The sequence below is a fragment of the Psychrobacter immobilis genome (genome assembly GCF_904846185.1).
In the GTDB taxonomy this organism is placed as follows: domain Bacteria; phylum Pseudomonadota; class Gammaproteobacteria; order Pseudomonadales; family Moraxellaceae; genus Psychrobacter; species Psychrobacter immobilis_B.
In genome coordinates, this window is record NZ_CAJGZQ010000025.1 from 1 (window position 1) to 49,937 (window position 49,937).

Annotated in this window: 39 protein-coding genes; 21 read left to right on the forward strand and 18 right to left on the reverse strand. The window is 43.7% G+C overall.

Annotated elements, in window-relative coordinates:
* The first annotated feature begins 209 nt into the window (after positions 1-209).
* From JMW94_RS12335 to JMW94_RS12350, 4 genes are all read left to right on the forward strand, one after another.
* Positions 210-806: a DJ-1/PfpI family protein gene (locus tag JMW94_RS12335; RefSeq protein ID WP_201604598.1), complete on the forward strand. Its 597-nt coding sequence runs from the start codon at positions 210-212 to the stop codon at positions 804-806.
* 162 nt (positions 807-968) lie between these two features.
* Positions 969-2,135: a methionine adenosyltransferase gene (metK, locus tag JMW94_RS12340; protein WP_045451444.1), complete on the forward strand. Its 1,167-nt coding sequence runs from the start codon at positions 969-971 to the stop codon at positions 2,133-2,135.
* A gap of 162 nt (positions 2,136-2,297) precedes the next feature.
* Positions 2,298-2,594: a DUF3144 domain-containing protein gene (locus tag JMW94_RS12345; RefSeq protein WP_201604621.1), complete on the forward strand. Its 297-nt coding sequence runs from the start codon at positions 2,298-2,300 to the stop codon at positions 2,592-2,594.
* 319 nt (positions 2,595-2,913) lie between these two features.
* A complete protein-coding gene (locus JMW94_RS12350) occupies positions 2,914-3,246 on the forward strand; it encodes a hypothetical protein (protein WP_201604599.1) in 333 nt (110 codons plus the stop codon).
* Between the two features lie 146 nt (positions 3,247-3,392).
* On the opposite strand, the gene JMW94_RS12355 is transcribed toward JMW94_RS12350, so the two are convergent.
* The 8 genes from JMW94_RS12355 to JMW94_RS12390 all read right to left on the reverse strand — a co-directional run bounded on the left by JMW94_RS12355 (position 3,393) and on the right by JMW94_RS12390 (position 16,312).
* Positions 3,393-5,048, reverse strand: coding sequence for a BCCT family transporter (locus JMW94_RS12355; RefSeq protein ID WP_060491392.1), 1,656 nt, complete (start codon positions 5,046-5,048; stop codon positions 3,393-3,395).
* Positions 5,049-5,284: 236 nt separating this feature from the next.
* Complete coding sequence (locus tag JMW94_RS12360; protein WP_201604600.1) at positions 5,285-6,934, reverse strand: BCCT family transporter; 1,650 nt, start codon at positions 6,932-6,934, stop codon at positions 5,285-5,287.
* A 176-nt stretch (positions 6,935-7,110) separates the two neighbouring features.
* Positions 7,111-8,364 (reverse strand): PQQ-dependent sugar dehydrogenase, encoded by a 1,254-nt coding sequence (locus JMW94_RS12365; protein ID WP_201604601.1) that lies wholly within the window; start codon positions 8,362-8,364, stop codon positions 7,111-7,113.
* Positions 8,365-8,595: 231 nt separating this feature from the next.
* Entirely contained in the window at positions 8,596-11,193 is a 2,598-nt protein-coding gene (clpB, locus tag JMW94_RS12370) for an ATP-dependent chaperone ClpB (protein ID WP_201604602.1), read from the reverse strand.
* Between the two features lie 436 nt (positions 11,194-11,629).
* Positions 11,630-12,220: a L,D-transpeptidase family protein gene (locus JMW94_RS12375; RefSeq protein WP_193008940.1), complete on the reverse strand. Its 591-nt coding sequence runs from the start codon at positions 12,218-12,220 to the stop codon at positions 11,630-11,632.
* Between the two features lie 143 nt (positions 12,221-12,363).
* The gene (locus tag JMW94_RS12380) at positions 12,364-13,155 is read right to left on the reverse strand and encodes an SDR family NAD(P)-dependent oxidoreductase (protein WP_201604603.1); all 792 of its coding nucleotides are present in this window, start codon (positions 13,153-13,155) and stop codon (positions 12,364-12,366) included.
* A gap of 87 nt (positions 13,156-13,242) precedes the next feature.
* Positions 13,243-14,967, reverse strand: a complete 1,725-nt coding sequence (locus tag JMW94_RS12385) for an AMP-binding protein (protein ID WP_201604604.1) — start codon at positions 14,965-14,967, stop codon at positions 13,243-13,245.
* A gap of 214 nt (positions 14,968-15,181) precedes the next feature.
* On the reverse strand, positions 15,182-16,312 hold the full coding sequence (locus JMW94_RS12390; RefSeq protein ID WP_201604605.1) for a DNA topoisomerase IB: 1,131 nt from the start codon (positions 16,310-16,312) through the stop codon (positions 15,182-15,184).
* A gap of 181 nt (positions 16,313-16,493) precedes the next feature.
* Here JMW94_RS12390 and JMW94_RS12395 point away from each other — a divergent pair, with 181 nt between their 5' ends.
* Positions 16,494-16,946 carry a GNAT family N-acetyltransferase gene (locus JMW94_RS12395; protein ID WP_201604606.1) on the forward strand — a complete coding sequence of 151 codons (453 nt, stop codon included), beginning with the start codon at positions 16,494-16,496 and terminating at the stop codon, positions 16,944-16,946.
* Positions 16,947-17,055: 109 nt separating this feature from the next.
* Here the strand turns inward: JMW94_RS12395 and JMW94_RS12400 are convergent, their stop codons facing one another.
* From JMW94_RS12400 to JMW94_RS12410, 3 genes are all read right to left on the reverse strand, one after another.
* Positions 17,056-17,340, reverse strand: coding sequence for a pyrimidine/purine nucleoside phosphorylase (locus JMW94_RS12400; RefSeq protein ID WP_045445514.1), 285 nt, complete (start codon positions 17,338-17,340; stop codon positions 17,056-17,058).
* Positions 17,341-17,376: 36 nt separating this feature from the next.
* Positions 17,377-18,472, reverse strand: a protein-coding gene (gene prfB, locus JMW94_RS12405) for a peptide chain release factor 2 (protein ID WP_201604607.1) whose coding sequence is annotated in 2 segments (ribosomal slippage) — positions 17,377-18,399 and positions 18,401-18,472 — 1,095 coding nt in all. Because the reading frame shifts where the segments join, the coding sequence is not laid out codon by codon here.
* A gap of 116 nt (positions 18,473-18,588) precedes the next feature.
* Positions 18,589-19,290 carry an HAD family hydrolase gene (locus JMW94_RS12410; RefSeq protein ID WP_201604608.1) on the reverse strand — a complete coding sequence of 234 codons (702 nt, stop codon included), beginning with the start codon at positions 19,288-19,290 and terminating at the stop codon, positions 18,589-18,591.
* 210 nt (positions 19,291-19,500) lie between these two features.
* Between JMW94_RS12410 and JMW94_RS12415 the strand changes: the two genes are divergently transcribed.
* Entirely contained in the window at positions 19,501-20,007 is a 507-nt protein-coding gene (locus JMW94_RS12415) for a hypothetical protein (RefSeq protein ID WP_201604609.1), read from the forward strand.
* A 101-nt stretch (positions 20,008-20,108) separates the two neighbouring features.
* On the opposite strand, the gene JMW94_RS12420 is transcribed toward JMW94_RS12415, so the two are convergent.
* Positions 20,109-20,645: a gamma carbonic anhydrase family protein gene (locus JMW94_RS12420; RefSeq protein WP_087813762.1), complete on the reverse strand. Its 537-nt coding sequence runs from the start codon at positions 20,643-20,645 to the stop codon at positions 20,109-20,111.
* 439 nt (positions 20,646-21,084) lie between these two features.
* On the opposite strand from JMW94_RS12420, the gene carA reads away from it, so the two are divergent.
* From carA to JMW94_RS12460, 8 genes are all read left to right on the forward strand, one after another.
* Positions 21,085-22,317, forward strand: a complete 1,233-nt coding sequence (gene carA / locus JMW94_RS12425; protein WP_201604610.1) for a glutamine-hydrolyzing carbamoyl-phosphate synthase small subunit — start codon at positions 21,085-21,087, stop codon at positions 22,315-22,317.
* Positions 22,318-22,515: 198 nt separating this feature from the next.
* Positions 22,516-25,770 (forward strand): carbamoyl-phosphate synthase large subunit, encoded by a 3,255-nt coding sequence (gene carB, locus JMW94_RS12430; protein ID WP_201604611.1) that lies wholly within the window; start codon positions 22,516-22,518, stop codon positions 25,768-25,770.
* 376 nt (positions 25,771-26,146) lie between these two features.
* Positions 26,147-26,623, forward strand: coding sequence for a transcription elongation factor GreA (greA, locus tag JMW94_RS12435; RefSeq protein ID WP_193011216.1), 477 nt, complete (start codon positions 26,147-26,149; stop codon positions 26,621-26,623).
* A 452-nt stretch (positions 26,624-27,075) separates the two neighbouring features.
* Positions 27,076-28,044, forward strand: coding sequence for a hypothetical protein (locus tag JMW94_RS12440; RefSeq protein WP_227685511.1), 969 nt, complete (start codon positions 27,076-27,078; stop codon positions 28,042-28,044).
* A 184-nt stretch (positions 28,045-28,228) separates the two neighbouring features.
* Positions 28,229-28,843, forward strand: coding sequence for a hypothetical protein (locus tag JMW94_RS12445; protein WP_201604612.1), 615 nt, complete (start codon positions 28,229-28,231; stop codon positions 28,841-28,843).
* Between the two features lie 118 nt (positions 28,844-28,961).
* Positions 28,962-30,230: a putative DNA modification/repair radical SAM protein gene (locus tag JMW94_RS12450; RefSeq protein ID WP_201604613.1), complete on the forward strand. Its 1,269-nt coding sequence runs from the start codon at positions 28,962-28,964 to the stop codon at positions 30,228-30,230.
* Between the two features lie 69 nt (positions 30,231-30,299).
* Positions 30,300-31,184, forward strand: coding sequence for a TIGR03915 family putative DNA repair protein (locus tag JMW94_RS12455; RefSeq protein ID WP_201604614.1), 885 nt, complete (start codon positions 30,300-30,302; stop codon positions 31,182-31,184).
* 149 nt (positions 31,185-31,333) lie between these two features.
* Positions 31,334-32,683, forward strand: a complete 1,350-nt coding sequence (locus JMW94_RS12460) for a glycosyltransferase (protein ID WP_227685512.1) — start codon at positions 31,334-31,336, stop codon at positions 32,681-32,683.
* A 163-nt stretch (positions 32,684-32,846) separates the two neighbouring features.
* Here JMW94_RS12460 and JMW94_RS12465 read toward each other — a convergent pair whose 3' ends face one another.
* Together JMW94_RS12465 and JMW94_RS12470 are read right to left on the reverse strand one after the other, a co-directional pair.
* Positions 32,847-33,596, reverse strand: coding sequence for a cupin domain-containing protein (locus JMW94_RS12465; protein ID WP_201604615.1), 750 nt, complete (start codon positions 33,594-33,596; stop codon positions 32,847-32,849).
* Positions 33,571-34,311, reverse strand: coding sequence for a gamma-glutamyl-gamma-aminobutyrate hydrolase family protein (locus tag JMW94_RS12470; protein ID WP_201502284.1), 741 nt, complete (start codon positions 34,309-34,311; stop codon positions 33,571-33,573). The genes JMW94_RS12465 and JMW94_RS12470 overlap by 26 nt, the downstream gene beginning before the upstream one ends.
* Before the next feature lie 479 nt (positions 34,312-34,790).
* Between JMW94_RS12470 and JMW94_RS12475 the strand changes: the two genes are divergently transcribed.
* From JMW94_RS12475 to JMW94_RS12500, 6 genes are all read left to right on the forward strand, one after another.
* A complete protein-coding gene (locus JMW94_RS12475) occupies positions 34,791-36,134 on the forward strand; it encodes a glutamine synthetase family protein (RefSeq protein WP_201604616.1) in 1,344 nt (447 codons plus the stop codon).
* Between the two features lies 1 nt (position 36,135).
* Positions 36,136-37,512 (forward strand): NAD(P)/FAD-dependent oxidoreductase, encoded by a 1,377-nt coding sequence (locus JMW94_RS12480; protein WP_227685513.1) that lies wholly within the window; start codon positions 36,136-36,138, stop codon positions 37,510-37,512.
* 203 nt (positions 37,513-37,715) lie between these two features.
* A complete protein-coding gene (locus JMW94_RS12485; RefSeq protein ID WP_020443104.1) occupies positions 37,716-39,209 on the forward strand; it encodes a Na+/H+ antiporter NhaC family protein in 1,494 nt (497 codons plus the stop codon).
* A gap of 117 nt (positions 39,210-39,326) precedes the next feature.
* Entirely contained in the window at positions 39,327-40,199 is an 873-nt protein-coding gene (aguB, locus tag JMW94_RS12490; protein ID WP_201604624.1) for an N-carbamoylputrescine amidase, read from the forward strand.
* Positions 40,200-40,251: 52 nt separating this feature from the next.
* Positions 40,252-41,418, forward strand: a complete 1,167-nt coding sequence (aguA, locus tag JMW94_RS12495) for an agmatine deiminase (protein ID WP_201604617.1) — start codon at positions 40,252-40,254, stop codon at positions 41,416-41,418.
* Between the two features lie 31 nt (positions 41,419-41,449).
* The gene (locus JMW94_RS12500) at positions 41,450-42,823 is read left to right on the forward strand and encodes an NAD-dependent succinate-semialdehyde dehydrogenase (RefSeq protein ID WP_201604618.1); all 1,374 of its coding nucleotides are present in this window, start codon (positions 41,450-41,452) and stop codon (positions 42,821-42,823) included.
* Positions 42,824-42,918: 95 nt separating this feature from the next.
* On the opposite strand, the gene JMW94_RS12505 is transcribed toward JMW94_RS12500, so the two are convergent.
* The 3 genes from JMW94_RS12505 to JMW94_RS12515 form a co-directional block, all read right to left on the reverse strand.
* Complete coding sequence (locus JMW94_RS12505; protein WP_045445480.1) at positions 42,919-44,361, reverse strand: APC family permease; 1,443 nt, start codon at positions 44,359-44,361, stop codon at positions 42,919-42,921.
* A 310-nt stretch (positions 44,362-44,671) separates the two neighbouring features.
* A complete protein-coding gene (gene gabT, locus JMW94_RS12510; protein ID WP_201604619.1) occupies positions 44,672-45,934 on the reverse strand; it encodes a 4-aminobutyrate--2-oxoglutarate transaminase in 1,263 nt (420 codons plus the stop codon).
* A 183-nt stretch (positions 45,935-46,117) separates the two neighbouring features.
* A complete protein-coding gene (locus tag JMW94_RS12515; protein ID WP_170108280.1) occupies positions 46,118-47,593 on the reverse strand; it encodes an NAD-dependent succinate-semialdehyde dehydrogenase in 1,476 nt (491 codons plus the stop codon).
* 262 nt (positions 47,594-47,855) lie between these two features.
* Between JMW94_RS12515 and JMW94_RS12520 the strand changes: the two genes are divergently transcribed.
* Positions 47,856-48,620 (forward strand): IclR family transcriptional regulator, encoded by a 765-nt coding sequence (locus tag JMW94_RS12520; protein WP_055123914.1) that lies wholly within the window; start codon positions 47,856-47,858, stop codon positions 48,618-48,620.
* Positions 48,621-48,682: 62 nt separating this feature from the next.
* On the opposite strand, the gene JMW94_RS12525 is transcribed toward JMW94_RS12520, so the two are convergent.
* Positions 48,683-49,732: a histone deacetylase family protein gene (locus JMW94_RS12525; RefSeq protein ID WP_201604620.1), complete on the reverse strand. Its 1,050-nt coding sequence runs from the start codon at positions 49,730-49,732 to the stop codon at positions 48,683-48,685.
* Between the last annotated feature and the right edge of the window lie 205 nt (positions 49,733-49,937).

Sequence of the window (49,937 nt, forward strand, 5' to 3'; positions counted from 1 at the left end):
TGATTGAGGGCCTTCACTTGGTGTTCTTTAACAATGATAAGACTGTATTTCGACAGTTAGTTAGCTTTTTAACCCCTAAACCTATGAAAATCGGGTGGGGATGATTTTTTTGTCGTGTGCAGAGAAATAAAATATAAATCTCGTGGTTACAAGACGCCATAGACCGCCACTTATCTTTGTAAACGTTATTTTAAAAATCAGGAAGCCAGATGCAGACACTGACCACGCTATTATTCGATGATTTTGAGACTTTGGATCTATTTGGACCTATCGAGATGTTTGGCTGCTTACCTGAGCATTATCGTCTGCAATTTGCCTCCTTAAACGGCGGCATTATCCATAGTAAGCATGGCGTTGCGATGCAGACAGTCGCTGTCAGCGAGTTAGCGCATCAGACTGATATCTTGTTGATGGTTGGCGGCATGGGTACTCGCCAGCAAATCAATCACCGACCATTTTTGCAGACGTTAATAACCTTGGTTGACCATGCTGATTGGGTACTTAGCGTTTGTACGGGTAGCGCATTGTTGGCTAAGGCTGGCGTCTTAGATGACAAGCGCGCAACGTCTAATAAGCTGTCATGGCAATGGGTGATAGCGCAATCTGACAAAGTCTATTGGGCCGAGCAAGCACGCTGGGTTGTTGATGGCAAATTTTATACGTCCTCAGGTGTCAGTGCAGGTATGGACATGGCGCTTGGTTTTATCGCCGACAGACATGACATCGATACAGCGCGCCAGATCGCTCACTATACTGAATATCGCTGGCAAGAAAATAGCGAGATTGATGACTTTTACCATGGTTAATCCATGCCTAGTTACTTCTTAGTATTATCCATCGCTAGAGTTTTACCTCGATACACGGTAAAATGTGCTAATTTTTTTATTCGTTTTCGCCTTTTATTTTTATATACATTTAATAATGACTGAGTTCGTAGAATACAGTCCCTGCAATTAAGCGATCCCATTATGCGTGAATACAACTTATTTACCTCAGAATCTGTGAGCGAAGGTCATCCTGATAAAATGGCTGACCAAATATCAGATGCCATCCTTGACGCCATCTTACGTGAAGATTTGCATGCACGCGTGGCATGCGAAACCTTGGTTAAGACAGGTGCTGTGATACTAGCAGGTGAAGTCACCACGACGGCAAATATCGATGTTGAGCGTATCGTGCGTGATACTGTAAACGGTATTGGTTACCACCACTCAGACTTAGGCTTTGATGGCGAAACATGCGCGGTCATCAACATGCTCGGCAAACAATCTCCTGAAATCGCTCAAGGTGTCGATCGTAGCGACCCTGAAGAGCAAGGTGCAGGTGACCAAGGTCTTATGTTTGGATATGCCAGTAACGAAACAGACGTATTAATGCCAGCCCCTATCGAATTTGCTCATCGCTTGATGGAACGCCAATCTGAGCTGCGCCGCGCAGGCGAGTTGCCGTGGTTACGTCCAGATGCCAAAGCACAAGTGACGTTAAGATATGACGGTAGCAAGCCTGTTGCCATTGATGCCGTGGTGCTATCAACGCAACACGATCCAAGTATCTCGCAAAAAGATCTGCAAGAAGCAATAATGGAATCTATCATTAAACAAGTATTGCCTGCTGAATTATTGCATGCTGGCACGCGCTATCATATCAACCCAACGGGTAAGTTTGTGATTGGCGGGCCTGTAGGTGATGCTGGATTAACAGGTCGTAAAATTATTGTTGATACGTATGGCGGTATGGCGCGTCATGGCGGCGGTGCATTCAGTGGTAAAGATCCATCGAAAGTCGATCGTAGTGCTGCGTACGCCGTGCGTTATGTGGCTAAGAATATCGTTGCTGCAGGACTTGCTGAGCGCTGTGAAATACAGGTCAGCTATGCCATCGGTGTCGCTGAGCCAACCTCTATCTCGGTCAATACCTTTGGTACGAATAAAATCAGCAATGATGAAATCATCCGTCTGATTCGCACCCATTTTGACCTGCGCCCTTATGGCATTACCCGTATGCTAAACTTATTACAACCAATGTATCAGCAAACGGCGACTTTTGGTCATTTTGGTCGTCCAGGTTCAGAAACTGCTTTTACATGGGAAAAAACAGACAAAGCTGAGATCTTAAAAGCAGACGCTGGTTTGTAAAAATATAACGTTGCACCACCTACAAACCCTCTTTATAAATTTAAAATTACCGACACTTATTAGGAGTCGCTTATGTCTCAAGACAATATGCAAGACAGCAACATTCAAGAAAGCAACATTCAAGAAAGCAATGTTGACGCTAACATTGAGATTACCCCTGAAATGCAGGCATTTTACCAACGTGCTGATGCCATTATTGGTATCGCAAACAGTCAGTTGGGTTCTGAAGCACATTCAGGACAAGTAGGTGCATCACTACTTTATGCAGCCGCACGTTATAGCGCTTCAGTCGCCTCTATCGGCTTTGTCAAAGGCGATGACTTTGCCAAAGAAAAAGATGATATCGTTGAATTTTATGTCAAACAGTATCGCCAAATGCTGAGCGACAACCTGACTGATTATGCGCAGAACTTTGATAAATATGTTCAGCTTAATCAAGATGACAAAGCAGCCAAATAGTTCTATCGCCTTTAGCTGGCATTTATAAAACGGCTGGTATAGTCGGTTCAATTTAAAAGTAGTACAAGGCAACCGAGTGTAGATGTATATTTAATACTTCAAGCGAGGTTAACGCAGTAATATTTTTATAGTGGAATGACTATAGTGGTGCTCAAACCCAAGCTTAATCATAGGCTTGGGTTTTTTATTAATCATGATTTGGTAGATGACTGCTGATAAATAGGCTACTATCAATTAAAACCACCTTGTTCATCACATGGTTGCAACCAGCTATCGATAACAGGGACTTACCGAACACTATTTATAAGGACATATGATTATGAACCACTTATTCAAATCATGGCGATCATGCCTGTCATTATTAGGGTTATCAGTCACTATTGCCTTAGCTGGCTGTAATAACATCCAAAGCATCGATACGCCTGATACCGCCCCTATTCATAGCACTGGGCACAGCCAACAGAACAGCGACAACCCTTTTATCAAGTGCCCACCTTACAACCCTGAGCAAACGATGTGTACCGCGCAATATGATCCTGTGTGTGTCAAAGTAAAAACTGGCTCAGGATTTAGTTATCGCACTGCGGGCAACTCATGTTCGGCATGTGGCACAACGGCAGCAGTAGGTTATGTCAAAGGACAGTGCTCATAACTTTGCTTCATAACGCTTCATAACCTTGCTTCATAACTTTGTGTAAATACTTTATATCAAACTAAAAAAGACAATTAAATCATACAAAAAAGCACCCGCTTAATCATAAGCGGGTGCTTTTTTATTATTTTTTAGATCGATAAAATCTAACCTTCAGGTTTTTCAATATCAGGTGGACCTGTCAGCAAATCTTCATCACGAAATTCATTGGCTGAATTATGCTCTGCTGACTCTTCGGTGACAAACCATTGCTGGTTGCGATACAGTATCAAACGATCTCGACTCAAGCCGCGTAATAAGGAGTACATCATAACGACTATCACAATCGCAAAAGGGAAACCTGACACAATTGAAGCCGCTTGTAGCGCACTCAAGCCACCTGCTGCTAATAGTACGGCAGCGATGACACCCTCTGTACCCGCCCAAAATAGGCGCTGAATTTTAGGTGGATTGGCATCGCCACCTGAGGTCAACATATCAATCACAAAACTGGCAGAATCCGATGACGTGACAAACCAAAGCACAATCATCACTACGATAAGCAAGTTCAAAGCTGACGTAAATGGATAAGATTCCATCAGCTTAAAGATGGCACTGCCAGTATCTGCTTGGACAGCCTCAATCAAGCCAGGACTAATGAGGTTGGGATCAGCGGCTGCCATTAATTCCATATTAACGGCTGAACCACCGAATGCCGTGAACCATAAGAACAAAATAGTAATAGGAATTAATAACACCCCTAAGATAAACTCACGAATGGTTCGACCACGAGAGATACGAGCCACGAACACACCGACGAAAGGCGACCAGCTTATCCACCATGCCCAATAGAAAATCGTCCATGATGCTTGCCAGTTTTCTTGACCATCATACGATTCTGTCCAAAGACCTAATGGCACAATTTGATGTAAATAATTGCCAATATTTTCTACAAAGCTATTAAATATAAACTGGGTCGGTCCTAAAATAATCACAAAGCTGAGCAATATCACAGTAAATAATATATTGGTATCACTTAAGCGCTTAATCCCTTTATCTAGCCCCATAAATAGAGACAGACCTGCCAACATAGTGATTAAGGCAATCAAAATAATTTGCACTGTAATATTATTGGGTATACCAAATAACGTCTCAAGACCTGAGTTAATTTGCAACACCCCAAGACCTAAAGTGGTCACTACTCCAAACATCGTACCAAATACCGCTAGTGTATCGACCGTATGACCCCAGCCACCATAAATCTTTTTGCCCAATATAGGATATAGTGTCGAACGAATAGCCAGCGGTAAGCCCACTCGGTAATGAAAATAAGCCAATGACAACGCGACCATGCCATAGAGCGCCCACACATGCAAACCATAGTGCAAGAACGAGATATTCATCGCTTGCTTGGCGGCAGCCACTGTTTCAGCTTCTCCTAATGGCGGCGCCATAAAATGATACAAGGGTTCAGCTGTACCCCAATAGAGCAGGCCTATACCGATGCCTGCTGAAAATAGCATGCCGATCCAAGATACTAGATTGTATTCTGGTTTCTCATTTTGATGACCAAGCCTGATATCGCCATAACGACTAAATATCATGTAAATACTCATCACCAACGTTAAGTTGACCACCACAATAAAGAACCAGCCAAAACGCAAAGACACGAATGCTTTGGCATGACCAAACAACAATTCTGCTTGCTCATTAAAAAGAGCACCAAAAATAATGAACACAAGAATTAATAACGCTGAAGTTAAAAACACAGGTTTACTTACCCGCGGAAAAGGGCCTAAGCGGCCAACTTTTACATGATCCATTTAGTCATCTCAATTTTTGAAGGGGCTCACCTTAACAAGATACTGCACAACTATCAAATCGAATCAGACACTTTATAACCTTGCTATTGGTCAACAAATAAAAAAATCCTAAGATAACGATGCATCTTAGGATTTCAAATCACAATTGTTATATTGTATTTTTACGTAAAAAAAGAAGAAGCTAACTGCCTGATTCATTTAATAAAAACAGTATTAAAGCTGATATATATAATCTGCTAATCACCTTTCACGATTTTAGGCGGTCCTTTTAACAAGTGCTCATCAGCAAACTCATTGGCTGAATTATGATCTGCAGATTCTTCGGTGATAAAGTGCTGCTGAGCGCGATACAGTATCAATCGATCTCGGCTTAAGCCACGAAGTAAGGCATACATCATGACAAATATCACTAAAGCAAATGGCAGTCCAGCCACAATAGCGGCGGCTTGCAATGCGCCTAATCCGCCTGCTGCTAACAATATAGCGGCAATCAAACCTTCCATAATCGCCCAAAATAAACGTTGAATCTTAGGTGGGTTGGTATCGCCGCCCGCCGTCAACATATCAATGACGAAACTTGCTGAATCCGATGAAGTCACGAACCATAAAACAATCATAACAACGATGAGCAAGGTAATTGGTTTCGCGAATGGATAATACTCAACCAGCTTGAAAATAGCGCTACCCGTATCTGCTTGCACCGCTTCCACCAATCCTGGACTGGCCATAGCCGGATCAAGCGCCGCTAAAAGCTCCATATGGATAGCGACACCACCGAAAGTGGTGAACCAGAAAAACAAAATCAGCATTGGAATCAATAATACACCCAATACAAACTCACGAATGGTACGACCGCGACTGATACGAGCGATAAATACGCCGACAAACGGTGCCCAACTTACCCACCACGCCCAATAGAATATCGTCCAACCACTCTGCCAATCCGTATTACTATAAGCCTCGCCCCATGTTGATAACGGAATCATGGCAACGACATAATTACCAATATTTTCTATAAAACTATCAAAAATAAATAAGGTTGGTCCTAAGATGACCATAAAGGCCAAGAGCACACCTGTAAAACCCATATTAATGTCACTTAGGCGCTTGATACCTTTATCAAGACCAAGCATCAATGAGCCACATGCCAATGCGGTCACAAAGGCAATAATAATAAACTGTACGGTTAAAGAATTGGGTATACCGAATAGATTTTCAAGACCTGAGTTGATCTGCATAACCCCTAGACCTAAAGAAGTTACCACACCAAACATCGTGCCGAACACGGCTAGAATATCTACCGTATGACCCCAGCGACCATATATTTTCTCGCCTAATAACGGGTATAGCGTCGAGCGAATCGACAATGGCAGTCCACGGCGAAAGTGGAAGTAAGCCAGTGCCAATGCCACAATGGTATAAATCGCCCAAGCATGTAGTCCCCAATGTAAAAATGAGATACTCATGGCTTGCTTGGCGGCTTCTATTGTTTCCGCCTCACCGAGTGGTGGTGCCATAAAGTGATACAAGGGCTCAGCCGTTCCCCAATATACCAGTCCAATACCGATACCAGCAGAGAACAACATCCCTATCCAAGAAAACAAACTATACTGCGGTTTTTCTGTTTGTTGACCTAAACGGATGTCACCATAACGACTCGCTGCTAGATAAATACAGAATACCAGCGCAACGTTCATTAATATAACAAACATCCAGCCGAACTTATCTGTAATAAAATTCTGCAAAAAGCTAAATAGTGCACCAGCGGTTTCAGTAAAGAAAGCACCAAAGATAATAAATCCAACGATAAGTAGCGCTGAAGTAATAAATACAGGTTTACTTACCCGTGGAAAAGGGCCTAACCTGCCAACTTTTACATGATCCATTTGTTTGTTAGCCTTAGTTTTTTAGGAAGAATACCTTAACAAGATACCTCTCAACTATCAAATCTAATTAGCTATTTACGTTTTTCTTATTGACAGAAATAGACCAAAACCATTTATCAGCCTAACCTACAATAGTGCAAACGCTTGGAAAGTTGAAGAGCAATGGCTACTAATCACTACTGCGGAATCAATTGTAATAATCCACTATTATCGCCATCTTCTAATACCCAAACTTGTCCATCTACATTTAACACACTACGAATACGCTCGCCCATATCATAGCGATAGCGCTCAGTCGCGCGGCTATTTTCATCAAAATCGACGACTATCAGCGCTTTAGATGATAAGCCACTAATGAGCGCATCACCTTGCCACGCTGGGAAATCATTATATTGTCCAGCGTTATAAATACTTATCGATGACGGTGATATCACTGGCGTCCAACTAATTTTGGGCGGCGTAAACTCAGGACGCGTCTCATGGTCAGGAATATCCGTGCCTGTATAGTTACGCCCATTTGAGACGATTGGCCAGCCGTAGTTATGACCTTTTTCAATGAGATTGAATTCATCACCGCCCCGTGGTCCCATCTCATGCGCCCAAAGCCTACCTTTTTCATCGAATTCCATACCCAATACATTACGATGTCCTATACTCCAAAACTGTGCGGCAATGTCATTGCTATTATCTACAAAAGGATTGTCTGCTGGCACTGAGCCATCAAGATTTAACCTAATAATTTTGCCCAAATTGACGCTCATATCCTGTGCTGGTGTTTTTTCTTGGCGCTCGCCTGAACTGATATATAAATATTTTCCGTCAGGTGAAAAAAGCAAGCGATGACTATAATGCCCCTGCCCTTTTACTTTCGGTGTTTGCTCCCAAATGGGCGTAAGATTCTGCAAACGAGGCTTGGCTGTATCCAACCCTATCAATGTCGCTTTGATAACTTTAGCACCAAATTTATTATTATCAGTGTCATTCCCTGCTTCAACGTAGCTCATATAGACATGATTAGAAGTAGCAAAATCTGGTGCAAAAACGATATCGCCAAGACCACCTTGCCCACCATAAGCCACTTTCGGTATACCACTGATGGCTGTCTTGGCACCTGTTGCCGTATCAACAATGAATAACTCGCCTGTCTTTTGGGTGACAAGTAATTTAGGGGGCTCATTATTAACGGTAGGTAATGCTGTCATTGCCCAAGGTTCATCAAACGTGGCAATTTTCTTGGTGATAAAGGCGGGTTTTTCGGTACTTGCTAGCGATTCACTAGCAGAGGCTTGCCCTTCTTTATAGTCTGTCAGGTCTTCATGGGTATTGACGGCAGTTTGATTGGAGCAAGCAGGAGCACTAAACAGCAGTGCGCTGATCATTATCGGTAACATTAATGGCGTGCTTAGGTGCTGCATACTGATGATCGTCATTTTGTCGTCTCCGTAACTGTTGATGTCTTATTCCTAGTGCTTAATTTTTAGTGCTTAATTTTTAGTGCTTAATTTTTAGTGCTTAATTTTTAGTGCTTAGTTTATTTATAACATAGTCAAAGCACTCAAACCGTAAATAATAATGGCGCACAAAAAAACCCCTTACCTGCCTGTAGAAAAAATAGGCAAGTAAGAGGTTGGTTTTAAACCACGGTCAGTTAGGGTTAGATATTAATTCATGCTACGTTTCTCAAACACCAACTTATCATCTGCGCCGACATCGACTTTGATGATATCTCCTGCGCCAAAATCACCAGCCAATAGCTTCAATGACAATGGGTTTTCAATTTCCTGTTGGATCGCACGTTTTAGTGGACGTGCGCCATAGACAGGATCATAACCAATCGCAACCAGTTTGTTCATCGCATCAGCTGATAACTCAATATCCATCTCACGCTCATGCAAGCGCTGGCGCAAGCGATCCAACTGAATCGCAGCAATACCTGACATCTGCGACATACCGAGCGGATGGAATACCACAATCTCGTCGATACGGTTGACAAACTCTGGGCGGAAATGCTGCCCAACTGATTCCATCACCTCAGCTTTGATGTCTTCGTAACTTTCACCGACCATCTCTTGGATTTTGTGCGAACCCAAGTTACTGGTCATCACAATCACCGTGTTTTTGAAGTCAACCACGCGGCCTTGTGAGTCGGTCAAACGTCCATCGTCTAACACTTGTAGCAAGATATTAAACACATCAGGATGCGCTTTTTCGACCTCATCAAACAGTATCACGCTATAAGGCTTACGGCGTACCGCTTCGGTCAAGGTGCCGCCTTCTTCATAACCGACATAGCCTGGAGGCGCGCCCACTAAGCGGCTGACGCTGTGTTTCTCCATATACTCACTCATGTCGATACGGATGATGGCATCCTCACTATCAAACAAGAAGTTGGCCAGTGATTTGGTCAGCTCAGTTTTACCAACCCCCGTAGGCCCTAAAAATAAGAACGAACCCAATGGGCGGTTGGGATCAGACAACCCAGCTCGGCTACGGCGCACAGCGTTGGCGACTGCTTTGACCGCTTCATCTTGACCGATGACGCGCTCATGCAGCTTCTCTTCCATCGCCAGCATCTTGTCACGCTCGCCTTGCAGCATTTTGCTGACAGGAATACCCGTCGCGGCTGCCACCACCTCTGCGATCTCGTTGTCCGTGACTTTGTTACGTAGCAGTTTGGCACCGCCATTATCACCTGCCAGCTCTTTTTGCTCGGCCAAATCAGACTCTGTGATACGGCGCTCAAGCTGTGGAATCGTCTCGTACTGCAGCTTACTCATGGTCTCGTAGTCACCTTCGCGGCTGGCTTTATCATAAGCGATACGCGCTTTGTCCAGCTCGTCTTTTAGCTGCTGACTGCCTTTGACCAAGGCTTTTTCTGCTTGCCAAATCTCATTAAGGTCAGCGTACTCTTTTTCTAGCTCTTCAATTTGTGCATCGAGCACTTTACGCTCGGCTTGCGCACCAGCGTCTTCTTCATTTTTAAGCACTTCGCGCTGCATTTTCAACTGAATCAAGCGACTATCAAGCTTACCTAAGGCTTCAGGCTTGCTGTCCATCTCCATACGTAAACGACTCGCCGCTTCATCAATCAAGTCAATCGCTTTATCTGGCAGCTTGCGATCGGTAATATAACGATGGCTCATCCGGGCAGCAGCAATAATCGCGCTGTCTTGGATATCAACACCGTGATGCAGCTCATAACGCTCTTTTAGACCACGCAAAATCGCAATGGTGTCTTCGACCGTTGGCTCATCGACCAGTACCTTTTGGAAACGACGCTCAAGAGCCGCATCTTTTTCGATATACTGGCGATACTCATCTAATGTCGTCGCACCGACACAGTGTAGCTCACCACGCGCAAGCGCAGGCTTTAGCATATTACCGGCATCCATCGCGCCGTCAGCTTTACCAGCACCTACTAAAGTATGCAACTCATCGATAAATAAGATGACATTGCCTTCTTGCTTTGATAAATCGCTAAGTACCGCTTTGAGTCGCTCTTCAAACTCACCACGGAATTTTGCACCCGCAATCAATGAGCCTAGATCTAACGACAATACTTCTTTATTACGAAGCCCTTCTGGCACGTCGCCATTGATGATTTTTTGTGCTAGGCCTTCGACGATGGCTGTCTTACCGACACCCGGTTCACCGATGAGCACGGGGTTGTTTTTGGTGCGGCGCGAGAGCACCTGAATGGTACGACGAATCTCTTCATCGCGACCAATCACAGGGTCAAGCTTACCAAGTTCCGCCTGTTCAGTTAAGTTAATCGTATATTTATTCAGCGCATCACGCTGATCTTCAGCATTTTGATTATTCACGGTTTCATCACCACGCAATTGTTCAATCACTGTTTTTAGTTTGCTCGCTGTTACGCCAGCACTCTCAAATATCTTTTTGGTTTCGCCTTGTTCAGCAAGTGCCAACATTACCCATTCAGTGGCGATAAAATCATCGCCTTCTTTTTGCGCTTGACGGTCTGCCAAGTTCAAAATCTTAACCGAATTTGGGTTTAAATTAACGTCACCTGTTGGCTCACTAATCGTTGCTTGATTGTCGAGCGCCTTTGCCACGCCATTTTTTAGCGCAGGAATAGACGCGCCTGCCTGTTGGCAAATAGATAGATTAGACTCGTCTTGTAGCAATACTGCAAGCAGATGCACAGGGTCAATACCTGTATGGTCACGTCCTAATGCTAAGCTCTGTGCTTCTTGAATGGCAGATTGCAGCTTCTGGGTAAATTTTTCGAACCTCATAATTGTGTCCTTTTATAATTAGTATTTTCAGTCAGTGGATGCAACATAAAATGATAAAAGAGCGACGTTTAAAACATCACGTTTATCATCAACTTTACCACGTATCAATCACCGTTAGTTGTTATATATATAGGGTATAACATACAATATTTCAACCTACCTATGCAAGTTGTCAATCAATATCTATGACTTATTAGTAAATACTGAAAAATAGTAAGATTTTATATAGGTAAAAACCTTACCCATAGCAATGATATTATCACAAACTATCAATAGGCACACTAAGAGAGTATTTCAAGAGGATAAATAAAAAAAATAACTAAAAGAGAAGCTTGCTCAACAATGAAAGGCAAGCAAGAGAGAGCTATAGCAGAGATTCTAATGCGCTAGTAACTGCTAAAAATTTACTACACGATAGCCAGCATTAACATAACACTCATTCTACAATTTCTATCGATGTACCAACCTTAACTGCCGCCATAATCTCATCCATCTCATTGTCAGTGACCGCAATGCAACCATCGGTCCAATCACGTTGTTGGTTAATCCACGCTAGATGACCGAAGCCGTTCATCTGCCCATGAATCATAATATCACCACCAGGATGAACACCGCGTGATCGTGCCCGAGCTTTGTCAGCAGCATTGGGGTAGCTTATATGGATGGAGCGATGGGCAATAGAGTTCTCATTCTTATAATCTAAGATGTACGCCCCCACGGGTGTGCGCTCATCGCCTTGCTGCTGTTTATGACCAACTGGACTATCCCCTAGCGCAATACGATAGGACTTAATGACTTTATCACCACTCAATAGCTGCAAAATACGATCGGATTTATCGACAAAAACTTTATCGATAATCACCGTGCTGGAAATAGGCTGACCATTATTGCCTGTACTTTTTGTATCTGAGGAGGCTGTTTTGACATACCCTATCGCACTGGTGCTCATAATAGTGGTCAGTCCCAGTCCTATCACGACAAACAATCGACGCGGCTTTTTGCTGAAATTCAGAGAAAAAAATGACATAGGCTTTAATAACTCCGTTTAGCGTTAGAGAGTGAAATGGCAACATACCACGCTATTAACTTACCAAAGCACCATGCCAGTTTTTGTGAAAATTTCATGGATAACATTAGGGTCTTTTGAACATAAAAACTTCGTTAATACCATTACACCATACGAATCGCGCCATCTAAGCGAATGACTTCTCCATTGAGATAGGCATTATCAATGATATGCATGACCAACTTGGCAAACTCATTGGGATTGCCCAGACGCTTAGGATAAGGTACGCCTGCCTCTAGTTGTTCGCGCGCTTTTTCAGGGATAGTCTCCATCATCGGTGTGGCAAAGACGCCCGGCGCGATAGTCATCACGCGAATACCATGACGTGCCAGCTCACGTGCTAGCGGTAAAGTGAGACCGACGACACCTGCTTTTGACGATGAATAGCTTGCTTGTCCTACTTGCCCATCAAAAGCTGCGATAGAAGCCGTATTAATAATGACGCCATTATCAGCGTTCTTCTCTACAGAGCTGTCTGCGTTATTGGCATTTGCTACACGCTTTGCAATACTGGCTGCAACCAAACGCGCGACATTAAAAGAACCGACAAGATTAATATTGACGCCACGACTGAAAGCATCGAGATCTGCTGGGTTATTATCACGGTCCAGCAGCTTTTGTACCACAGCGATACCCGCACAGTTGATAGATCCTTGTAAGCCGCCAAATTCTTTTTCAGCCGTATCTACAGCCGCTTGCACCTCATCACCACTGGTCACATCACAGCGTGCAAAGCGAACGTTATCGCCTAGTTCCGCCACCAACGCTTGACCAGCTGATTCATTAAGATCTGCGATGACGACGTTACCGCCTTGCTTGACAATAGCGCGAACCACTGCCTCTCCCAAACCTGATGCACCGCCTGTGACCAAAAAGCTCTGTTGTTCAATTTGCATAATTATTCCTTTTATTAATGTTTTTACTGTTATTTTTATCAGTCATCGACTTTTATCTTAACCTGACGATATGAATGCATTGCTTTATTAAGCCGCAGATAAACTGCGCAGCAAAAAGCGCTGAATTTTACCACTTGGGGTTTTTGGCAACTCTTTCACAAACTCAACCTCACGTGGATAAGCGTGCGTTGATAAACGCTTGCGCACCAAATCTTGAATCTCTTTAGCAATCTCGTCTGTGCCTTCGATACCGTCTTTTAGTACTACATACGACTTAATGGTATGACCACGCACTTCGTCTGGCACTCCAACTGCCGCTGACTCTGCGACTGCCTCATGCTCCAACACGGTATTTTCAACATCGGTTGGTCCAACGCGATAACCTGCGGTAATGATAATGTCGTCATCACGCCCTGAAAACCAATAGCTGCCATCACTATGGCGCTCAACCACGTCGCCTGTTAAATAGTAATCATCAGCGAAAGCGTCTTTTTCGTTCCAGCTATAACCACGGAAATAAAATGCGGGGGATTGACTGACCACTACGGCAAGCTGTCCTTGTTCGCCATCAGCTAATATATTCATCTCATCGTCTAACACTACCAATGTGTGCCCCGGTAGCGCCATGCCCATCGAGCCAACCGGACATTCATGTGCTAACGCATGATGCTCACAGCAAGTCATACCCGTTTCGGTCTGCCCGTACTGATCGCAGACTTTACAGTTTAAATAGGTTTCAACCCAATTGACCACTTCGGTATTTAAGGTCTCGCCTGCTGAATTGGCACAGCGCAGTGATAATTTAGCCTCATTGTCATTACTATTGTCATTGTGAGCAGCTTCAAAGACGCCACTCGATTTCATCATCCGAAACGCTGTCGGTGAGGACGCTAAATTACTAATTTTATGACGTACCATAAAATCGCGAGTATTTTGTGCATCAAAGCCGGCTTCATTAAAATACGTTGTTACCCCTAATAACAAAGGTCCTGTAATCGCATAATAAAGACCGTATGCCCAGCCTGGATCTGCCATGTTCCAGTAATTATCATCTGCTCGCAAGTCAATCGCATAGCGCATGTAGAGATAAAACGCTGAGAGCGCACTTAGCGGCACACTAACGCCTTTTGATTTACCAACCGTACCCGAGGTAAACATTTGCAGAAAGGGAGCATCGGTATTTAATGAAACCGCGTCTACCGTTTGCGACTGCGTTGCGACCTTTTCAGCGTAGCTATCATCACCCCAGCTTTGCGCATCTACCTTGCTACCAACCAGCACCATTTTGGTTTGCTTAGCCAAGTCGTCAAACTTGCCACGATTTTCTTGATTGGTGAAAACCACTTTGGTATTGGCTTTGTCCATCCGATACTTAATTGAATCATAGCCAAAGGCGGTAAATAACGGTTGATAAACCGCACCGATCCGCCAAGTCGCGAGTACAATGGTGAGCAGCTCAGGGGTGCGAGGTAGCATGGTTGCCACTTGGTCACCAACTTGCACGCCATAAGACAACAATAAATTGGCGACTTGTGCACTTGCCTTATCAAGCTCAGCAAAGCTCATGCGCGTTACATTGCCCGACGTATCTTCATGCACCAGTGCAATATTATCACCGCGACCATCACGCACATGACGACCACAGCATGCCATATAAGCATTCAAGCGATCGTCTAAATGCTCGCCAAATATTTCTGTCAATAGCGCGTTCATATCAAAGTTATGATAGTAATCGCTGTAGCTCATTGGCGGGTGTGCAGTATGATTTGAAGTGGTATTTACAAATGATGGGTCTGTAGAAGAGGTGTTCATAAGCTAATCCTTTAGCAATAGCAGGTAACGGGCGAAATAAGAGAATTGTCAGCAGAAAAACAGGCATATCCTAGCAACTGTTTTTTCTGCTTGTTCGCACATATCAATGTGCATAGACTCTATTAGTAACGCATTTTAATATTTATTTCAATACATAACGTATCATTTTTATAATTCAATCACAAACTCTCAATGGAACTTTATTTCAAAGCATTCAGCAGCCACTTAAAAATCCTAGCAGCGCCTTTTCTTCATAACTTTGATGCTGTTTAGTACGACCACGGCGCGCTTGTTTATAAGGTTCAAAGAACTGCCCCGCCAAAAAGCGCTCTATAATAATGGGATTAATATAAGAAGATCGGCACACCGTTGGCGTATTTCCCAGCTCATCAGCGACACTTTTTACCATATCAGTCACCAGTTGCTGACGTTCTTTGCTATCAGGTTCACTGGCTAATATTGCTTTGCCCTGAGCGCTCTGTAGCTCATCATGCAAGTAACTGGCGGCAAGGACACTGGCCATCCAAGTACGAAAGTCCTTTGCGCTATATAAATTACCGCTATGCATCTCACTGTCACGACCATGACCGCTAGTATGCGTGCGTAGATAGTCGTTGATATCGCTACTGTCGACGACTTGCTTATGACCCTTGTCATCTAAATATTTAAAAATCTGATAACCAGGTAACTCGGAACATGCCTGTACAATCTCAATCAAACGCTCATCTTGCAATTCAATATGATGCTCTTTGGCACTTTTACCGAAGAAATCAAACGCCAGTCCATTATCAGTTTCGCTCACATGCTTACTGCGTAAAGTACTCAAACCATAGCTCTTATTGATCTTGGCATAGCGGCTGTTACCGATACGAATCAAGGTCGTTTCTAATAGTTTGACCACTGCTGATAAGACATTTTCACGGGATAATGATTTAGCTTTCAAGTCTTTTTCGACTTGCGCACGTAGATTCGGCAATGCTCTAGCGAAGCCTATCATGGCATCGAACTTGGCTTGATCACGTACGCGATCCCACTCAGGGTGATACAGATACTGTTTTCGTGCTTTGTCATCGCGCCCCGTCGATTGCAAGTGCCCTTTATCGTCTTGGCATATCCAAACCTCTGACCACATCGGTGGTATCACTAGCGCATTAAAACGCTGTCGCAAGGCTTTGTCTTTGACCGTTTTGCCTGTGGCATCTTTATAAGTAAACCCGCGCCCCCAACGCCTACGCGTAAACCCAAGCTCATCATCACTGACATAGCGCAGATTAGCAAGGCGAGCGAGTTTTTCATAATCATGGCGTATGTCTTGCGTGGTTGTTTGGTCATTTAGCGTCGCCATAATACATACTCGATTGATAAAATAGTCGTTTTAGCATAATGAATTGCGATGGTTTTTGCTGTTTATTTGCCACGAGCAAAGTGTAATCGATGTGTAAAAAAACACGCTTAAAAGGGTTCTAAATAATGAGCTTTTGAGCCATAATTTGACAACAATCACAATTTAATTTGAATAAAACACAATGAAAAATACTTCTATAAAGATAGCAGCATTATCTAAAGACGATTACGAATTTTGGTTACCTTTGTGGCAAAACTATCTAAAATTTTATGAGACCAGTTTGCCATCAAGTACCATCCAAAACACGTGGCACAGTTTGCTCGATAGTAACGTGCCGATTTATGGTTTTGGTGCTTGGCAGGACGACAAGTTAGTAGGTATTACCCATGTGGTGCTACATCCAACGACATGGAGCAGCATGGCATGTTGTTATTTACAAGATCTTTATGTCGATGAGTCTGTACGTGGACAAAGTATTGGACGAATTTTAATTGAAGGCGTATATAATTTTGCCGATGAGAAAGGCTGTAATCACGTTTATTGGAAAACTCAAGAAAGTAATACCGACGCACGCCGATTGTATGACAATGTCGCAAGCTTAACAGATATGGTGCAGTATCGTAAAAACCTATAATGGTTGTTCAATGCTTTATGACTCAAATTTATCTCAAAATGCAATCATAAAAAAAACGCCAAGCGTTAAACACTTGGCGTTAATCTGTTGACTACTACTCTAAAAATGCTTATTTACCATAAACACATAAATAAGCCGTTTCTACTGCCACTTTTACTTGAAACTTCTGATTGGCTTCAACGGTAAATTGCTCACCCGCATTAAAGGTTTGCCACTCATCACTTTCTGGCAATTTGACCGTCAATGCACCACTGACCACGCTCATGGTTTCAAATTCGCTGGTACCAAACTCGTACTCGCCAATTTCCATCACGCCAACTGTTGCAGGCTTAGTTGCCGTTTGAAAGGCAATAGAAGTGACTTTATTATCAAAATAACTGTTAACACTTGGCATAATTTTCCTTAATTAAATATTAATTACTATTTTATTTTACAATCCCGCTTTTAGACTCGCTTCGATAAACTGATCGAGGTCACCATCGAGTACCGCACCAGTATTAAAGGTTTCAACGCCAGTACGCAAGTCTTTGATACGTGAATCATCGAGTACATAAGAGCGAATTTGACTGCCCCAACCGACGTCTGACTTGCCATCCTCGACCGCTTGCTGAGATTCCATGCGTTTTTGCATCTCAAGCTCATAAAGCTTAGCACGTAACAACTTCATCGCCGTCGCTTTGTTCCCATGCTGGCTACGCTCGTTCTGACAAGTGACCACCACGCCACTTGGCTCGTGGGTGATACGTACCGCAGAATCAGTCGTGTTCACATGCTGACCACCTGCGCCAGATGAACGATAAGTATCAATACGCAAATCTGCTGGATTGATGTCAATCTCGATATTATCATCAATTTCAGGCGACACAAAAACGGCAGCAAACGAGGTATGACGACCGTTATTGCTATCAAATGGTGATTTACGGACTAAGCGATGCACGCCGATTTCGGTACGTAACCAACCAAAAGCGTAATCCCCTTTAATCTCAATCGTTGCTGATTTAATACCAGCCACGCTACCAGAAGACACTTCAATAACTTCAACTTTGAAGCCATGCGATTCCGCCCAGCGTGTATACATACGCAACAGCATCTCTGCCCAATCCTGCGCCTCAGTGCCACCACTACCCGACTGGATATCTAAGTAGCAGTTATTAGGATCCATCTCACCGCTAAACATGCGACGGAACTCTAAATCAGCAACGCGTTTCTCCGCATTGTCGAGCTCTGCTTGCACATCCGCCAGCAAGGATTCATCCTCTGCTTCTACCGCCAGCTCAAGCATGGCAGACGCATCTTCCAATGTGCTCTCAAGCGACACCACAACATCGATGACGCCATCAAGCTGGCTTTTTTCTTTATTAATTTTAGTCGCACGCTCTGGATCATTCCATAGCTCGGGGTTTTCTAACTCTAAATTGACTTCTTCTAAGCGTTCTTGCTTACCATCGAAGTCAAAGATACCTCCGCAAGTCCTGCCCACGCTCTAATAAATCTTTGATTCGTTCTTGATACGGATTGATTTCCATAAGGTTTCCTGTCTTTTTAAATAAATATCTCACTGATATGGCGCTATTTTAAATGAGATTGACAATAAATAGTTGGCTAATTATGACTGGCTTTATATTAAATAACGTTAAACAGCCTAAATCGACCAATCCTCTACTGCCCAGCGATGCGACAACGCATGCGCATGTAGCGCATCGTCGGGTGACACACAAATAGCCACATCCGCCCACTCAAGCAATGGAATGTCATTTTTGGAATCTGAATAAGCATAAGTTTTATCAAACTCAACACCCGCTGATTTTTGCTTATCTATCCATTTATTAAGATGATAAATCTTACCTTCTTTAAAGTTTGGCTTGTCGGTAAGTTTACCCGTATAGCGCTCATTTTTTATCTCAAGCGGCGTTGATAGCACATTGGCACCTTCGATACCAAAACGCTTGGCAATGGCGGATACCACAAAATCATTGGTTGCAGAAATGATCACCACCTCATGACCTTTTTCAACATGCTGACAGAGGACTTCCATCGCTTTTGGGCGTATGTGTGGCTCAATTTCACTTTTAATATAGTCTTCTCGTAGCTCATGCAATCTATCCATCGGCAAGCTACTTAAAAACTGTGCCACAAATTCATTATATTCCGTCGCATCAAGCGTACCTTCGATATAGTCTTGGTAAAACTTTTGATTGGCCGTGCGATATTGCGCTTCATCGACGAGGTCGTGTTTGACGATATACTCGCCCCATAAATAGTCGCTATCGACGTCGAGCAAAGTATGATCTAAATCAAAAAGTGCCAGCTCTTTTGGAAAAATTTGTGCTTGTGTTGCCTGCATAATGAGACCTTATTATTGTTTGTTAAAGGACAGAAATACAACTGGTTTTTAATAACTTCCGCTTTGGAGATAGATAATGATATGAAAAATTTCTCAATAATTTTTCGTTAATGCTACTGCTTACCAAACAAAATTATGGTAAATTTATTTATATAACTTGTGGTTAGGGCGTGTCCTCACTCTGAACGAAAGCGCCCAAATGGGCTAAAAATGGTGACACGCCCTAGTATCTGTTTTGCTTACTTCATCATAAAAATAGAGAATCGCATGGAAGCGCCTGATGTCAAAAATGTTTTGCCAAGTAAAACGCGTCGCCCTGCCCGTTCGATCAAAGAAATCAGACAACGTCAGTTGGGTAAAAGCTATCAATCACCTTTCGACCGTATACTGTATACGTTCTTAAATGGTGTCATGTACGGCGTTGGCGGTTTACTGATCGATCTTGCTATTGTGGTTATTCGCTCAATAGCTGGTATAGGTAATGGCGACGTTTTTTGGTTATTCACCCCATTTATGTTGGTCGTAGGCGCAATCATGGGTTTTATCGTTGGTAAAAATGCTGGTGCTGAAAGCGTCAATGCGCTCAACATCAACGAAACAACCAATCATAACGCTTACCTTAATGACTACTCTATACGCCACGATATTTTTCGCGGACTGATTATTGGTATTATCATTTTTGCCATCATTTGGCTGGTCATGATGCTGATGGTATAAACTGATTGTATAAAGCCTCTCTATGTAAAAAACGTTTGCCTGATTTATATAAAAAAATAGATCAATATCAGACAGTTCGCGGATGCTTTATAAATTTATACTTAATCAGGCATAGCTACTTCTGTTAAGCCCGTTTTAAATTTTTGACAACGCTCCGCATAATGCATCGCTGATAATTTCAACATCGCTGCTTGCTCGTCCGTTAAGGTTTTGACCACCTTCGCAGGCGCACCCATGACGAGTGAGTTGTCTGGAATCTCTTTGCCTTCAGTGACCAATGCCTTAGCACCAATAATGCAATTTTTACCAATTTTGGCATTGTTCAATACCACTGCACCGATACCAATTAAGCTATTGTCACCGACTTCGCAGCCGTGCAGCATCGCTAAATGACCAATGGTGACATAGTTGCCGATTTTGACCTCAATGCCTGCATCAGTATGAATGACGCTGTTTTCTTGCACATTACTATAATCGCCGATATGAATGCGTTCATTGTCACCGCGAATCACTGCCCCAAACCACACGTTAGCTTGATGACCCAAATAGACATCACCTATCACTCGTGCTGAGTCTGCGACCCAACCATTAAAAGGTACCGCGAATTCGGGCACCTTGTCTAAATATTGATAAATCATAACGGTTCCTTGTTATATATAGTAATGAAATAGGTCAATCATGAAAATTAGTCATGAAAGCGAATCATGAAAACCAGATATCTTGATTTGCTGTCCATTGTGGCAAAGCCAAAAGGGAAAATCCAGCGCTATTAATGGCTAATAATTAAAGGCATACTTTTCAATCTAAAAATCGGCTGGCTATCTGCGGGCATATTGTATATAATGCGCAAAATCTGTGCCTAAGCGAGCGGACATGATGCAAGTTACCTATTCACTATCTAGTGGGTTTTGTAGTTTCCATCAATAATGTCTTCTCGCTTTTTTGTGGAAAAATTTTGGGTTTAGGTGTTTTTTAGTATCCAGTAATAGCAATTTTTGCGATACAAAAAAGCCATTTCTAATCTGAAATTTAATCATAAAAAATTATGGCACTCACTAATAACAGCGGAGGCAACCCTTGAATTCATCGGCAGAAATACAAGCAATTTTGGCATTAGCAGACGGTACGATTTTTCGCGGTGTGAGTATCGGCAGTCTCGGTCATCGTGTCGGTGAGGTGGTGTTTAATACAGCCATGACAGGGTATCAAGAAATCCTAACCGACCCAAGTTATGCGCGCCAGCTGGTCACCCTAACCTATCCGCACATCGGCAATACTGGTACCAATAGCGAGGACACTGAGTCTGGCAATGGTCATAAAGTGTGGGCCGACGGTCTTATCATCCGTGATGCCACCATGGTTACCTCAAACTTCCGTAACTCAGAATCATTAAGCGACTATTTATCACGTAACGATACCGTTGCAATCGCTGAGATTGATACCCGTCAATTGACTCGTCTACTACGTGATAAAGGCGCACAAAATGGCTGTATTATGACCGCCTCAGACGGCGAGACAATCAGCGCTGCTGACGAGCAACAAGCCATCAAATTGGCACAAGAATTTGCTGGTATCGAAGGCATGGACTTGGCAAAAGAATGCTGCTCGAAAGAGTGCTTCGAATGGACAGCAGGTACGTGGGATTTATCAGATACCCTACTTAACCGTGATGCCATTGGCAGTCATGATAGCGGTACCGGTGGCTTCTTTAAGCAGTTGGGCACGCATGTTGACTCAAAATATAACGTGGTTGCCTACGATTTCGGTAGCAAAACCAATATCTTGCGTATGCTGGTTGACCGCGGCTGTCATGTAACCGTCGTTCCTGCACAAACGCCTATCGCAGATGTGCTGGCGATGAACCCAGATGGTATCTTTTTATCAAACGGTCCTGGCGACCCTGCAGCCTGCGACTATGCTATCGATGCCGTACGTCATATCATTGAAAAAACTGATGTGCCAACCTTTGGCATCTGTTTAGGTCATCAGCTGATTGGTCTAGCTAGCGGCGCAAACACCATTAAAATGAAAACCGGTCATCACGGCGCCAACCATCCAGTTCAAGACTTAGCAGCTGGCACGGTTATGATTACCAGTCAGAACCATGGTTTCGCGGTTGATGAAGACACACTGCCTGCTAATGTTAAATCTACCCATCGCTCATTATTCGATGGTACCAACCAAGGTATCGAGCTGACCAACAAGCCAGTCTTTAGCTTCCAAGGTCACCCAGAAGCCAGCCCTGGTCCACATGACTGCGCGCCACTGTTTGATAAGTTTGCAGATATGATGGCAAAGGCTAAAGCTTAATCAGCTTTTAAGTATCAGTCATTAGCACACAGTAAGTATTCGTTATACAGCTTAGATCACGCATGATGGTTTAAGCTAAGCCACGCAAAATATCGTTTTATTAAAGTGTTGTTTTATTAAAATATAGCACTGTTCAAATACGATTTTAGCCGAATATAAATCAATTAAAATATCATACTAACGAAGGTAGCCCTAACTATGCCAAAACGTATCGACATAAAAAGCATTCTTATCATAGGCGCAGGTCCTATCGTCATCGGTCAAGCATGTGAGTTTGATTATTCGGGTGCACAGGCCTGTAAAGCGCTAAAAGAAGAAGGCTATCGCGTCATCTTGGTCAACTCAAACCCTGCGACCATCATGACTGACCCTACCATGGCGGACGCGACTTATATTGAGCCCATTACTTGGCAGACGGTTGAGCAAATCATTGCCAAAGAACGCCCTGATGCGATCTTGCCAACCATGGGTGGTCAGACGGCGCTGAACTGTGCCTTAGAATTAGACAAACACGGCGTCTTGACCAAGTATAACTGCGAATTGATTGGCGCGACCAAAGACTCAATCGAGATGGCAGAAGATCGCAACTTATTTGATAAAGCCATGAAGCGTATCGGCCTTGAATGCCCGCGCGCTGAAACCGCTGAGACGATGGAAGAAGCCTTTGCGACCCAAGAAAAAATGGGCTATCCCTGTATCATTCGTCCATCATTTACCATGGGCGGCTCAGGCGGCGGTATCGCTTATAACCGCGATGAATTTATCGAGATTTGTGAGCGCGGCTTTGACTTATCACCAAACCATCAATTGCTCATCGATGAATCATTAATCGGTTGGAAAGAGTATGAGATGGAAGTGGTTCGTGACAAAAACGACAACTGCATCATCATCTGCGCGATTGAAAACTTTGACCCAATGGGCGTGCACACCGGCGACTCAATCACAGTTGCGCCAGCACAGACTTTGACCGACAAAGAATACCAAATCATGCGTAATGCCTCATTGGCAGTACTACGTGAAATCGGCGTTGAAACAGGCGGCTCAAACGTTCAGTTCGGTATTAACCCTGATACGGGTCGCATGGTTGTCATCGAGATGAACCCACGTGTATCACGCTCGTCTGCCCTAGCCTCAAAAGCCACTGGCTTCCCGATTGCTAAAATCGCGGCAAAACTGGCAATTGGTTACACGCTAGATGAATTGCAAAATGACATTACAGGTGGCAAAACGCCAGCCAGCTTTGAGCCTGCGCTTGATTATGTTGTGACCAAGATTCCACGTTTTAACTTTGAAAAATTCGCACAAGCCGATAGTGTTTTATCAACCCAAATGAAATCGGTTGGCGAAGTCATGGCGATTGGTCGTAACTTCCAAGAATCCATGCAAAAAGCCTTGCGCGGTATGGAAACAGGCAATGACGGTTTTGATGAGCAAATTGACTTATCAAAAGTGGCAGCTGATAAAGCTCGTAGCGAAATTATTAATCGCTTAACCATCCCAACACCTGAGCGCATTTATTATATTGCGGATGCTTTCCGCGTCGGTATGAGTGTCGATGAAGTGTTCAATTTCACTAAGATCGACCCATGGTTCTTGGTACAGATTGAAGACATCGTGAAAACTGAAGCACAAGTTAAAGCACTTGGTTTTGGCGGTTTGACCGAAAAGAACTTACGTAGCTTTAAACGTAAAGGCCTATCAGACTTACGTTTGTCCAAATTGCTGGGTGTCTCACAAAAGCAACTGCGCAAAAAGCGTTGGGATTTAAACGTCTATCCAGTCTATAAGCGCGTCGATACTTGTGCCGCAGAGTTTGCGACCAGTACCGCTTATATGTACTCAACATACGATAGCGAATGTGAAGCTAATCCAACAAATAACAAGAAAATCATGGTCATCGGTGGCGGCCCTAACCGTATTGGTCAAGGTATTGAGTTTGACTATTGCTGTGTACACGCTGCTCTTGCCATGCGCGAAGACGGTTACGAGACCATCATGGTCAACTGTAATCCTGAAACGGTTTCAACCGACTATGACACCTCAGATCGTCTGTATTTTGAGCCAATTACCTTAGAAGACGTGCTAGAAATCGTCCGTATCGAAAATCCTGATGGCGTGATTGTGCAGTTCGGTGGTCAAACGCCATTGAAACTAGCCCGCGCGCTTGAAGCGGCTGGCGTAAAAATCATTGGTACTAGCCCTGATGCGATTGATCGCGCTGAAGACCGCGAACGCTTCCAACATATGATTCAGCAATTGAACCTTATTCAACCAACCAATGCCTTAGCAACGAGCTTAGAAGATGGTTTGGTCAAAGCAAAAGACGTTGGCTATCCATTAGTTGTACGCCCGTCTTATGTACTAGGCGGCCGTGCCATGGAAATCGTCTATAACGAAGATGAGTTAAGACATTACCTACGTACGGCGGTACAAGCATCAAACGAAGCGCCAGTACTACTAGACCGCTTCTTAGATGATGCAATCGAAGTCGATGTTGACTGCGTTTGTGATGGTACAGATGTGGTGATTGGCGGTATCATGCAGCATATCGAACAAGCAGGCGTGCACTCTGGCGACTCAGCCTGTTCATTGCCGCCTTACTCATTGTCTGATGAGCTATGTGATATGATGCGTGCACAAACCGTCGCCATGGCAAAAGAGCTTGGTGTCGTTGGTTTGATGAACGTACAGTTTGCTGTAAAAGGCGAAACGATTTATATCTTAGAAGTGAACCCTCGTGCCGCCCGTACCGTGCCATTCGTTTCTAAGTGTATCGGTACTTCTTTAGCGCAAATCGCGGCTCGCTGTATGGCTGGTACCTCGCTAAAAGATCAAGGCTTTACCACTGAAATCGTTCCGGCATTTTTTGCAGTAAAAGAAGCGGTATTCCCGTTTGCTAAATTCCCTGGTGTTGACCCAATCTTGAGTCCTGAGATGAAATCAACGGGTGAAGTGATGGGTGTTGGTAAAACCTTTGGCGAAGCATTTTACAAAGCCATTATCGGTAGTAATGAGCGTCTGCCAGGTCTACCGACCGCAGGGGAAACCAAGACCGTCTTTATCTCTGTACGTGATAGCGACAAAGCACAAATCGCTCCGATCGCGCGCCAGCTTGCCGACTTTGGTTTTAACATTGTATCAACCACTGGTACGCAAAAAGTATTGGCCGATGCCGGTATTGAATGCAAGCAAATCAATAAAGTCACCGAAGGTCGCCCGCATATCGTCGATGCGTTGAAAAATGGTAAAATCGACCTTATTATTAATACCACTGAAGGCAAACAGGCTCAAGAGGATTCATTCTCTATCCGCCGTAGTGCTCTACAGGGCAAAGTATTCTACGTCACGACTTTGGGTGCGGCAGATGCGGTTTGTAAATCTTATACCATTGACCTGCCATTTGAGGTGTATAAGCTACAAGATTTGCACGAACAAGCAAAGACTATCGCTTAGCTCTATTGACTTAGCAGCATAATTTCAGTAGATTAAGCATGACTGCAACGCTTGTTTAAAAGCTGAGGCAAAACTTGTTATCGATTTTTATATAACAGTAGTGCTTTAAAAAACGTATTACTTTAGAAAAATAAAGTTTTAAAAAGATAGACCTAAAAAGCATAGTGGCTAAACTGCGACTATGCTTTTTATTACGTAAGGTTAATGTGCATTGTTTGTCAGTGTATCTATGCTCACAGATAAGCGCGTGTTTAGTTGTTACGCAATCTAAAACCCATTCTTTTTATATCTCATACTCATTGCAACAACACTGACACCATCTCACTATTCACTAAGAGTAGGAGATGGTGTGATGTTATTGGTTTAAGGAAAAAACATGCAACGTTATCCCATGACTCCGCAAGGACATGCGGCTCTAGAAGCCGAATTAAAACAGTTAAAAAGTGTCGATCGTCCACGCATCACTGCTTCTATCGCTGAAGCCCGCGAACACGGCGATTTAAAAGAAAACGCTGAATATCATGCAGCGCGAGAGCAGCAAGGTTTTTGTGAAGCGCGTATTCGTGATATCGAAGCCAAACTTGGCGGCGCGCAAGTGATTGATCCTGCGACACTGCCCAAAGATGGTCGTGTGATATTCGGCGTGAGTGTCGTTATCGAAAACATGGACACCGGAGAAGAAAAACAATACAAAATCGTTGGTGATGACGAAGCAGATTTTAAAGCGGGTAAAATCTCAGTCAACTCGCCAATTGCTCGTGGTCTGATTGGTAAATCTGAAGGCGATGAAGTGCGTATTGAGACGCCAAAAGGTGTGGTCGAATACGAAATCATGAAAGTGATTTACGATTAATTTGACTGATTTGATAAATATCTGGATAGAAAGCCTTTGATAACAAAAGCTTTTTGACGCGAATAAGCCAGCAGCTTGCTTAGCTGATAAGCGTAGAAAATAGTACACAACCTCATTATTCATACAGCAGAAGTTACACAACGCTGCTTTTTTAGTCTGTTTGTTTTAGCGCATAATTGCTCGAGTATAGATACTGAGCCTTGTGACTATTACAAGTGTCTCATTATAAGCATTAGACATCAGTGCTTAGCAACTGACTAAAATAATGATGGAGAGATAGCGAACGTTGGCTATCATTAGTATCTTTACCCTCGTTATTTGACATGGTTTACATGCTCATTTGACGGGGGTTTTTCTTTTCTAGGTGTTGTTTTCTAAGCGTTATTTTTTACGCTTTGCTTTCTGCTACTACATTAGCGGCTTTATTTACTGTTATTTTAAAGGAATCTATTATGACCATACACATCGATATGCCAGCGTTACTGACTATAAATAAGAAGGCGTTTACCCAGCACAGCCTCGTCAAAAAAAGCGTGATAAGCACTGCTATTCCAACAATCTTAGCAGGCGCTTTATTGACGGTATCTACCGCACATGCTGCGCCTGAAATCGCCATCACTTCGTCTGCTGGTAGTAGCACTACCGTCGTTGAGCAGTATTCTGACGGTAAAACCGCGACCATTACAGCGACACCACACGGCATCACTATGCAAGACGGCATGCCTTATGCGGTGACTCAAGTAACTAACGTTCCACGCTATACGGTTCGCCAAGTCGCCAGTAATGGTGCGAGCAATACGGTCGTCACCCAAGGCAGCACCACGGTTACGAGCGTACCTGTGACCAACCAAGTCACCAATCAAACCAGCAAAGTTGATGTCATAGCTGTGCCGACGACTAGCGTGACGCAAGTATTGCCTGTGACGACGGCTACCCAATTGCCAGTCATCAATACGCCAACGACAACCATAGTGACGAACCAACCTGCAACGACGCAAATAGTATCTACGTCTTTAGATGCTCTGCAACTTACCCCGACCTTTAGTACGCCTGACGTGGTGAATGCACAAACCAAAGTGATGAAAATATTAAAAAATAAAGATGGTCGCGAAGTGGCTGTCCCTGCGAACCATATCGCACCTGGCGACATCATCGAATACCACACCACTTATACCAATACCACGGCACAACCCGTCACTGACATCAATGCCATGGTGTCACTGCCAAATGGCGTGCAATTGGTATCATTGAATAGCCCACTACCAACGCTTGCGACAACAGGCGGCGACAGTTATCAGACTATCCAACAAGTTGGCAATACTGTAGTCATCACAGAAAACTATTCTGGACTAAAATGGAACTTGGTAGATCTTCCTGCTAATGCACCGCAAACGGTTGTTATACGTGCGAAGGTTCAGTAAAAATTAGATTTGAAAGTTTAGATTTGAAAGTATTATTATTTAATTAATCTTAAAATTAATAAAAGGTCTTGCCGGCTAATTTCCTAGTCAGCAAGACCTTTTTGATGAGTGTACCTTATTCCTTAACAACCAACCTTTTGCTATAGTGCTATTAACTCAAAACAAATATCTGGTCATTATTTCCATGTATAAATTTACTCCTCTCTATTCATTGGCTTTTACCATTTATGGCTGTATTTTGAGTTCTATATCTTGGGCTGAAGCTGCCGAACCAAAATTTGACGCTAGCTTTTATATGTCGAAAATTTGTACTGCCTATATGAGTAAAGACGGTCATGAGTATTGCGATGATGGTTATATCCTTAAAAGCGAAACGTTAAATAATGGCGAAGTAATAGAAACTGTGCTTATGGATGGAATAGGTCATTACGGCTGGAACCATACTTCGCTTAAAAAAATCGATAAAGATACTTATCATGTCTATATCGGCTGTGGCAATCCGTGCGGTGCTAACATGCTATTTGGTCGTGGCGGCAAGGAGCAATACTTTGGCCGTTATTTCACCTTTGACCTAAACAGTCGGTGTAGCGTTAGATATAATAATGATAAACAATTATGGACGGCTAGCCGATTTTTTTCAGATAAAGAAATCGATTTTCCTTCGACCTATGACCCTGACACTTTTGCAGCTTACCCCAAGTACAACGTCGAGTTTGATAAAAAAGGACGTCTTATTATTAAAGAGTACTTCTCAGAGGAAGTGGTTCAAACGTTGCCTAATCCCTGCTCTCATAATTAAAAAATCTCATAAATAGCACGACAACAGTTGTCGCATTAAATCAATATTTCTTCAATAATTCCAGTGACTTACAAGCCAATTTGCTAAAATAATAGCTAATAAATGAATTGGTAATCTTATGGCCACCATCAATTATGAACGACTACAAGGCAAACTCAATATCTTAGCCGATGCTGCTAAATATGATGTTTCTTGCTCATCCTCCGCTGGTACGCGCAAAAATCAAGGCGGCGGTCTTGGCGATGCCTCAGCGACAGGTATTTGTCACAGCTATACCGAAGATGGTCGCTGCGTGAGCCTCCTTAAAATCCTCCTAACCAATCATTGTATTTACGACTGCGCTTATTGCACCTCACGCAAAAGTAATGACACCCCACGCGCTGCTTTTAGCGTCGAGGAAGTGGTTGATTTAACCATGCAATTTTATCGCCGTAACTATATCGAAGGGCTGTTTCTTAGCTCAGGTATTTTTAAAAGTGGCGATTATACGATGGAGCGACTGGTTGAGGTCGCTAAGATACTACGTACCCGTGAGCGTTTTAATGGCTATATCCATTTAAAGACCATTCCCGGTGCATCAAAAGAATTGCTGTTAGAAGCTGGTCTGTATGCTGACCGCTTAAGCGTTAATATCGAGATTCCGACCAAATCAGGTCTAGCACTGCTCGCCCCAGAAAAATCACATGATGAATTAAAAGCACCGATGGAAACGGTTAAAACTGAAATTATTACGATCAAAGAGAGCCGTAAAACCCATAAGAAAGCACCGAAATTTGTGCCAGCAGGTCAAACCAGTCAGATGATTGTTGGCGCGAGTAACGAGACTGACTTGCAAGTGATTCAGTTATCGAGTCATTTTTATAAACAGTATGATTTAAAACGCGTTTACTATTCTGGCTATGTGCCGATGCTATCTGACAGTCGCCTGCCAGCGATTGGAACGCCAGTGCCGATGATACGTGAAAACCGTCTGTATCAAGCGGATTGGCTGATGCGTTTTTATGGTTTTGGCGCGCATGAAATCGTTGAACCTGACTCGCCATTTTTAGACTTAGACTGCGACCCAAAGCTTGCTTGGGCAATCCGCCACCGTGAGCATTTTCCGGTTAATATTCAAACCGCCACTTATGAGATGATTGTGCGTATACCCGGTATCGGCACCAAGACGGCTAAAAAGATAGTAAAGGCGCGCAAGTTTAATCAGTTGACACTTTATCATCTCAAAAAAATGGGCGCGGCGGTCAATCGCGCCAAATACTTTATCGCGACGACGGGTAAGAACGAACATTTAGCGCATTTAACGCGTGATAACTTCCGGCAATATGTATTGGCACAGACGCAGACCAAGTATAAAGACCAGCGTAATGGGCAAATGGCTTTGTTTTAAGCATCAAGATTATTGATAAAGTGAGCCACCACTATTAGAGCAACTTGAGACAGCAAATTAGGATAAATAATGTCGCAGTCATTGTCAGAAATCGCTGAAACCCAACCTTATCATCTGGGGCAATTAACGCCCAATATTGTGCTTTATGAGCCAAGTTTTGAGGGTTGGCTGAGTGCGGTATTTTATGTCTATGCCAATAAACTGCAAAACGATGATTCTCTACAGTTAATCGCTCAAGACTGCTATATACCTTCATTAATCGCACAAGCGACTAGCGTTACTACTGATGAAGACAATGCCGAACGCGTACTGATAAAGCTGAATAAGCTCTTAGGTCGTTCAGGTATGCGCAATATTCTCTGGGGATTTTTATCCGAAAAAGACAATATCGGTACGACTCTATTTCAAGTGGTCAAATATGCCATTGACTACCCTAGCCGCCATATTATGGAGGATTTGGGTAATCTCAATGTCTTAGAGCTGGTGCAAACTGTCAAATCGGTCGGTCGTGAGAAACATCGTATGGAAGCCTTTGTACGTTTTGAGCATACTACTGACGATATCTATTTTGCGCGAGTAGAGCCTGATTTTAATGTATTGCCGCTGATTGGTGAGCATTTTCGTCAGCGCTACCAAGACCAACACTGGGCGATTTATGATTTATCCCGTGGCTATGGCATTTATTATGACAAGAGCCAAAGCTCGCCATCACGACCTGCGACCTTGCAAACTATCACTGATTTAGATGATACCGTGCTGCGCAATCCTGCCAGTATTCATAGCGAGGATGAGCAGCGCTATCAAAAATTTTGGCAAGGTTACTTTACTAACGTCAACATCAAAGAGCGTAAAAACCCACGTTTGCATAAGCAATACTTGCCGCAGCGCTATTGGAAATACTTAAGCGAAAAACAAGTACTGCCCAATGCTGAGCATTTACAGAAATGTCGTTAATGACTTTTATACTTCGATTCAAGCTTTTAAGCGTCTCTCTCTTAGAAACTCGACCATATAACCTTATCTTTTTATCTTGATGGTTGAGTTTTGGCGGCTTTTAACTGACAATAGCCACTTGTTATTATCAACTGGTCACCAATGCCATTATGAAAGTTATGCGCCTATTATCGTCTTTAAAGCATGATGAATCCGAGCGCGGTATTTTTCATCTTGGGCGCGCATTGGTCAAAAATGGCCATACCTCCATCATCGTCTCTAGCGCCGATGAAGATAATGATCTGGTCAAACGCCTAAAGCGTGATGGCAATAACTATCATCAGCTACACATGAATAAAAAGTCTTGGCTGTCGTTACTACAAGTCACGGCGCTGCGGCGTTTAATTGAAGAGTACGACCCTGACGTGATCCATGTGCACTCACGCACACCTGCATGGATACTGCATTTGGCATTGCGCCGCGCCCGCGTCAAGCGGATACCAAAGCTAGTGTCAACCATGTATGGTTTTTATCCGATCAATAAATATTCTCAAGCCTTACTCGATGTCGATACCATCATTACCGTCTCCGATAGTGTGACCAATTATCTAAAAAAAGGCCTGCGCCGAGAAGATGCAGACCCTAAAGTCATCAAACGCATCTACCGTGGTATCGATACGCGCCGCTATCCTTATCGTCATAATCCATCTGTTTATTGGCTACGGCATACTTTTGCTGAATATCCTGAGCTTGAGCATAAAAAGTGGCTGGTATTTCCAACCATTATTGGCAACGAATATGGTCAGGAATGGCTGATTGATATTTTGGGCAACTTGCAAGAGCAGTTCCCTAACATCCACGTCATTATCATGGATGATGATTATAGAGATGGTGACGTCGCACACGAAGATTTTCGTCAACGCACTAATACATTAGGGTTGGCTGATCGAATTACTTATGTAGGTAGCAAACGTAATGACATGCGTGAATGGCTCTCAGCCGCCAATATCGTGATGGCGCTTGCTAATGAGCCTGAATCAATCGGCATCAACGCCTTACAAGCGATTCATTTAGGCACGCCCGTTATTGGTTGGGATCAGGCCGCATTTAGTGAGATTTTACAACCGCTATATCCTCAAGGGCTGGTCAAAAAATACAATGCCAATGCGCTATGTAAAGCCGTGAGAAATCAATTAGAAAGCATTACACGCCCTGAAATGACCAATAAATTCACCATGCGTGAGATGATTGAAGAAACCCTCGCTGTCTACCAAGGTTTATACGACGACTCGCTCGCAGAGGAACAAGCTGCAAGCGATGCCGCTGCTGTCAAAAGAATTAACAAGACGCTAAAAAAATCCTCTAAACTCACTAGTAAGAAGCCTGAGTCTGCTTATGTCGCGCTTGCACCAGCCGATAAACAAACTAAAGTAAAGCTTATCAAAGAAAAACCTAAAGCGATGAATCCCTTAAATCCGCTTACTGACTCAGAAACGCTTCAAAATCATAAAGACCCGTAAGCCTACTACTTTATTACTTAGGCTAATATCTAACTGCCTGCTAGAGCGTGTTTTCACAATGAATTATTTCATACAAAAAAACGCGGCTTCTACTTTTAGAAGCCGCGCGTGAAATCACTATGGCCATTTAAACATCAACTTAAATAACTATTAAAATGCTCACCTAATAAGTCGTCGGGGTGTGCGCACTAACAATGCGAGTCACGCCATCAGTAGGGTTGATAAAAGTATGCGGGCGAATGGTATCAATTACGTAGCTATCCCCTTGGTTTAAGAGATACGTCGTCTCATCGATACGGATAAGAATTTTGCCTTCAATAACGGTGCCAATCTCTTCACCTTCGTGGGCGATTTTTTCTTCCGTTGAGCTGTTCGGTTGATACACCTCAATCAAAAAACCCAAATTCTTGGTGGTACTACAGTTATATACCTGTCTTAGTGACACTCTGCTACTCGGTTCGCTCAGCTCCAACAAATCCTTTGGCGTTACCACGACTCTCGCCTTTGGTTCTTTCCATTCATCACTAAAAAACGTGGTTAAATCAGAACCCAATACCGCTAAAATTGCCTTTAGCGTATTCACTGCTGGACTGACTTTATTGCGCTCAATGGAGCTGATAGAAGTATTGGTTAATCCTGACAATTTCGCAAGCTTACGTTGCGAGTAGCCTTTTGCGAGACGCAGCTGATTGATCTTTTTACCGATATCCTCTTCTGGCGACTCGTCATTTTCGGCTGACATCGCTGTCTCAGAGTCTGTCAGCTCATCTTCACTGATATCATCATCTGTATCGATATCAGCCGCTTTATCGCTGGCAACATCAGCGTCAATGCCGTTATTAATATCAATGTCAGTGCTGGCATTGTCTACATTGCCTTCAGTAGTGCTATTCAGTTTGGGGTTTGCTGGCATAGTGAATGAATTCCGTGAATAGAAATTTGGACAAGTCGTCTTGTGCATAATTTAACTCAGGATGCCATTGTACACCAATCATAAATGGATGTTGCAACAAGCTGATGGCTTCGACCAAACCATCAGGCGCTAGAGCCTCAACGAATAAACGCGCGCCTACTCCATTGATTGCTTGTTTATGTAGCGAGTTAACGTGCCATTTTTCACCAAAGGCGGCAAGCCTGCCATTTGCTTGAATAATCACGTCATGAACTGGCTGATACTGCACTTCAAGTGGCTGAGTATTGTCCTCTAAATGTGGCTCATAAAACCCCTCTACTTCCCGCCAATCAGGATGTAGTGTGCCACCAAAATGCACATTCATCTCTTGCAAACCTCGGCAAACCGCTAGTAATGGAGTGCCAGTCTTGTCTGCATAATCCAACAATTTAAAGCTCAGCTCATCACGACCCAAGTCTTGTTTCGCTTCAATATGCGTCGCGCCATAGCGCGTTGGTGCCACGTTACTATAACTGCCCGTCAACAAAATCCCATCTGCGATATTCAGTAGCGCCTCAAAGTTTTCGCTATCGGCAGCAGTATTTGGCAGCAGTATGGGATTGCCACCATAAAAATTCACGGCATCGATATATTTTTGATACACCGCTTGTGCTGGCTGCCCATCAACCATCTTATGACAAGAAACAATAGCAATAATAGGTCTAGAATTTTTCATACCGTCTTCCCTAGTTATAACAAATAGACCTCATCGTCTATATTGCTCAATCCTTTATTTAGCTGAAATTTAACACAGCACCTCATAAAATGTAAACTATAAATTTCAATATTGCCGATATTAATAATAAAATTGGAAAAATGCATTAATTTAAGATAATTTTAAATAAAAATTGACAACTATATTTTTCACACCTATATTGGAAGTCATCAGCGAGACATTAGACAAGGGTTGACGTTTATATCTCGATGTTAAGGGCTAAGAACAGCGAAATCTAAAGAATTCATATTATTAATAAAATCGGTTTTGAGAAATATAAAGAGAAACCTAAAGAGACACATAGAAACTGCTTAAATAAGAGGTAATCAATCGCTGTTTTACCAAGCATTGGTTAGAAATATCACTAAAAGACGATGCGCCAGCAGTATCCGTATTGACAATAATCCCAGTAATTCTAAAAATTCATAGGAAGAATAAACATGACGACAACCAATGGAATGGTCGAATCTGCAAACAACACAGAATATGTGTATGTTGCGGCAGGTGATATTAATGGCTTACTTCGTGGTAAGCGCATCCCTTTCAATCAAATGGAAAAAGCTGAAAACGGTGCGATACGATTGCCTTTATCTATCTTAGGCGTTGATATTTGGGGTGCTGATGTCATCGAGTCTTCTCAATGTAATGGCGATATAGATGCCATTGCTCGTCCTACGGGTCGTGCCGCCTATCCACTTCTCAACACCAGTGCGCCTTCATCGCTATTGCCCGTTTGGCTTTATACAGAAAACAACGAACCTTATTACGGTGACGCCAGACACGTTTTAGATTACATTAGCAAAAAATTCAAAGCGCTTGGTTTAACCCCAGTGATGGCCACTGAGCTGGAATTTTATTTGGTTGACTATACTGAAGGCGAAACCCCAAGACCACCTATCCGCCCCAAAAGTGGGCTAAGACTGAATAAAACCTCAATTTTAAGCATCAATGATCTATTACAATTCGATGAATTTTTAGACGAAGTTTATGCACAGTGCAAAAATCTCGATATCCCAGCAGATGCCGCGTTGGCAGAGAATGGCTGTGGTCAGTTTGAGATTAATTTATTACACGTAGACGATCCACTAAAAGCCGCTGACGATGCGATTTTGTTCAAACAGGTCGTCAAAGCCGTCGCTGCTCGCCGTAAACTCACTGCGACATTCATGGCAAAACCTTTTGGTCTGCAGTCGGGGAATGGTTTTCATGTGCATTGCAGCTTATTAGATAAAGACGGCAATAATGTCTTTGATGATGGGTCAGATGAAGGCTCAGATATCTTGCGCCATGCAGTCGCCGGATTGTTAAAGACCATGTCAGATTGCACGTTGTTATTTGCCCCACATGTGAATTCTTATCGCCGCTTTACACCCGGTACGCTAGCGCCAAACAATGTGTCATGGGGTTATGAAAACCGCACGGCGGCAGTACGTATCCCTGGTGGTGACTCAAAAGCACGCCGTATCGAGCACCGTGTCTCTGGGGCAGATGCCAATCCTTATCTGGTCTGTAGTGCGGTACTGGCAGGTATGCTGTATGGCATCGAAAACAAGCTGGAAGCGCCAGAACCCATTAATAGTATTACTTACGACGAAGCAGAGCTTAAGACCTTGCCACTGGACTGGCTGTCCGCCATCCGCAAATTTGAAAGCAGTGATGTGATTGATTCGCTGTTCCCAAGCGAGATGATTGAGCTGTTGATCGCGGTCAAAAAGCAAGAAGCCAAACGCTTTGCTCAGCAAGTAACCAACCTTGAATACCTCACCTATTTACAGGATGTTTGATATGTCAAATAGCAACTCAAGTAGCAATTTAAACGGCAACACAGCAACGAACCAAAACCAGCCGTCTAATAACACGCGTAATATTCCGCATTATTCAGATAAAGGGCAATATCCTGATAGCTATTATGCGGCCAGTCGTAATCCTAAGCCGGATAGACCAACGCTAAAAAATGACATCCAAGTGGAAATATGTGTGGTTGGCGGCGGCTACAGCGGTTTATCAACTGCCCTGCATCTCATTGAAACCGATCATGAAGTCGTGGTACTGGAAGGCGCGCAAATTGGTTGGGGCGCATCAGGTCGTAATGGTGGTCAGATCGTCAATGGTCTAAATGCCAGCCTACAAAAAATCAAAAAGTCTTATGGCCAAGAAAATGCAGACTTCGTCGGTCAGCTCGTCACCCGCGGTGGCAAAATCATTCGTCGTTTTGTTAGAGACTACGATATCAGCTGTGATCTCAAAGAAAAAAACATTTTTGCGGCATTAAATAATGGACAGCTAAAAGACTTGCAAGAAACGCATGCACTATGGGAGAGCCATGGTATGCATGATCGAGAAATGCTCGATAAGCGCGGTATCCAAGAGCATATAAAATCAGATGCCTATGTGGGCGGAGTCATCGATCATTCCGGTGGACACTTCCATCCATTGAATCTTGCCCTAGGTGAGGCAGCGGCCATTGAGCAAGGCGGCGGCACCATTTACGAAAACACCTTAGTGGTTGATATTGAATATGCTGACGATGCTATCAAAGTCATCACAGAGTTTGGCACCGTGACTTGTAAGCAAGCGGTGCTATGCGGCAATGCCTATCTCAATAAAGTCATCCCTAAGCTGACTGACCGTGTCATGCCTGTATCGACGCAAATTATCGCCACCGAGCCGCTGGGTGATTTAGCAGACCAGTTACTGCCAACCGATGTTTGTGTCGAAGATGTCCGCTACATTTTGGATTACTATCGCCTCTCAGCAGACAAGCGCATGTTATTTGGCGGCGGTACAGTCTACGGTGGTCAGGACCCCGCCGACATCACAGCTAAAATTAGACCAAACATGAATAAGATTTTTCCAGAGTTAAGTGATGTCAAAATTGACTATGCGTGGAGTGGGAACTTTGCGTTGTCTTTTTCTCGCGTACCACAAATGGGCAAACTACATGAGCGAGTATATTTTGCCCATGGTTATAGTGGTCATGGCGTGACAGGCTCGCATCTATTTGGACAAATATTAGCCGATGCCATCAATGGTAAAACCAAAGAGTTCGATGCTTTTGCACAAATTCCTTGGATTCCGTTCCCAGGTGGTCGAGCGCTGCGAGTCCCTTACTCTGTCATGGGCTCATGGTGGTATGCGCTAAAAGATACCACTGGCATGTGAACGCATAAAAACTTTGAATAATAAACATTGAATAAGGTGTTTTTATTTTAAAAGCGGTCGTTACAGTGACCTATCATAGCAACGGATTGTTGTGATAGGGCGCGATAGACAGTTGATTCGCTACTGTCCTACTGTCTGTCGCGCGTCAACCATAGAATAGAGCTTGTTTAAAAAAACAATGAGGTTTTACAGGGAGCGTAAATATGAACATGAAGCTCAATGATGCGGTCGAAGGACAGTATCATAATAAGCGAGTATTTCTCACCGTCATAGTAGCCGTCGTTATCTATCTGGCTTTTGCTTGGCTATCTACCAGCCGTGCCCCAGACCAATCTTGGGGCGCCTTATCTTTACTACCAACATTACTAGTATTAGTCACTGCCATTGTCTCTAGGCGACCATTTGAATCCATGATCGCAGGCTGTGTCGCTGGCCTTGTGATGCTCAATCCTTTTGATTTGGTCTCCCCTTTTGCAGACAACATGTCGATGGTGCTGGGTAATGAGACCATTATTTGGATTGTTCTGGTCTGCGGTCTGATGGGTGGTCTCATTCAACTGCTTGAGATTAGTGGGTGTCTAGATGGCTTTAGTGAATGGCTACAAAAAATCATTAAGTCGCGCCGTCAGTCATTGTTGGCCACCTTTGCTTTGGGCGTGGTGGTTTTCATTGATGACTATTTGAACTGTCTAGCCGTATCAACCTCCGTCAAAAAACTCACTGACGTCTATAACGTTTCTCGTGAGAAGCTTGCTTATATTGTCGATTCAACCGCCGCACCGATGTGTATTATCGTGCCTATTTCTACTTGGGCGGTCTACTTTGCCGGTCTTTTAGAAGAAAATGGCGTGGCTGGCGATGGTGAAGGTATTGGGCTTTATATTAGCGCGATTCCTTATATGGCATATGCTTGGTTTGCACTTTTGATTGTATTTTTGGTCGCGTATGGCATTTTGGGTGACTGGGGTCCGATGAAAAAAGCCGAGGCACGCGCCAAAGCGGGTAATCCTGTTCCTGAAGCCTTTGTCGAAGAGCAACTGATCTCAAACGTCCAAGCCAAACGTAAACTATCGTTCAAAGCCAATATCGCAAACTTTGCTTTCCCAATGATTTTGTTAATTGTCTCGACGGTCTACTTCGAAATCGATCTATTACGCGGTGCATTATTGACCTGTTTTGTGACCGTCGTTGTCTATTGGATGCAAGGCATTTTAAGTTTTGAGACGCAAGTTGAAGCCATCTTTAAAGGCTTTAAAGTCATGCTTTATCCGCTCTCAACCGTCATCGGTGGTTTTTTCTTAAAAGCCATTAATGATGAACTTGGTATGACCTCATATGTGATTGAAGCTATCACACCTTATATGACCATTATTATTTTCCCTGCCGTCATTTTTGCCGTCATGGCTTTCTTAACTTTTGCCACATCATCAAGCTGGGGTTTGTATGTCCTTGCCATGCCGATTGTCTTTCCAATTTCTATTGCACTAGGCGTTAGCACTCCCCTTATGATTGGCGCATTGTTATCAGCATCATCATTTGGTAGCCATGCTTGCTTCTTTAGTGATTCATCGCTACTTGCCGCGCAAGGTGCTGGCTGCTCCCCCATGCAGCACGCTTTTACCCAGTTCCCCTATGCCATGCTCGGTGCGGGCTTATCCGTTGTCACCTTTTTAGGATTGGGTTATATGATGGCTTAAGCCAACCTTAACGCTATTATTGTAATCATTGACTAACGGGCAATGAGAGATGGTTCGTTAGTCAATAAAAACAGCCCTTTTATATGGTACTCACTAATAAATACGATAAGGATTTAGATCATGCGCAATGTTACCGTTGCTACGACTCAAATGGCATGTGGTTGGAATATACAACAAAATATTGCCACTGCGACTGAGTTGGTCACTAAAGCCGCCAACGCTGGCGCTAATATCATTTTGCTACAAGAGTTGTTTGAAACGCCTTACTTCTGCCAAGTTCATGACTTTGATTACTTTGCCCTTGCGACCTCAGTTGAGGATAATGCGGCCATCAATCACTTCAAGCAGTTGGCTAAAGACTTGGATGTAGTATTGCCTATTAGCTTTTATGAAAAGTCAGGCAATACCTTTTTTAATAGCGTGACCGTGATTGATGCCGATGGCGAGATACTTGGCACTTATCGTAAAACGCATATACCAGATGGTATTCCTTATGCCGAAAAATTCTACTTTACCCCCGGCGATACTGGATTCAAGATTTGGCAAACCAAGTATGCCAAAATCGGTGTCGGTATTTGCTGGGATCAATGGTTCCCGGAGTGTGCTCGTAGCATGGCATTAATGGGTGCAGAAATACTGTTTTATCCGACTGCGATTGGTGATGAGCCAACATTGGACATCGACTCAAAAGGTCATTGGCAGCGCTGTATGCAAGGTCATGCTGCCGCTAATCTCATGCCAGTCGTAGCAGCCAATCGTATTGGCACTGAGACAATTACTCAAAACGGAAACGATAGCGTCATGGCATTCTACGGTAGCTCATTTATCACGGATGTTCGCGGTGAGATCATCCAAGAAGCATCTAAAGATAAAGAAGAGATACTTAGTACGACTTTTGACTTAGATCAACTGACTATCGAACGTCAGCAATGGGGCGTTTTCCGTGATCGTCGTCCATCGACGTATGGCACGTTGCTGACTCATGGATAAAGTTTGTTAACAAGCAAGCTCACTCGCGCTATCGTCAAATAAGGTGCTCTATATGTCATTATTACCGAACCGATTAATCACTGGCTCAACACCACAACAAGACGGCTTTTACATGCCAGCAGAATTTGAGCCTATACAAAAAATATGGATGGTATGGCCATATCGTGCTGATAACTGGCGACAGCAAGCCGCTCCTGCTCAGAAAGCTTATGCTGATGTTGCATTGGCAATCAACAGATTTTGTGAGGTTGGCGTACTGGTCAATCCTGATGATTATCAATCATGCCGCGATAGTCTACCTGCTGACATCGATGTCATATCCATACCCAGCAACGATGCGTGGGCGCGTGATACTGTCCCGACATTTTTAATCAATGATAAAGGTGAGCTACGCGCTTGTGATTGGACATTCAATGCATGGGGCGGCGACTATGACGGACTATACTCGCCGTGGGATTACGATGATAAGCTGGCTGAACGCTTATGTGACCATCTAGGTATCAAACGCTATCGAACGGATGACTTTGTGATGGAAGGCGGTGCATTTCATGTCGATGGTGAAGGCACGGTTCTGACCACGCGCATGTGTCTGCTCAGCCCTGGGCGTAACCCGCACCTAACCGAAGATCAAATTGAAGACAAGTTAAAAGCCTATCTCAATGTGCAAAAAGTACTGTGGATTGATGACGGTATCGATCCTGACGAAACCACTGGTCATATTGATGATATTGCCTGCTTTGCGCGCCCTGGTGAAGTGGTTTGTTTATACACTGATGATTCTGAGCATCCATTTTATAAAGCAACACAAAAAGCCTATGAGCAGCTCTCAAATATGACCGATGCCAAAGGTCGCCGCCTAAAAGTCCATAAGCTTTGCTGTACCAAGCAACCTGTTACTTTACCTGAGAACTATGATATTGAGCAGTCTGATGATGCCAAGGCGCGTCAGACTGGTGATGTTTGTATCGCCTCGTATGCCAATTTTTTAATTTGTAATGAGGCTATCATCGTACCGCAATATGATGATGAAAATGATTCATTAGCCATCGAGCAGCTTGAAAAAGTATTTCCTCAGCATCAGGTAGTGGGAGTACGCACAAAGGAGGTTGTCTTTGGCGGTGGTAATATTCACTGTATTACTCAGCAGCAGCCAAAATCATCAATTAAAAGCATTAACCAAAAGCACCCGCATAAAAATATAGACCCAAATGGATTTTGAACCCAATAATATTTTAAAAAAGGACATAGCTATGAGCGATTATCAAGTTAATAATCCAGCCACTGGCGAAGTAGAAGCCACCTACCCTACGGCAACTGAGCAGGACATCCAGAACGCTATTGCACAAGCCGATACCGCTTATCAAGACTGGCGTCAGGTTTCATTGGATGAACGCAGTGCCATACTTCATAAAATTGCCGATATCTATCTTGAACGTCAAGATGAGCTGGCCCGCGTCGTTGCCAATGAGATGGGCAAGCCCGTTGCACAAGCAAGAGGTGAAATCGGTCTAGTTGCCGATATCTATCGCTACTATGCAGACAACGCTGAGCAGCTACTAACACCTAGTACCATTGATGTTGATTCAGGGTCAGCTTCGGTAGAAAAACGTCCTGTGGGCGCTTTATTAGGTATCATGCCGTGGAACTACCCGCACTATCAAGTGGCACGTTTTGTCGCGCCAAACTTTATGGCAGGCAATACCGTTATTCTAAAGCATGCGCCGCAATGTCCTAAGACTGCAGAAGCCATCGCTGATATCCTAAAAGATGCTGGCTTACCTGAGGGTGTCTATAACAATGTGTTTGCCACCAATGAGCAAGCAGCGACTATCATCGAAGACAACCGCGTACAAGGCGTTTCGCTAACAGGTTCTGAGCGAGCTGGGCAAGCGGTTGCTAAAACAGCAGGCGGCGCGCTGAAAAAAGTCGTGCTAGAGCTTGGCGGCTCAGACGCCTTTATCGTTGCAGCTGATGCGGATATCGAACAAGCTATAAAAGGGGCTATTTCTGGTCGTTTTGGCAATACAGGACAAGCGTGTAATGCTGCCAAACGCCTTATCGTCGTCGAATCTGTGTATGATAAATTCGTTGAAGGGTTTACTAATGCCGTAAGCAATATGGCACTCGCTGATCCACTTAATGAAGATACTTTCATTGGTCCAATGTCTTCAAAGGCAGCCGCAGTTAACTTGCAAGAACAGCTCGATAGCGCCATTCAAGCAGGCGCGACCGTATTGGTCGAAGGCGGCATGGTCAAAGACAAGCCGGGTGCGTGGTTTAAGCCTGCGGTATTGACAGATGTAACTGAGTCTATGGATGTTTATCGTGAGGAGCTATTTGGTCCTGTGGCGGTCGTCTACAAAGCTTGTGATATCGATCATGCCATCAAGATAGCTAATGATGTGCCTTTCGGACTTGGCGCTTCTATCCAAACGCAAGATGCTGCGCTAGCCGCTGAGATTGCTGACAAATTAGAAGTCGGTATGGTCACTATCAATGCGCCTTCTGGTAGCGAAGCCAATACCCCGTTTGGCGGCGTTAAACGCTCAGGATTTGGTCGCGAGCTTGGCACTCTTGGTATTACTGAGTTTTTAAATTATAAATTGATTCGTGATAAGTCGTAATCGATAGAGTCATTTTTAGAAAAATAAAAAGCCTAACATTGACTGTTAGGCTTTTTTTGTAGGACAATTTTATTAAAAATAACCCATCGAAAAAACTATTGCTTAGGTGGATTATCTTTTAACCATAATTGATTGACGATTTTTAATTCACGTAGCTCTTCTGCCATAATTGACTCGCTAATACCTGGATATTTCACCCTTGCATAACCATATAACGCAATACCTAAGACTGTCCAGCCAAAGAAAATCCACCACTCGATAGGGGTTAGCGCGGATGGCATACCTGGCATATACAGCATGAGTATTCCAAAACTTAGCGCAATCGTGACCATGCCAACGAGCTTACCTGCTGGTATTCTAAATGGGCGTACCATATCAGGCTCGCGGTAGCGGAGTACTAAGAATGAGATAGCGACACAGGTATAAGCAATAACGATACCAAAGCCACCAGCATCTACGATCCACACCAGCATTTTACGACCAAACAAAGGTGCTAGTGTCGCCAAGCCACCAATCAATAAAATCGCATTCGACGGCGTCTTATACTTTGGATGCAGCTTGCTTAAAAAGGCGGGCAACATACGTGCTTTTGACATGGCATAAAGTAGGCGGCTACCACCAATCAAGAAGGCATTCCAACTTGATAAAATACCAAGCACACCGCCAATGACTAATAAAATACCTGCCCACTTGCCATGCCAAGCATTGGTCATCGCATCAGCAGTGGCGAGCGTTGAGTTTTCGGCTTGTAAGAGTGGCAAGGTCGTGCCAACACTCCAAGCGATACCCACATACCACATTACCGCAACGACAATCGATAAAATCAAAAATTTACCAATATTAGGACGAGTCAGATCAATTTCTTCTGCCGCTTGCGGAATAACGTCAAAGCCGACAAACATAAACGGCACCATGACAATAACGGCCATCATACCGCCAATACCACCGATAAATGCAGGTGCTTGTACTGAGTTTGAGCCTTCAGGATTAAACATGACTGCGCCAATGAACAGCAACGTACCAACAAATAAGATGCCCAATACGGCCGTCTTTTGAAACCAGGCACTGACTTCCATACCGCGGATATTTAGCCAAGTGACGATGACTGAGCCTAGCATCCCAACGCCCACCCAAGTGGCATAAACATCCCAACCAGCGATGGTCCAGAGATACCCTTGATTGTAATTGGGGATAAAATACTCTACGACTGTCGGCAAGGCAACCGCCTCAAACGCGACCACCGAAAAATACCCAAATAGAATACTCCATGAGCAGATAAAGGAGACATTTACCCCCAGTGCTCTATGCGTATAGGTATGCTCACCGCCCGTAATCGGCATCGATGCAGCAAGCTCGGCATAAGTCACACCAATCAGTATCACTGCCAAACCGCCTATCAAGAACGCTAGCATTGCGCCCCACGTCCCCGCAGATAAAATCCAACCACCAGCCAAGACTACCCAGCCCCAACCAACCATAGCACCGAATGCTAAGGCGATAATATCTAGCGTCCCTAACGATTTTTTTAATTCAGACATAACCTGCTCCTTGTCTGTGTGTCATCCGTGTTAACCCTTGACGGTCACACTATCTTTTGTTTAGTGGGATAGTACCCATCATAATTATCATATATACCTTTTGATCGAAGCTGTTCGGCACTACTTGTTTCATATTCAAATAGTACAAACAGCAACGGCGTCTTGACTTGCAAGGCGCCGTTGTAAAAAATGTACTCAAAGCGAGTGCCATATGGGCAATCTTGCTGTGCTATTAAAAATAGCCTTCTAACCAAGATCGAGGCTTGATTAAAAGTGATGTATTTCACTATAAATAAATACTGAATACTTATTAAGCAGTTAGGATACCTTTGATAATATCTAGACCTTCTTGGAGCACTTCATCTTCAACCGTCAATGGCACCATCACGCGAATGGCATTGCCATACATACCGCAAGACGCTAATAATAAACCTTTCTCAAATGATTTTGCTTTTAGGTTAGTCGTCGCTTCCACATCAGGCTTGCCATCACTATCGATTAATTCAAACGCGAGCATCGCGCCTTTATGGCGAATATGACCGATACTGCTTAAGTTTAAGCCCTTTAAGAAAGCTTCGATTTTGTCGCCAATCTCAATACTGCGCTCAAGTAGGTTTTCCTCTTCGATGACTTCCATGACAGCGAGTGCAGCCACACAAGCCAGTGGATTACCAGAGTATGTACCGCCCAAACCGCCGACTTGCGGCGCATCCATGATATCAGCGCGACCGATAACGGCAGAGATAGGATAACCACCCGCCAAGCTCTTGGCACTGGTCATTAAGTCAGGCTCAACGCCCAACTGCTCGGTGGCAAACAACGTACCCGTACGGGCAAAACCACACTGCACTTCATCAAAAATTAAGACAATACCATGCTCGTCACAGATATCGCGTAGAGATTTGGCAAATGATGGGGTGACTTGATGAAAACCACCCTCGCCTTGTACTGGCTCGATAATCATCGCCGCCACTTCGCTAGGATCAATATCCGCTTGAAAAATCATCTCAAGGCTATGCAGCGCTTGTGCTTCTGTGACATTCAACTCTTCAGCTGGGAATAGCGCATGGAATACAGGGCCTGGCATTGGACCAAAGTTCTTTTTGTACGGCAGCACTTTACCTGTCAAACTCATGCACATTAAAGTACGACCATGCCAACCACCAACGAAAGAGATGATACCTGGGCGACCAGTTTTCGCACGAGCAATCTTGATACAGTTTTCGACGGCTTCTGCACCAGTCGTTAAAAAGAAGGCTTTTTTCTCACCGCTGATAGGCGCTTTTTCACAAAGTTTTTCGGCAAGATCTACATAGCATTCGTAGTTGATCATTTGCGCCGCAGTATGGGTAAACTTGTCAAGTTGCTCATGCACGCGCTGGGTGATTTTTGGATGGCTGTGTCCCGTATTCAGTACTGAGATACCACCAACGAAGTCAATATAACGATTGCCTTCAACATCCCAAACTTCTGAGTTTTTTGCTTTTTCTGCAAAGATGGGATAGGCAACGCCAAGTCCTGTTGGTAACACAGCTTTACGGCGCTCAAGTAGTGATTTATTGGTAGTCGTCATGGGAATATCCTTTTCTTTATTTTTAACATAAGTGCCAATGATTGAATGGCGGTTTTGAGGAATGGTTTATCTAATAGTTAACAGTTGTTAGTTGCTAGCTATAGAGGGGATTCATGGTGCTGAATCCCGTTCGATACAGTGTGACAATTAAAACCTGAAAAGAGAGCGTATGTCGCTAAACGGTTAGCTGACGTCAGAGCACCAGTATTTGGTCACGACATATTCTTCGATGCCGTATTTTGATCCTTCGCGGCCAAAGCCAGACTGCTTAACACCGCCAAATGGGGCGACCTCGGTAGAAATCAGACCCGTATTATGACCAATAATGCCGTATTCAAGACCTTCGGTAACGCGCCATGAACGTGCATAATTGCCACTGTAGAAATAGGCAGCCAAGCCATAAATCGTGTCGTTGGCCTGACGAATAACGTCTGCCTCATCTTTAAAAGTAAAGATAGTGGCGATAGGGCCAAAGATTTCTTCGTGCGCGATATCCATCTCAGCACTGATATCGGTAATGACCGTTGGATTGTAAGTAAGCTCTGAGGCGTCATTGGTGCTGCCGCCAGCGATAAGCGTCGCGCCTTTGTCTAAAGCATCTTTGAGTAGCGCTTGCACTTTTTCTAGCGCCTTTTGATTAATCAAAGGACCAATATCCACGCCTTCATCCATGCCGTTACCGACATTTAATTCAGCGACTTTTTTCACAAACACATCTAAGAATTCATCTTTAATGCTATCTTGCACATAGACACGGTTGGCACAAACACAAGTTTGACCAGCGTTACGATATTTAGAGGCGATTAAGCCTTCAGCTGCTTTTTCCAGATCAGCGTCATCAAAGACGATAAATGGCGCATTACCGCCCAGCTCTAACGACAGTTTTTTGATGGTTGTCGCACATTGAGCCATCAAGGTACGACCGACTTCGGTAGAGCCTGTGAATGAAAGCTTATGAATACGTGCATCGCCCGTTAGGATATCGCCAATGGTTGATGATTTGCCCGTCACTACTTGGATAACGCCTGCTGGAATACCTGCTTGTTCAGCCAAGGCAGCCAGTGCCAAGGCAGAAAATGGCGTTTCAGTCGCAGGTTTAATAATCATCGTACAGCCTGCTGCCAATGCTGGTGCGGCTTTACGAGTAATCATCGCTGCTGGGAAATTCCAAGGCGTGATCGCCGCGCAAACGCCAACGGGCTGCTTTAGGACGACATGGCGCAGTTGTGACTGATTGGCAGGGATAACATCGCCATAAACACGCTTGCCTTCTTCGGCAAACCAGCGGATAAAGCTATTGGCATAGCCCACTTCACCGCGCGACTCGTTTAAAGGTTTGCCTTGCTCAGCGGTCATGATGATAGCCAAATCTTCTTTATTGGCATCGATGAGGTCTGCCCACTTTTGTAGTAGATCAGCACGCTCTTTTGGGGTTTTGGCTGCCCAAGTGATTTGGGCTTCATGAGAGGCGGTAACCGCGTCGTTCACATCGTTGGTCGTTAGGCTTGGTACCGTACCGATGATATCGCCGTTAAAAGGATTGCTCACATCAATAGTCGAGTCATCACTAGCGGCATGCCAGCCATCTTTGATGAAACACTGCTGTTTAAGTAGATCTGGGTTCGATAGCTGTAGCGTAGACTGTGACAGTTGTGACATTGTGACGCTCCTTGTCAATTGAGGTTTGCAAATAGGATTCGCAGATTTATAGCGATAAGTGAATGACAATAAATAGAAGGTTATGATTTAAATAATTATTGATAACTTGTTAAGTGTTCAATATACTGAACATCTATTCTATATATGAGACATCATTATAAGAATGATAGCCAGCTATTTGCAACCCCTATTCTCATTTTAATGATGATTTATCGCGTTATTTTTATATTTTCCCAATTTTACTGACTTTTATAGGTTCCTTATGAGCTCAACTGCCGTTCCTGCCTTGGACAAAACCTTTCAGATTTTAGATTTAATTACTGATAGCTCACAGCCTTTAACCGCAGCTCATATTGCTAAAGAGCTCAATCTACCACGTAGCTCAACCCACAATATTTTGCAAAGTCTTTTGACCAAGCATGTCATCTATAAAGACAGCGATAGCCGCTTTCATTTAGGCTCTTATTTGATGTATTGGGCGGGTAAGTATGAACAGCAGCAAGGCGTCATCCAGTTATTTAAAGACCTCATTGTCCAGTATCCGATTCTTCTTCAACATACAGTTACTTTATCTAAGCTTGATTTAGGTGAAGTGGTATTTTTAGCCTGTCATGAAGCGCCTGCCCCGCTTGGCTTTACCTTTCGCGCTGGTGTTCGCGTACCAGCAGTATTCTCTGCTACCGGCAAAGCCATGCTCTCAACCTTCTCTATGGACAGTATAAAATCTATCTACGCTACCGGTTTCCCCGCACCTATTACCCAACACGGTGTTGATAACTTTAGCGATTTGTCCACCGAGTTGACCGCCATTCAAAACAGTCGCATCTCACTCGATGATGGGCAACTGCGCGAAGGGATGTATTGTTTGGGTACTTATATTCGCAATGCGTCAGGCAATGCCGTTGCGGGTATGGCAGTTAGCTTTTTGCAAGGCGAATATGAGTCCAAGCGTGCTGAGGTCAGTGCTGTTCTGATTGAATTAGCGCAGCAAATTGAGCAGCGTTTGGGTTTTATCGATAATAAATAAAGTTAAAACGCTGCTAGTTTCTTGCTTACTTCAAACTCTTTCAGTTATTTTGGTGATAACTGTTAATCTTCTGAAATAAGCCCTGATAAAAATGCTTGCAAATTGTCATTGAGCTTTTGCAAGTAATAACCGCCCTCGACTAAAACAATCAGTGGTTTGTTTAGCGCTTTCATCTTTTGTGCCAATATTTTAAATCCTTGCGTACTCACCGCACATCTCGCTTCTGGGTCGTTCTCATAAACATCAAAACCTAAGACATGAACGATGACATCAGGGTCAAATAGCGTCATCGCTTCGATAGATTTATCAACATACTCAAAAAACCCAGCTTCATCGGTGCCGTGCGACATTGGAAAGTTAACGTTATAGCCTTCACCCACGCCTGTGCCCCTTTCAAACGCATGCCCTGTCACTGCGGGATAAAAGTTAACGGGGTCACCGTGAACCGAGGTATAAAGCACATCGCTGCGATCATAAAATATTTCTTGGATACCCTGTCCGTGATGCATGTCGGTGTCTATGATGGCGATTTTTGCATATTTTTGCCGCAGATGTTCAGCGATGATGGCTGCATTATTTAGATAGCAAAATCCGCCAGCGGCGCTCTTGCGAGCATGATGACCAGGAGGCCGTGAGAAGCAAAGCTGTATATAACTTTCGGCACGCTCGGTATCTGATAAATCATCGTTCAGCAATGCTTCAGCCGCATTGAGTGCAGTCTGCGCAGACCAATAAATAGATGTCCAAGAGTGCTCGCTGATGGGCGCACTGTCATCCGCTTGATACTTTGCCGCTTTTGCCATGATACCGATACCGGAATTGTCATACGGCACAAAAATCCCCGTCTGTACCTGCGCGCCTAGATCTTCTTCAACTGCCATCCATTGATCATAGCCATGCTTGAGAAACTCAACATAACCGAAATCATGAACCGCCAATATAGGCACAATGCCAATATCTGTAGCTGTCGTCACCTCTAACCCTAAAGCTGCTGGTGCTTTTAAAAACTCGACCATACGCTCTGGCACTTCTAACGGTTCGTGCATCTTTCCATAAGAAAAATAGGGTAACGGTCTGTGCAGACTTAGGTTTTCATGGCTGTATATTTTCATGCATCACATTCCTTGTTTGACACTACTTGGTTTTACATTATTTTACTCTGCACACGACAAAAAAACAAAAAAGTCTGTTAAAGCAAAGGCATAATAGTAATTTTTAAGACGAATCAGACCATGCCAAACTTTAACAGACTTAGTGAAACTTTAACCCAAAACCTGAGTATGAACAAGGCAAGAATCACATGTTTGAGCCTTATGA

Coding starts and splice junctions, on each gene's coding strand:
- JMW94_RS12335 (WP_201604598.1), top strand. CDS start 210: ATGCAGACACTGACCACGCTATTATTCGATGATTTTGAGACTTTGGAT.
- metK (WP_045451444.1), top strand. CDS start 969: ATGCGTGAATACAACTTATTTACCTCAGAATCTGTGAGCGAAGGTCAT.
- JMW94_RS12345 (WP_201604621.1), top strand. CDS start 2,298: ATGCAGGCATTTTACCAACGTGCTGATGCCATTATTGGTATCGCAAAC.
- JMW94_RS12350 (WP_201604599.1), top strand. CDS start 2,914: ATGAACCACTTATTCAAATCATGGCGATCATGCCTGTCATTATTAGGG.
- JMW94_RS12355 (WP_060491392.1), bottom strand. CDS start 5,048: ATGGATCATGTAAAAGTTGGCCGCTTAGGCCCTTTTCCGCGGGTAAGT.
- JMW94_RS12360 (WP_201604600.1), bottom strand. CDS start 6,934: ATGGATCATGTAAAAGTTGGCAGGTTAGGCCCTTTTCCACGGGTAAGT.
- JMW94_RS12365 (WP_201604601.1), bottom strand. CDS start 8,364: ATGACGATCATCAGTATGCAGCACCTAAGCACGCCATTAATGTTACCG.
- clpB (WP_201604602.1), bottom strand. CDS start 11,193: ATGAGGTTCGAAAAATTTACCCAGAAGCTGCAATCTGCCATTCAAGAA.
- JMW94_RS12375 (WP_193008940.1), bottom strand. CDS start 12,220: ATGTCATTTTTTTCTCTGAATTTCAGCAAAAAGCCGCGTCGATTGTTT.
- JMW94_RS12380 (WP_201604603.1), bottom strand. CDS start 13,155: ATGCAAATTGAACAACAGAGCTTTTTGGTCACAGGCGGTGCATCAGGT.
- JMW94_RS12385 (WP_201604604.1), bottom strand. CDS start 14,967: ATGAACACCTCTTCTACAGACCCATCATTTGTAAATACCACTTCAAAT.
- JMW94_RS12390 (WP_201604605.1), bottom strand. CDS start 16,312: ATGGCGACGCTAAATGACCAAACAACCACGCAAGACATACGCCATGAT.
- JMW94_RS12395 (WP_201604606.1), top strand. CDS start 16,494: ATGAAAAATACTTCTATAAAGATAGCAGCATTATCTAAAGACGATTAC.
- JMW94_RS12400 (WP_045445514.1), bottom strand. CDS start 17,340: ATGCCAAGTGTTAACAGTTATTTTGATAATAAAGTCACTTCTATTGCC.
- JMW94_RS12410 (WP_201604608.1), bottom strand. CDS start 19,290: ATGCAGGCAACACAAGCACAAATTTTTCCAAAAGAGCTGGCACTTTTT.
- JMW94_RS12415 (WP_201604609.1), top strand. CDS start 19,501: ATGGTGACACGCCCTAGTATCTGTTTTGCTTACTTCATCATAAAAATA.
- JMW94_RS12420 (WP_087813762.1), bottom strand. CDS start 20,645: ATGATTTATCAATATTTAGACAAGGTGCCCGAATTCGCGGTACCTTTT.
- carB (WP_201604611.1), top strand. CDS start 22,516: ATGCCAAAACGTATCGACATAAAAAGCATTCTTATCATAGGCGCAGGT.
- greA (WP_193011216.1), top strand. CDS start 26,147: ATGCAACGTTATCCCATGACTCCGCAAGGACATGCGGCTCTAGAAGCC.
- JMW94_RS12440 (WP_227685511.1), top strand. CDS start 27,076: ATGACCATACACATCGATATGCCAGCGTTACTGACTATAAATAAGAAG.
- JMW94_RS12445 (WP_201604612.1), top strand. CDS start 28,229: ATGTATAAATTTACTCCTCTCTATTCATTGGCTTTTACCATTTATGGC.
- JMW94_RS12450 (WP_201604613.1), top strand. CDS start 28,962: ATGGCCACCATCAATTATGAACGACTACAAGGCAAACTCAATATCTTA.
- JMW94_RS12455 (WP_201604614.1), top strand. CDS start 30,300: ATGTCGCAGTCATTGTCAGAAATCGCTGAAACCCAACCTTATCATCTG.
- JMW94_RS12460 (WP_227685512.1), top strand. CDS start 31,334: ATGAAAGTTATGCGCCTATTATCGTCTTTAAAGCATGATGAATCCGAG.
- JMW94_RS12465 (WP_201604615.1), bottom strand. CDS start 33,596: ATGCCAGCAAACCCCAAACTGAATAGCACTACTGAAGGCAATGTAGAC.
- JMW94_RS12470 (WP_201502284.1), bottom strand. CDS start 34,311: ATGAAAAATTCTAGACCTATTATTGCTATTGTTTCTTGTCATAAGATG.
- JMW94_RS12475 (WP_201604616.1), top strand. CDS start 34,791: ATGACGACAACCAATGGAATGGTCGAATCTGCAAACAACACAGAATAT.
- JMW94_RS12480 (WP_227685513.1), top strand. CDS start 36,136: ATGTCAAATAGCAACTCAAGTAGCAATTTAAACGGCAACACAGCAACG.
- JMW94_RS12485 (WP_020443104.1), top strand. CDS start 37,716: ATGAACATGAAGCTCAATGATGCGGTCGAAGGACAGTATCATAATAAG.
- aguA (WP_201604617.1), top strand. CDS start 40,252: ATGTCATTATTACCGAACCGATTAATCACTGGCTCAACACCACAACAA.
- JMW94_RS12500 (WP_201604618.1), top strand. CDS start 41,450: ATGAGCGATTATCAAGTTAATAATCCAGCCACTGGCGAAGTAGAAGCC.
- JMW94_RS12505 (WP_045445480.1), bottom strand. CDS start 44,361: ATGTCTGAATTAAAAAAATCGTTAGGGACGCTAGATATTATCGCCTTA.
- gabT (WP_201604619.1), bottom strand. CDS start 45,934: ATGACGACTACCAATAAATCACTACTTGAGCGCCGTAAAGCTGTGTTA.
- JMW94_RS12515 (WP_170108280.1), bottom strand. CDS start 47,593: ATGTCACAACTGTCACAGTCTACGCTACAGCTATCGAACCCAGATCTA.
- JMW94_RS12520 (WP_055123914.1), top strand. CDS start 47,856: ATGAGCTCAACTGCCGTTCCTGCCTTGGACAAAACCTTTCAGATTTTA.
- JMW94_RS12525 (WP_201604620.1), bottom strand. CDS start 49,732: ATGAAAATATACAGCCATGAAAACCTAAGTCTGCACAGACCGTTACCC.